The following is a 51,264-nucleotide window of genomic DNA, read 5'->3' as shown; positions in this document are numbered from 1 at the left end:
CTCGTTTCTGCGATTAAACTTCAGGACGTTGATGCGCTGATAATGGTTCTTGTAGTGGCTATTAAAAATATTGACCAAGAAAAGGTAAAAACAAATTTTATTATTCCCATACTTAAAGAGCTTACGATTTTAAAGAATTCTGATTGGATAAAAGAAATTTGGTTTAGACCATATAGGAAAAAGCTTTTTGAAGTTTTTGATGAAAATGAAATAGAAGTGGTTTTGGATAACTTGTTATGGCTAAATCAGATTGATCATGAGGGAGAGGAAATTCTTACTTTAGTTGCAAAAAAACATCCATTAAAAGTAGTAAAGTTTTTTGGTGAAAGGCTTCAGAAAAGTAAGGAAACTGAAATTTTTGATGCCATTCCATTCCAATTTCAAGAGTTACACAAAATATTTTCAAGTCATGCCGTCCAAGTCATAAAAGAAGTGCGTACTTGGCATGAGGGTGATGACGGATTATATAGTTATAGGGGGCCCAGATTTTTAAGCCTTATTTTTCCGGATTTTCCAGATGAGTTTGAAAATGAGCTTTTAACAATAGTCGTTAGAGGAAATGAAGAAGATATAAAATTTGTTTTATCTATTCTAAGAAATTATGAAGGACAAATATTCCTGCATAAAGTATGCCGAGAGATTGTTATATCCTTGCCAAAAGATCATAGTCTTCTGAATGAGGTTATGATCATACTTGAGTCTACTGGGGTTGTCTCTGGGGAATATGGACGAGCTTTGGCTTACGAAAGAAAAATCAAAGAAATAGAATATTGGTTAGAAGATGAAAATAGCAATGTTAGAGAGTTTTCAAAACATTACGTTGAGATATTAAATCAGCAAGCTGCTCAAGAAAGAGAAAGGGTTGATGAAGAAATAGCTCTTCGTAAATATGAATATGGGATAGTAGATTAAACATGAAAAAAATATCGGCTGTTTTATTGGCATTTTTTGCTTGCGTCACAATATTCCATTCAAGTGCACCTACGCAGGAGCGGGGGGAGGTTTATACGCCATCGCAGGAGAATATCGCGGCGCGGCAATGGTTTCAGGATGCAAAATTCGGTATTTTTATCCACTGGGGGGTATATAGCCTTATGGCGGGGTCGGGCGAAAAGGATGTCGCCGAATGGGTTATGGAAGAAAAGCAGATCCCCATTGATAAATATGAGCGGCTGACCACTTTTTTTAACCCCGTAAAATTCAATGCCGATGAATGGGTGCAAAATATCAAGGCGTCGGGCGCAAAATATATCACCATCACATCAAAGCATCATGACGGCTTTGCCATGTATGACAGCAAGGTGAGTGATTATAATATCGTCAAACGCACACCGTTTAAGCGCGATATTTTAAAGGAGCTGAAAGTGGCCTGTGACAGGGCGGACATTAAGCTTTTTTTCTATTATTCGCAGCTTGACTGGCACCACCCGGATTATTATCCGCGCGGGCGGACAGGAAATGTCTATACCGGACGGCCGGAGAGCGGTGACTGGGACAGATATATTGATTATCAGAATGCGCAGCTTCGTGAGCTGCTGACCAATTACGGCGACATTGGCGGCATATGGTTTGACGGGTGGTGGGACCAGGAAAAGGGACCGATGAAGGACCGCTGGCGGTTAAGTGAAACCTATAAAATGATCCATGACTTACAGCCGCAGGCTTTGATTATCAACAATCATCATGTGGCGCCCTATCCGGGGGAGGATGTGCAGCCGTTTGAGCAGGATTTGCCCGGGGAGAATGATGCCGGTTTTAACACAACCTTTGTCAGCAATGAAATGCCACTTGAAATGGCGCAGACCATGAACGGATCGTGGGGATTTAATCTCGTTGATGACCGCTTTAAAACCTCAGAAGACTTAATCCGGTCGCTTGTCGGGGCGGCGGGGAGGAATTCAAATTACCTGATGAACACGGGGCCGATGCCCGACGGGCAGATACAGGCGGAAAATATCAAAACGTTCCACGAAATGGGGGACTGGTTAAAAATTTACGGCGAAAGCATATATGGCACGCGCGGCGGTCCCGTTGGTCCGCGCCCCTGGGGCGTGACCACACAAAAGGACAAGACCTTTTATATTCATATTATGGACTGGAAAGATGGGGAGATTTTCTTACCCCTTACCGATTTTAATATCAGCGAGGCGACATTGCTTGGGAAGGGGACCAAAGTGCCTTATCAAGTCAGTGATGACGGGATTATGTTTAAAATAGCCAAAGATGAGCTTCTAAACTGGGATACGATTATTAAGGTAAGTTTAAAATAAGAAAGGCATTCTAATCGGCTATTCCATATATGGGCACAAAATAAATTATTTCAAGAATTGCAAATTCAATTTATTTCTGGGAAAAACGGCCCCTGATCGCTTGACGGATCATCGTTAACGATAGTAGGTTCTTAAACTCATAAAATATAAGAGTAGGCACAATGACCAGCGCGATTTCCGTCCAAAATCTTTACAAAACCTATGATAACGGCTTTCAGGCACTTGATGATGTCAGTCTTGAGGTCGAGCGCGGAGAGATTGTGGCGCTGCTTGGCCCCAACGGGGCGGGGAAAACCACGCTGATCAGCACCATTTGCGGCATTGTCAATGCGACGTCCGGTAAAATAGATGTCTTTGGCTATGATAATCAGAAAGACTATCGCAAGGCACGGACCTGTATTGGCCTGGTGCCGCAGGAACTGACCACGGATGCCTTTGAAACGGTCTGGCATACGGTAACTTTCAGCCGCCATCTGTTTGGGAAGTCATCAAATGATGACTATATTGAAAGCCTTCTTAAAAGTCTGTCGCTCTGGGATAAGAAAGACAACCAGATCAGGATGTTATCGGGAGGAATGAAGCGGCGTGTGATGATTGCAAAGGCGCTTTCCCATGAGCCGGAAATCCTTTTTCTGGATGAACCGACGGCGGGGGTTGATGTTGAGCTACGAAAATCCATGTGGCAACTGGTTCGAAAGCTGCGTGAAACCGGGGTGACGATTATTCTGACCACCCATTACCTTGAGGAAGCCGAGGAAATGGCTGACCGGATCGGTGTGATCAATAAGGGCAAAATGATCGTGATCGAAGATAAAAAGAAACTGATGAAGAAACTGGGGAAAAAAGAACTGGTGCTGGAGCTTTATAACCCGATCAGCGAAATTCCGGAGGCGCTTTGCGGATTTGATCTTCATCTAAAACAGGATGGTCACCAGATCATTTTTACCTATGATCCGGCCAAACAGGATAACGGCGTAGTTACCTTGCTGGACCAGTTAAAAGCGCACTCTGTTAAATGCAAGGATTTTAACACGCGGCAAAGCACGCTCGAGGAAATATTCGTACAATTGATAGGTGAGAAATGAATTACTGGGGTATTTGGGCCATTTACCGCCATGAAATGGAGCGGACTTTCAGAACCGTGGGGCAGAGCATTGCCTCACCGGTAATATCAACGGTGCTTTATTTCATTGTGTTCGGGACCGCAATCGGCTCGCGCATCAGTGATGTTGACGGGGTTCAGTATGGTGCCTTTATCATTCCGGGGCTGATTATGCTGACCATTTTAGGACAAAGCATTTCCAATGCGTCATTTGGTATATATTTTCCGCGTTTTACCGGCACGATTTATGAAATTTTATCGGCGCCACTTTCATTCGTTGAAATCTGCATCGGCTATGTCGGGGCGGCGGCGACCAAATCGTTTATGATCGGGCTTATCGTACTGATTACGGCCAATTTCTTTGTCAGCTTTCACATTCAGCATCCATTCTGGATGATGTTTTTTCTGATTATGACCTGTATCACATTCAGCCTGCTGGGCTTTATTATCGGGATCTGGGCCGATGGGTTTGAAAAATTGCAGCTTATCCCCTTACTGATTATAAACCCGCTGACCTTCCTGGGGGGCAGTTTTTATTCGATCAATATGCTGCCCGGCATCTGGCAGAAAATTTCACTGCTTAATCCGGTCGTCTATCTGGTCAGCGGATTTCGCTGGAGCTTTTATGAAAATTCAGACGTCAGTATCACCACCAGTGTCGTGATGATTTCCGTTTTTATGTTCCTCTGCCTTGCCATTATAGCGTGGATATTTAAAACGGGATTCAGACTGAAAAATTAACAAATAAAATTTTAAATATTAAGTGAAATTCTTTATTTCCAAATGATTTAACCAAATTTTAAAGCAAAAAGCCTAATCTATAACATCGGCCGGACTTATCCGGAAAAGTATAATGTTTATGGGACTGTTTCTGAAGTTTAAGAAAACTGGTTAAATAGGTTTAAAATTGTTATTTAATTCTTACGAATTTATCTTTGTATTTTTACCCGTTACATTTTGCGTTTATTTTTTTCTTAATCATAAAAGATTAACGACAGCGGCCAATGCGTTTCTGGCACTGGCAAGTTTATTCTTTTACAGCTGGTGGAATATTATCTATCTGCCGCTGATACTTTCTTCAATTTTATTTAATTATTATATTGGCCAGAAAATACATGCTTCACTGGATATCGAAAATAACAGAGTTTCACCAAAATCCATACTGACTTTTGGTGTGGTTGTTAATCTGGCACTGCTGGGATATTTCAAATATAGCGACTTTTTTATCTCGAACTCCAATTTACTGCTTGGAACCCATTTTACCTTATTGCATCTGGTTTTGCCGCTTGCCATATCCTTTTTTACGTTCCAGCAGATTTCCTATCTTGTCGACAGTTATAAAGGCAAAGTGAATGAGCATAATTTTATCAATTACAGTTTATTCGTAACGTTTTTCCCGCAGTTAATTGCCGGTCCGATTGTCCATCATAAAGAAATGATGCCACAGTTTGCGATGCTCAGAACTAAACTTATAAATTATAAGAATATTGCAACGGGGCTTTTTATATTTTCTATTGGGTTATTCAAAAAACTGGTCTTTGCCGATACATTTGCCAAATGGGTCTATTTTGGTTATGGAGGCACGGAGCCGATGGACTTTTTCGGCGCATGGGCATCGGCAACGTCCTTTTATCACCAGATATATTTTGATTATAGCGGCTATGCCGATATGGCGATTGGCCTGGGGCTTATGTTCAATATACATATTCCGATCAACTTCCTGTCTCCACCCAAGTCCAGATCCGTCAAGGAATTTTGGACCAGATGGAATATGACTTTATCCCGATTTCTCCGGGATTATATTTTCCTGCCGCTTGGCGGTGCCCGTAAGGGGCGCTTCAGAACATATCTGGCGGTTATGGCAACATTTCTTCTTGGTGGGCTTTGGCATGGTGCCGACTGGACATTTGTGCTCTGGGGGTTCCTGCATGGGACGGCAGTAGTCATTTGCCACACATGGAAGAAATATAGCGGTATCAAATTTTTTGATTGGTTCAACTGGTTTCTGACATCATTCTTCCTGACCGTAACAGGCGTATTGTTCAGTGCCCCGAACTGGGACGCAGCGGTGCGGGTGTTTAAAGGGATGGTTGCTTTTGATAAAATCATTCTGCCAACGGAGCTGGAGTTTGCAAATAATTTTGGCATTAAATTTGGTGATTTTCTGGGGTCGGTGAATGGAGATAAATGGACAGTAATCTGGATTATTTTCGGCTTTATTTTTGTGCTGTCCTTTAAAAATTCCATTGAGAGAATGAAGGCGTTCAAACCTGACCTTAAACATCTGGTATTTCTTGGTTTTACTTTGATCATAGGACTTCTCTATATCACCAAGAAAAGTGAATTTCTGTATTATAATTTTTAGGACGGCAGATGACATTTACATATAAAAAATTCACTCTTTATGTCATGATTTTTACGGTTAGCCTATTTGCCGTATATTCGTATTTTATTCTAAATTTCAAAATGTTATATTTGAATTTCGAATATCCGTCCTATCTTTATGTTTATGAAAAAATAAGGGACGTTAATGATAAACCCTATAATTTTATTGCCATTGGCGATTCCCGTACCCAGTCATCCTTTATGCCGGAAATTTTTGACGATGAAAATTTAAATTCGATCAATTTTGCGCTTGGTGGTGCGTCGCCGATTACCGGATATTATACGATTAAAAATTATCTGAAATATCACGAAAAGCCGGACTATATTTTGATGGGATATTCACCACCAATATTGACGGGGCCATATTTCTATGAAGCCAATACGGTTAAATTCGGCTTTCTTGAAGATGAACAATATGAAGAAATTGCCGAAAACGCCGAAAAACTGGATGATAACTCTATCATCGGGCCGGTAAAATATTATGATTATAAAATATATACGGGCATGTATATTCAGGATCTGATAAACGGCTTACTGGAAAGAAGATGGCAGAGAAATCATGTGGCCTGGGACAATCTCCTGAAATCGAAAGGCCATCGTTTCGCTGCGGTTGAACCGGGGTCATCCGAGCTTTCCTCAGAAACTGGATTTAAAGAATTTATCCCTTCCAAAGTCGTAAGATATTATGTTGAAAAAACCCTGGAAGAAGCCAGCGAAAATAACATTCAGGTATTCTGGTTTAATAATCCCATAAACACTGAATCTTTTGAAGCACTTTCACCCGATTATAAGCGTGAATTTGAGCAATATATGAAATCCCTGTCAGATAATTATGATCTGAAAATTCTTAATAGTTTATATGCTATGGATTCTAAAAACTTCGGTGATCATAATCACGTATATCTGGGGGCCGAGGAAGTGACCAGAACGATCAAAACTGATTTCCTGCAGGCAGTAAATTAATTTTTGCTGCGGGTGTTAAAAGTTCTTTTTCAAGTCCTGACCTGATTTCCCTTTCTGCCCATTTGGTTAAATCTTTCCGGTCTTTAAAAGTTGACGGACAACGGGGCTTGTGGAAATTAACAATGACTTCAAGTTTTTCTTTTCTTCCCAGAAGCTGCCAGATATGTGGACTGAGATCCATATCCCCGTACCAGGCGTATAAGTCGCGCTCATGCTGTGAAATATCCGGCCCGTAGGTGATAGATATCGGCTGAATGATAATATCGGTAGTTTTAAGAGGGAGCAGGGCGGTTGACAGCAATCCTGATTTAAAGGGCAGGATGTCACTGCCGTTACTGCTGCTTCCTTCGGGGAAGAGAAAAATGGCATCCCCCTTATCCAGACTGCGTGAAAGGTTATTTCTTTCGCGGAGTGTATCTGTCGCTTTTCTGCTGACAAAATGAGTGCGGGTAATTTTAGCCAGGAATCCAATCATTGGCCAGGTGGCAACATCGGTTTTAGCCACAAACAGACCATGTCTTAATGTGGCAAGAATGGGGATATCGAGGTAGGAAACATGATTTGAAATATAAAAATTTGCATCCTTAAAGGCGGTATACCCGGTAATTTTTAAATCCAGTCCGGCGCAGGCTAAACAAACTTTAAAAAATGGCAGGGAAAATGCGCGCCGATACTTTGCTCCAAATCCATATGTCAGAAGATATAATGGAAGCAGGGCCAACGTCGTGGTAATAATGATCGTCAGCTTATAGCCAGCCCTGAGTGCGGAATGACGCATATCATTCGGCCAGCATTGTTGCCACTGGTTTTGCAGCCGGCTTGCGTTCACGGCTAAAATGATTTTTGTATTTGCCGGTAATATTCTCTGTTTCAACGACGATGCAGACATCAATGGTGTTAAACTGACTATCGATTACTGCTCCTTCGCCGACATAGCCGCCAACACGGAGGTAGCCTTTTAAAAGCGGTGGAAGTTCGGCTTCAGCTTTAACGTTATCGAGCTGACTGCGTTTTAAAATATTCATGGGAATATAATGTTCCCCAAGCGCCCGGGGACGGATTGATTTTGGCGCAAGATGATAATGATGAAGGTAGGAAAGAACTCTTTCCGCTTCAGCAATATCAGTGCCATGGATGCTGCCGCAACCCAGCATGATTTTGATATTATAAAGGCTTAGATAATCACTGATCCCACGCCAGAGAAGCTGCATGGCGCCGCGACGGCGATATTGCCCGTCAATACATGAGCGTCCAAGTTCAAGAATTTCTTCAGGGGCATACATTAAGTGATCGAGATTAAATTCATTCTCGGTATAAAAACCTGTTGTCGCTTTGGCAATATTGCCGCGTAAGAGGCGGTATGTGCCAACAACATAAGGGGCTTCGTCTGTCGTTTTTTCAAGGTCTATGACCAGCAGGTGGTCACATACGTCATCATAAGTATCAATGTCTCGTTTTAACGCACGACAGCGGGTTGTCGGCTTTGCGCCCATTTCTTCATAAAATATCCGGTATCTAAGGGCCTGAGCGGCATCAATTTCGTGTTCTGTTTTGGCAAGTCGTACTTCAAGGTTGTTAAACTGAAGTGGCTTCATATGAGGTTCCTTTTTGCTAATAAACACTGTTAGGAAAATGAATGTTTTTTGTTACAGCCATATTGCGTTATTGTTCCGATTTTATGAAATGTTTCAGCATGTAATATTTTTTCGGGACGTAATTTGACCCGATCACTGCTATAAAGTGGGCAATTGATTTTTGAATTGGAAAGGTTTTTTTAAAGTGACTAAAACTGTAGTGGAAATAGTTCGTGTTTTTCCAAATTCTAAAGAGGGGGGAAACCCGGCGCCGACAGTTCTGGATGCGGCGGGTTTAACCGATGATGAAATGAAGGCAATTGCCGAAAAATATGGCCTGGAAAGCGGTTTTGTGATGCCGGCAGACCTGCATGACGGGGTGGATTACCGGTTTCGGTTTTTTGTGCCCGAGCATGAAATGGAAATGTGTGGCCATGCCACAATCGGGGCATTGTGGCTGCTCCGCAAACACGGAAAAATAAATAAAACAAATGTCCTGATTGATACGTTAAGCGGTACAGTCTCGGCCCATGTCCCAAAAACCGGGGCAATTTCCATTACCCAGCCCAAAGCAAAAATTAAAATGTTAAGCAAGGAAATGGTTGGCCATGTCCTGAAAACGCTTGGGTTAAAGCAAGATGATCTTATGCAGCCTGAAATTCTGAATTCAAGTACCAGCCGGGTTAAAACACTTGTTGCCTTAAAAAGCCGCAAAAGATTAAATGAACTATCCCCGGACTTCAGTAAAATGAAAGAGGTGTGTGAAATGATCGGCTCCACAGGTCTTTATCCATTCGCTGTCGGGGAAAGCGAAACAATAGTCCATGCCCGCCAGTTTCCCCGTTCATCCGGATATCCGGAAGATGCGGCAACGGGAATTGCCGCTTCCGCACTGGCCTTTGGCCTTTTGGAATGGGGGCTGGTAACAAGAAAAGAAAAGGTTTTTATAAGGCAGGGCGAAGCCATGGGCAGAGCATCGGAAATAATCATTAGTTTTGATGAGGATGATATTAATGGAGGATGCTGGATACACGGTAACTGTGAACTGGACAAAGCACCTTAAAGTCATTGACTAATAGGAACATTGGTGAAAAGCTCTATGCCAGATATTAAGAGGACAGTATGAGTGAATTAAAATTATCAAGCCTTACCAAGCGCATATCCGGACCATCAGCAGGAGCATGGGCAGTAGGGGATATCGCCTCAAAACGCATTCTTGCCGGGGATAAGGATATCATCCATTTGGGTATTGGCGACCCTGACCTTGATACGCCGGACGAGGTAAAGGAAGCGGTGGTTGATGCCATCCACAGCAATAAAACACATTATACGCCATTATCAGGCGAATATGATCTGCGTCAGGCCATTGCAGAACATGCCAATGGGCTTTATCAGGGTGGTGTGACAGCGGAAGATGTGGTGATTTCAAACGGTGCACAGGGGGCGTTATTTGCCACATTCCTTTGCCTGATTGAAGCGGATGATGAAATTATCGTGCTTGAACCATCCTATGCGCCGTACCCTGCAGTGGTCACCGCCGGTGGCGGTAAAATGGTGACGGTCGTACTAGATAAGCATGACGGTTATGCCCTTGATCTGGAAAAAATAAAAAATGCAGTTAATAAAAAGACGAGAGCAATACTAATCAATACACCCGGGAACCCGTCAGGCGCGGTGTTTGATCAGGATAAGCTTAACGAATTGGCAAAATATTGTCATGACCTTGGAATCTGGCTGATATCCGATGAGGTTTACTGGTCACTCTGTTTTGATGGGGGGCATAATTCCCCCTATAAAATGAAGCCCTATCGGGATTCAATGATTGTGATAAACAGTCTTTCAAAATCACATGCCATGACCGGCTGGCGCATTGGATGGGCGATTGGCCCGCGCCATTTTATAAAAGCGATGACCGATCTGGCCCAGGCGCTTCATTTCGGTATAAACCAGTTTGTGCAAAGGGCGGCTATTGTCGCGTTACAGGAAAAAGACAAGGTCGAAGAATTTAAACGCATGTTTAAAGCACGGCGCGATGTGCTTTGCAGTGGGCTTCGAAAAAGCAACTATCTGGAATTTGCCATTCCGCGCGGTGGAATGTTTGTTTTTGTCGATATTTCAGCAACCGGACTGGACGGGAAACAGTTCGCTGAACAGTTGCTCGAAGAAGAAAAAGTTGCCGTGGTTCCGGGCTTTGGCTTCGGCAAATCTGCAGATAAAACGGTCAGGATCGGCTTTTTATGTGATGAAGCCCGGCTTAAGGAAGCAGCAGACAGAATAGTACGCTTTACCAAGCAGAAAGCGGAAAACTTGAAATAAAAGGGGAGTGATATGGCAAAGAATGAAAATGGAAAGTTTTCGGTAATAATAGCGGCCGGTGTTTTATTATCTGCGGTGGTGGAAGTTAACGCCCAAATGGCAGCACCAATTTTCGAGCCGGTCCAGCCGGATGTTTTTTCCCATAATATGGCCCTATCAAATGCATGGGGTGATTTTGATAATGACGGGGATCTTGATCTGGCGATTTCCTTTAAGACCGGGGATGTCAGACTTTACCGAAATGACAATGGTCAGTTCAGCAATATTGGTCCGGAAATGGGCCTGCCTCAGGGAGGAAAGGAAACCCGCTCCATCGCCTGGGGGGATTATAATGAGGATGGTTTTCTGGATCTTTATGTCGGCAGCAACCAGAACGGCAACGAACTTTACCGAAGCAACGGCGCAAAAAGCTTTACCGAGGTTGGGGTAGAGCTTGGTGTTGACGTTCCCAATGTCAGCACACGTCAGATCAGCTGGATTGATTATGATAATGACGGCGCGGTTGATTTGTTTGTGGCCGACAGGGTTGGGAAAAATCACCTTTTTAAAAATGAAAATGGCCGCTTTACGGATATAAGTGAGAAAACAGGTCTTGATGACGGACGGCCGACGGTTGGGGCCTGCTGGTTTGATTATAACGGTGACGGGCTATTGGATTTGTTCCTTGCCAATCAAAGCGGGACGACAGACGCGCTTTATAAAAATATGGGGGGTACTTTTGTTGATGTGGCCCCGATGTTGGGGATTGAAGGGGGGAAAAGAACAACTGACGAAGGCGGGGTTGATTGCACGGTTGGCGATTATGACAATGACGGTGATTTTGACCTGTTCGTTGCCAACTACGGGCGTAATTACCTATATGAAAATGATGGTTCCGGCGGTTTCAGGGAAGTAAGCGAAAGCCTGGGTATATCCGGTGATGACCATCTGGTCGGGGCCAGCTGGGGTGATTATGACAATGATGGATATCTTGATCTTTATGCGACCGGATATACCGGTCCCGCAAATAACAGAAGACCGGTAGACAGGCTGTTCTATAATGATGAAGGCACGTTCACAGAAATTGATATTTCATCATCCCCCTTAAACGGGGCGGATCATGGCATTCAATGGGCGGATTTTGATAAGGATGGCGACCTCGATATTTCCCTGACAGAAGGCTATAATATTAAAGGACGTCATCCGCTTCTTAAAAATATGTTGCCTTCTGATAATAACCATAGGTCATTACAGGTTGAAGTGCTGGATAGTGCCGGTAGACCATCAAGGGCAGGGGCAGAAGTCCGGCTCTATGATATGGCCGGTAAATTACTGGCAACCAGACTTGTGCCGACGGGGGACGGCTATAACAGTCACAGCATCATGCCCGTTCATTTCGGTCTTGGCGGGGTAGATAAAGTGACAGTTGAAGCCACCTTTTTAACGGCTGATGGCCGCAAAAGTCAGACACTAAAAGATATCAGTGCTGATGATTATAGAGGTCGTGCCCTAAATGTGATGCAAGAAAAATAAAGCCCTATTCATCGGATTTTGAAGCAAGGATCAGGGCTTCCAGAGTGCGGCTGACCATTGTGTCATGTTGCAACCAAAGACGCGCAATTTTCTTGGCAATTTCATAGCGCTTATCCCCGGCAATAAACAGGGTGGGTTTTCCGGGCGCAACCATTAATTTGAGCATCAGTTTCCCCCATGCCTTGCCCCCGGCGTCGAGGACAGAATATGAAATACGCGGATTTTGATAACGGGAAAGTTCCGCTTCCGAACTTGGGGAACAGACCACTTCAAAATCAGCCCTAGGAAATTGGTCCATCAGATAGTTGATATGGATTTTCCATTGCCCGGACGGCATCAGCAGCAATAATCTTATCTTTTCGGCCTGTTTGTTTCGGCGGAACCATTTTTGGGTTTTGGCGCTGATCATGTCCACATAGGCACTGTCACAAAATAACGGTGCGGGTGTTAAATTTTTCGGAAATTTATGAATTTTCCAGAAATGTTCATAAAACCCTTTGGCATATTTCGGTTTTGCGCTTCTGAGTATATTTTGTAAAATCGCTTTCAGTTTAAATTGCGAGCCATATATATTTAATAATCTGAGCTTATCGGGAAGCTCAGATGAAATTTCAACGGGGATATGCTCAAGCACGGCACCGTTATGTTCCAGCGTTTCAATGATTTTCAGTTTATGTTCCCAAAATTCTCCGTCATAGGGGACATCCTGATAAAACAGAACATTGGTATTTTGAATATCTTTAAGGGCAGCAAGACAGGCATCGCGGGTAACACCGTGATCGCTGTGAGTGCCAACCCCCATGGGAACCCAGATTTCATCGGCCCGTATTATTCTGATCATTTCAGAAATGGTTTCCTGCCAGTTATGGCGCTCGCTGTCTGTGCCGAAATGATTGTTAAAAGCGGCCACGGAAATACGGTGTTTTTTTAGAAAATCATGGCTCCAGTTACCATTCTCATATCTTAAGGTTGCTTCCTTTTCATTGGCAGGAACATAGTGACCATTCATATAGCGCATAAAGATTTCATTTTCACGGTTTCGGATGGTCGTGACTTCATCGACTTTAAGCGGGCCATAAGTGGCAGAAAAATAGCTGGTATAGTTGCTGGTGCTGCCCAGCGTTACCAGCGTAAAATCATTATGACTCCGCAATTGCCACATAGTGGCTCCGATACTTAGGGCTGCATCATCAGAATGCGGCTCAAAAATCAGTATTTTTTTGCGGTCCGTTTCTGCTTGAGCTTCAAAAGCATCGCAAATTCCCATTTCAATGAAGGCTGTTAGAGCAGGGAGGGTTTCTTCGCCAAACTGTTTTTTAATTTCCCCGAATGTTTTTTCCTGTTCAAGCACATTCCACAGCAATAATTCTTCCCTGCTTAGGGACCGGATCGGGTTACGGGATGCCATAAAATAAATGCGGTCGTCCGCTTTTTTATAATGGGGTCGGCGGGCGATAATGGCATTGTCACTGGTCGGCAATCCGGCCTCTTTTGCGGGCACGTCAATTTTGATTTTCTTTTGCGTTTTATTGCCAAAATTATATTTGATAATGTCCCGAAGGAAATGGCTCCTTGACGTCTTTCTAAGTCGTAAAAATCCGTAAATCCGGCCGATTGATCCGGCAATAAGGGTGGCTATATTATGATGCCGTAGTCCATTTTCACCAAATGTCTTTCTTAAATAGCGGCTTCTTGAAAAATGCCAGTATTCAGGGAGCCTTACATTGGCCTGATGGATGCCGGTTGAGGCACCGGAATCATGGATAACGCCGGCATCCGGCAGATAATGGACTTCGAAGCCGCAATCATTTATGCGTTTGCAAAGATCAAGTTCCTCGAAATAAAGAAAATATCCTTCATCAAACAGTCCCGCTTTTTCAAGGGCTGCCCGGCTGACCATCATACTGGCTCCACCAATCCAACCAACTGCCGTTGGTTCCACAGGGGGCGGTGAAATGCTGACGCGGTGGTCGTTGAGCAAGCGGCTTATTAATCCGATGCCCAAATTTTCCTCTATTGTGCTGGTCAGGGACGGCAGGCGAAACGCCCCGCATTCCAGTTTGCCATCGGTGTCATAAAGTGGCCCGCCGACTACCCCAACATTTTCATTTCTTTTAAGATACATTGCCAGCTTTTTAAGGGTGCCCGGGTGAACGATGGCATCCGGGTTAAGCAGATAAAAATAGTCTGGCGGGCTTTCAAGGGTAAGTGCTTTACGGATTGCGACGTTATTGCCCGCCCCAAAACCCCCATTAAGGGGAAAGGGAATTAGCTCAACACAGTCCGAATAATTGTTTTTATCAATCGCTTTTGTAATAATGGAAACGGAATCATCGGGCGAGCAGTTATCAACGATCCAGCAGCGGGCGTTATCCCCCAGCTTTCTCAGCTCCGGAACCAGTGCCTCTAGGTTTTTAAGGACATGGTTGGCGGTCCCGTAATTGACGATGACGACTGTCAGATTCATTTAATAGCTTCCATAGGACGATATAAGTCGTTTGATTTACAGCAGTTTTATCATGGATAGTGTTATTTATAGAGTAAAATATTTAATATAATACAAAAATGAAACTTAAGAGTTTTCAAGATGAGCAATTATTTTTTTTGTGGTCACCATCCACGCTTTTTTTTCCTTTTCATCGAGAAACGAAAGAGGTTCTTCACAAGCGGACAGAACCGGTTTAAATGACTTTGTAATGGTGTCGCGGCCAAGTTCAGTAATTTCAATGTCATAATTTCTTTGATCAGTATCATTCTTATTGCGTTTGATCAGGCCCCGTTCCTCCATTCTAGCCAGTGCGCGGCTTAAAGTTGACTGTGGCAATAGTGTATAATCAACAATCTGGTTTAGCGTTCTTTTTTCATAATGGGTCAGGCATAAGAGTACCCGCCAGTTGGATAAGGTGAGGTCCTGTTTTTTAAGAGCATCTTCAAGAAGGGCGGCAAACTGACGGGAGAGGGTCGAGACCGTGTATGGGACAAAATTTTCAAGATCAAAATGCGCATTATCAGCCAATTTTAGCCCCTTTATTTAAAGCCGTTATATCAGTTGCCAGTTTAAATTTTTATCTGTATATATAAATTATATGCATATGCATATAATAAATTTACTCAATTAATATGCATAAATCAAACCATTTCAGATTGAGATTTAAAATGAAGAGAATAATAAATTTTACCTGCCTGATACTTTTTTCCTTTATCGGCAATAATGCATTGGCGCAGACTTATGAAGTTTCCCCTGATAATGATGTCATGAAACTTACTTTTCTGGGGACCGGAGCACCACGCCCGTCAACAGAAAGATACGGGCCCAGCATTTATATTGAAGCGGGGGATCATAAAATTCTGGTTGACGCCGGACCGGGTATGCGGGAACGGCTGTTTGAAGCGGGTGGCTTTGCCGCTATTTCCGGTGTTGATCATTTGCTGATCACCCACCTTCATTTTGATCATACGGTCAGCATTTCCAGTGCCTGGCTTAGCGGCTGGCTTTTTGGACGGCGCGTTCCCCTGCATATTCAGGGGCCCGTTGGCATCAAGGATATGATGGAAAATATCAGAAGAGCTTATCAATGGGACGTTGATTACCGAGTGATGGTCGGGGTGCCGAAAGAAGGAACAGAATTGATTGTTGATGAAGTTTCCGAAGGGGTCATTTTTAACAAGGATGGTATTAAAATTACAGCTTTCCCGGTGGAGCATATGCCGATTGATGTTAAAACCGGTAAACTGCTGGGACTTCGCGGTGAAACGCTCGGCTTCCGAATTGAGTATAAGGGTCATTCTGTTCTCTTTTCCGGGGATACCCGTTCCACAGAAAAAAGCAGAATTAATGAAGAAGGTAAAGATGTCGATCTGCTGATCCATGAAGTGCAGGTACCATCCCCCGGTGCCACGAAAGAAGCCAATCTTGCCAATGTCAGTCTGTCAGTCCATTCGACACCTGAACAGGCGGGACTGGTTTTTGCAAAAACAAAGCCGCGTATGGCCGTTTATTCTCATATTATTCCACCTGGCACAACGGCAGAGGAACTTGAAATGGATACCAAGCCTTATTACACAGGCCCGCTGACGGTTGCCCATGATTTTATGGAAATCACTCTCGCGGGCGATGAAATTATTGTTGGCGAGCGGGTAAAACAAAGCAGCGGGAAGTTCGAGGATTCCAACGTACTAGCAAAATAATTATTGAAATAACATATTGGTCTGTCTGGTTTTTTAGTTTCTGACAGACCAAGCCACCTTATCGGCATTGATCAGCTTTGCCAGCCGATTTAGCTCCTTTTCCAGTTTTTCTTTTCGCCCGGTCCCCCAAATTACTCCCGGTTCCGGCCAGAAATTAATCACATTCAGACTTCCAATCTTACGGTCAGCCTTAAGCTCTATCCTGCCCACAAAACGGTCCCCTTCAAGAAGCGGGTAAACATAATATCCCCATTCACGCTTTGTTGCGGGCACAAAAATTTCGATTTTATAATCAAACCCGAACAGGTTTTTAAGTCTAACCCTGTCCCTGATGGCTGGATCAAATGGATTAATAATTCTCAACCGTGAAGATGGTTTGATCATTTCTGCCAGCCGGTTTTCGATGTCGGGATGGCCAAATGAGTCTATCCATGCTCCGTCACTTGTTTGCCATTTTATCGGGATCAGCGGGTTTCTTGAATGCCATTTCTTAACTTCATCGAGTGTGGTGGCATCCCAAAATTTCTGTATATCCATTATTGTGCCAAATGAAAGACGATCAAGGGCGGCATTGCAGAGCCAGTCGATCTGCTCGCGATCTGAATGTTTCTGATTTCTGATTTTATGGGGGATGACGCGTTCTGAAAGATCATAGAATTTTTTGAACTGTTCCCTATGCGACGTGGCCAGCACACCACAATACCACAGATAATCCAGGGCTATTTTATGGGGTGGTCGTGACCACATTTTTTTATTTCCCTGAATTTGACTGTCAAACGCATGGGTGGAAAGTGGTCCTTCCTTACGGATACGAGATATGATTTCATCCGGTTCGGCATGGGCAAGAATTGATTGGTATCTTTCTGAGCTATCAAGCCACTTTTTTAATCTAACAAATTGTCTTGTCCACATCGGATAATATTCCATCGGAATTATAGATGCGTCATGGGTGAAATGCTCAAATACTGTTTTTTTGTTTTTTAAGAGATGATCAAGCATTCTTTCACGATAATTCTGGTTTCGGCTCCATAGAATATGGTGATGGGCACGTGTGACATTCTGAATGGTGTCAATCTGAACAAAGCCAAGCTCTTTTATTATCTTGGGTAAAATAACCGGTCCGACAGGAGGATTTGCCAGACCGGTCGTGTTTAGCCACAGGTGTCTTATTTCCTTATTATTGATTTTTATTATTTTTTTGCCATGTACTCCCATGGAAATTCATAAATCACATGGCAGGCCAAAAGTAAATACCAGGCTTATAATTATTCCAGAGTAAGACCATCCATATTCTCAAATTTTCCCATAAAACCCCAGCCACCAAATTCTTCTGAAATTGCAAAGTAAATCTCATTTTTCCCTTTCTTCAGGGGAAGATAGATATCATCAAACAAGCCAATTGTACCAAGATAACGATAATCGCGGCTTTGATAGACATTGGTCCCTCCGGCGAGCGGTGTATTGTTGATATAGGCGACGGCATTATCAGAATATCCGTATGAAAATTTTCTGGTCGTGTCATACTCAGAACTGATAGTCATTTTTACCAAAACCGTGTTATGGTTGGCACTTCGCTGACGGAAACGGGAAATATTAAACGCGCCATTGGTTTCCATATTTATCCTAGTCCATTGTCCATTATACTCTGAAGGGGATTTTATGTTGTCCGGAATAACATCTGAGACATTTATATTTGTTATTAGATTTTCCGGTAGTTTAGGTGTTGGTTCTGGGCTCCCCTTTAATGGAGGATTATCAATTTTCTCATATGAAAAATTGGCAAAATAGGCAGGTGCAAATGTGCTTGAAATACCAATGCCACCGGCTGGCAGGTCGGCTTTTAGATCATTAATGTATAGGACCGGTTTTTCGCTATCCAGATAAATTTCAGCCTGATCACCGGCAACAACAATTTTTAAATGCATCCAGGTGTTATATTTAAATTCAAGTGCCACGGAATATTGTGGCCCGAAATAGAGTTGCCATCCAGTGTCGCCATGAAAGACAGGAGTATATTGGCTGGCATCACTTTGTTTGCTTAAGTGTGGTCTAATGTAAAAATGTTCGTAAGAATCATCTTCCTGCATCCGCCATGTAATACCTGAAAAACCACGCTGATCATCTGGAAAAATCAGGTCCACTTCGATAATTCCATCTTCAAAAATTGCATTTTTTAAAACTGCGCTTCCTTCGGAAATATATAGTGCATCCTGGCCAGCATAAGTTACCTTTTTTGTAATCTCGCCGGAGAATGTCCAATTTTTGTCATTGAAAGAAACCACTTCAGAATATCCAGAAAAAGGAACAAGTAAAGTAGCCATAAAAAATAGATAATAAATCCTCATCATAAACTCCTTGCATATGTTTTTTGCAAGAATTATCAGAATTTTATAGGGCTGAATTGGAAAAAACGGACTCGGCTTTTCTTGTCTGCATTAGTTGGTTGGGAGTAAGGTGAGTGAGCATTTTAAACTCATTTATAAGATGGGCCTGATCATAATATCCAAATTTTACAGCACAGTCGGCCCAGTCAATTTTTGATGACCTGTCAGAATATTCAAGAGTTCTGAGAAATCTTATATTTCTACAAAGTGCCTTTGGGCTAAACCCTGTCAAATCCGATACTGTTCTTCTGAGATGCCGATCGGAAATGTTAAAGTAATTTGTAAGCTGAGACTGGCTAATATGACCGTTTGACTTGCGGATAAGTTCAATGGCACTTTTTCCGTAATCTGAAAGTTTATATTTTTCAGATTTTAATCCATGGTGATTTTTTAATATATGGTACAGCTTTTGAATTATTTCGATTTCTGAGCTTGTCTGATCAAGAATGGATAATAATTGATCATTTAAGGTGTGCGATATGTCCCTTAAATCGACTATTTTGTTAAACAATTCTTCCGAAGATATTCCAATCAGATTAGAAATCCATTCTGGCTTAATTCTTGCGGCCATGATCTGATGGCCGGGAACCAATTTAAAGGTAAACGGTTTATTCAGAGGCCCAAAAACAAATGCGGCCACTGATGATGCAGAGCCACGGGTGTTGACCAATCTTGAAATAGCAATGTTAACCGTCGTCTCCGGAACCAGATGATGGATGCCGCCAATAGGCGCACTTAATGGCGTTTTCTGCACCCACATTGCTTCAATCATATGATCCGGATTAACGAGATCATACTCGCTGTAGCCACCCATATTATAGCGTTTTCTTATCGTTCTTTCCATAAACGCAGAATTACACAGCTTTTTGGTATTTTCAAATTAATTTCAATTGTCAAAAATAGGTAATTTCAAAGAAGTTCAATGGGTAGCGAATTTGTATGCTTTACCTGATGAAGGACGAATAAAGTCTGGGCATCACGAATTTCGGGGAAGGTTTTAAGGGTTTTTAAAATGAAATGTGAAAGTTCCTTATTATTGCGGGCAATAACCTTCATTAAATGATCATAAGGGCCGGAAAGCGAATAACATTCAAGGATATTCGGCGATGCACGAACGGCATTTTTAAAGCTGTCAAAAGCGGCTTCCGTATTCTGGTTTATGCTGACCTGGACGAAGGCCATCACGTCAAACCCGACCTTTTCCGCGTCAAGTATGGCGGCATATCCTTTAATGATACCAACTTCCTCAAGACTTTTGGTGCGGCGAAGACAGGTTGATTCTGACATATTGGTTTTTGCGGCCAGTTCAACGATCGGCATGCGGCCGTGGTCCTGTAATGTTTCGAGAATCTTTTTGTCCTGTTCTGTGATCATGGTGGATATCTCCATAAATTATCAAAATATGATTGAAAACGGCAATTTTTTCTAAAATGATAATGATATTGACGGGTTTCATCAAATAAATTGATGTAATATCTGATTAATTTCATCACTCATTTGGGAGCAATAAAATGTCAGAAGAAAAATTTTACCACGTTGGAGAGCGAAGCGAAGAGCCAATTGCCCCAACACAGTTTGAAGTGGGGCCGTTCAAAAAAGCGCGTCACCCCGAACCATATTGCTTTGATGTGAATTTGGTCGCGGAAGCCGGCAAAATGCAATCCAAGAAAGGTGTGGTGTCCGTAAATATTCCAGGCTTTAGTCCGGTGAAATTATATTGTGATGAGCAACCACCGGTGGGAGAGGATACGGCACCGCCGCCGCTTGCTTTTTTTGCGGCGGGGATTGGCTTTTGTCTGATGACGCATTTAACCGATATTTTAACGGCGCGTAAAATTCAGGTGGATAGCCTGAAGCTGGAACAGCGGATTAAATTCAGAACCAATCTTGGTCATATGCGTGATCACGGCTATATGACGGAAGGGGGCTGTGACATGGTTGAAACTCATGTCATTATTGAAAGCCCTGAATCAGAAGAAAAGATTATGGATCTTTTAAGCGAGGCGGAAGGTGGCTGCATGGCCCATTATGCTCTACGAAATCCGATCCCCTGGTCGACGCGGCTTATTTATAATGGTAAGGAAGCGGTTAACCGGTCTGGTAACCTGCCGGAAAATTAAAAGCCCTAAAATTAAATTTCGGCAGTCATTAAAAGCGCGGGGAGGGACAGTCCTTCCCCGAGGTCGATATTCATTGGCTTTTCTGTTTTAAAACCGAGGGATTTATAAAAAATTTCAGCATTCAGCGTGGCGTAGCACATAAACCGATGGATATTTCCCTGCTTTGCCATCACCTTACAATGATCAAAAATGGTCCGTCCGACTCCGCGACCGATAAAATCCGGATGGGTGGCAAAATGCCGAAGGTGGGCTTCTCCAATAATGCGCTCGGTAGTCCCCGGCTGTTCATGGGTCCAGCCGCCACAGCCCATAATTTTATTCTGTTTGTTTTTGAGAATATAGTATGTACCGCAGGATAACAGGATAGGATTTATTTTTGTTATCTGCGGGAGAACCGCTGAAAGTGATATATCGTCATATTTTGATGTCAGAAGTGATGAAAAGGATGCCCTGATCACTTCATTGATCGCATCCTCATCATCAGTTGTTGCTGTTTTTAGAATAGTTTCTATGGTTTCCCCCACACTGATAAAAGTTAAAGTTCCCTGACCCATATATTGCGGTAGCTGACTTTATGATTATGATCCTGTAAATAAATCGGCAGATTACCATGGGGTTCATAGACCGGCGCACCGATATAGACGGTTGGCCCCAATAGGGAAACATTATTCTGGATCAGAACCCCGTTATGAAGCACTGTCATGCGGGCGGGGCTGATTACTGTTCCATTTTTTCCAAAATGTGGGGCCGTATAAATTATATCATAAGTCTGCCACTCCATGGCCGGCTTAGTGGCGTTTACAAGCGGGATATATTGTTTGTAAAGTGATCCCGCCTGACCGTTATTATAGGTTTTGTTGGTGTAGCTATCCAAAACCTGAACTTCATAAAACTGCTGCAAATAGACACCGCTGTTGCCGCGGTCCTGATCCTTGAATTCCGGACCAAGTTCTGGAATACGCCATTCTATATGAAGCTGCACGTCACCAAAGGATTGTATCGTTCTGATATCCTTTGTGCCGGGGTTTATGGTTATCACACCGTCTTTATTATCCCATTTATTTTCACCGCCATCAATGCTTTCCCATGCCGAATGATCCAGAATGATCGCGTCAGATGGTGGGGAGCCATTTTCACCCGGGGTTACTTTTACCGGCTCTTTGCCCCAGACTTCGGTCGCTCTCGGCTCCGGCACCATTTGCGCAAAAGCCAGCCCCAATGAAACTGCAAAAAAGAGTGCTGAAATAATTGTGATTTTTTTCAATTTATTGCTCCCTATAAAATGAATATTTTTATTTCAGAGTAATCAGACAATTAGGGGCTGTCAATTCGCTTGATATGGTTTATAGTTTTGGAAAGGTAAGGGAGGAACAGAAGTTATGGCTACATTTGAAGGTTTTGAATATGATGTTGTCATCGTCGGTTCAGGTGCGGGCGGTGGTATGGCAGCCCACATTCTGACTGAAGCAGGTATTCGAGTATTGATGCTTGAAGCAGGACGAGACTATGATCCGGTGACTGAAACACCAATGTTTATGGAAAATCATCAGGCCCCATTAAGGGGGGTGAGCACATCAGATAAGGATTTCGGTTATTATGACGGTACTGTGGACGGCGGCTGGACAGTGCCGGGCGAGCCTTATACAAAAGCGGACGGAACGGAATTTTTATGGTGGCGGGCCAGGATGCTGGGGGGGCGAACAAATCATTTTGGCCGTTATGTTCCCCGTTTCAATGATCGGGATTTTAAACCGTTCAGCCATGATGGCCTTGGTGTTGACTGGCCGCTTGATTATGAAGAAGTTCAGCCATGGTATGATCAATGTGAAAAACTGGTGGGTGTTTCCGGCAATAATCCGGGCATTTATGATGTACCCGATTCTGGTGAAGGTGTATTGCAGCCGCATGCCCAGCCGCGGGTTTATGAACTATTGGTAAAGGCAGCTTGTGATAAACTGGGTCTTCCTATTGTACCGATGCGCCGTGCCGTATTGACCCGGCCGATTGGGGACAGGGAAGCCTGCTTCAATGCCACTCACTGCGGGCGTGGATGCGCCATCGGGGCCGCGTTCCAGACGACAACATCGGTTATTCCATGGGCGAAAGATACAGGAAATTTAAGGTTGGTGACGGATGCAATGGTTAAGGAAGTCCATCTTGATGAGAATGGCAAGGCGTCCGGTGTGACTTTTGTAAACAGAAAAACCAGAGAGGATGTCCGTGTTGATGCAAGGGTGGTTATTCTGGCCGCCAGTGCCTGTGAAACAGCGCGCCTGATGCTTAATTCAAAAAGTGAAAAATTTCCAAACGGGCTTGCCAATTCAAGCGGTCAGGTGGGTCGTAACCTCATGGACAGTACCGGTGCCGATATAAGCGGGCATATTCCGGCGCTTAAAGGACGGCCAAGATATAATGAAGACGGGCTTGCCGGAAATCATCTTTATATTCCATGGTGGGATTATGAAGGTCAGGATAATGGCAGTGTCAATTTCAAACGCGGCTACCACCTTGAAATTGATGGTGGCTTTGAAGCGCCAAGCATGGGTATCGGGGCCAATGTTGATGGCTATGGGACATCGGCAAAACAGGCGGTCCGGGATGAATATGGCAGCAATATTACCTTTGCCTTGCGCGGGGAAATGGTGGTCAGCGACGATTGTTACTGCGAAATTGACCCGGATGTAAAAGATAAATGGGGTATTCCGGTTCTTAAATTTCATTGGAAATGGTCGGAGGAAGAACTTAACCAGACAGCCCACGGCCTGGAATGGGGGGAAAAGATTATTAATGCCATGGGTGGATATGTCACATCACCCAAACGAAAACCGGAAGAAGCGATCCTTGCTGGCGGGCAGATTATTCATGAGGTTGGCACGACAAGAATGGGGGATAACCCGAAAACCTCTGTCACCAATAAATGGGGGCAGACCTGGGATGTGGAAAATCTTTACATCATGGATGGAGGGGTATTTGCCTCAAACCCGCATAAAAACTGCACCATTACCATCCTTACTCTGGCGATGAAAAATGCCACTGAGCTTGCCGCAAAAATTAAGGGAGGTCAGCTATGAGTAAAAATTATATTTCAAGAATAAACCGACGGGACAGCCTGAAATGGCTGGGGTCATTAACGACCTATGTTGTGATTGGCGGTGTTGTTGTATCATGTGATGCACCAGCCCCCGAACTGCCGGAAGTAAAAAATGGCAGTAATTGGCCCAATATGAAGTTTGGCCGAATTACAGGGCCCAAATATGGCCAGGATCCGGATATGTTAAACCCGACAACGCCCTGGTCCCTAACCTTAGATAAAAACCAGCTAAATCTGATGGCGCACTTAAGCGATATAATCTGTCCGGCAGATGACAATGGCCCATCAGCGGTGGAGGTTGGTGTTCCGGACGTCATTGACGAATGGGTCAGCGCACCGTATGAAGCGCAGCATAATGATCGGGAGCTTATTTTAAACGGGCTTCAGTGGCTGGATGATGAAGCAAATCGCCGCTTTAAAAAGGGATTTATGGATGCTGGCACTGATGATCAGAATAAGATTATTGATGATATTGCTTATTCTGCCAAAGCAGACGACCCTGAATTTGAACATGCTGTTCTTTTCTTTGCCAAACTTCGTACATTGGTGTTTGGCGCTTATTTCACCAGCCCGGAAGGTATGACGGATATTGGGTATATGGGGAATACTCCAATACTGGGCGATTATCCCGGCCCGACAGGTGAGGCTATGGCGCATTTAAATGAAATAATTGCAAATCTGCCAGGTTAAAGCAGGGGTTTATTCTTCCCATTCTGCCTCATAGATTTGCCTGACTTCGTCCGTCGCCTTATTGCTGACGCTTAGATAAGGGGTGCCATGGTCCGGTTTCGGTTTAATCCGTGTTGTGATGTCCAGTCCATGGGCACCGTCCGGTCCGGCGGTAAAGCCGTGAATGTAGTTTCTGTCGAGTGAAACCAGATTTATATTGCCCGGAGTTAATTGCTGATCAACAGTTTTTCGAACCCGGAAGGTTTTTCCAGGTACATAGTCCTGATTTTCATCAGCAATTTCATAATTTTCAACGCGGGCATCGCCACCAAGCCCGACAGTGACAACATTGCCGTAATCATGGCGGTGAAGGCGGATCCGGGTGTTAGGGGCCATGCGCCAGTGAAGAACGGTAAAACCTTCCCCGCCCGGGGTAAAGCCAATGTCCGTACCTGGTTTGAAACTCTGGGTGCTGTCATTCCAGGCGGCCGGCTCGGGAACACTATCAATTTTGGCGGCTATTGCGGCGAGCGAATGAAGATACTGATCCTGTCCTTCGGTGGTGGTGTCACCAACCAATGATTTTGCCAATGGGTTGGCGAGCGATAAGAACTGCTCATAAGATAAGGCGCCTGATTGGGCAAAAACCTTTCGCAATGGAAGTGATGACATAAGTCCGGCAAGAGCAAATGTTGACAGTCCGCCAATTAAGAATTTTCGTCTTCGAACAAATACCCCGTCTGCTACTTCAATTTCATTCTCTGATTGTGACATTATATTGCAGAATTCAGTCATTTCTTAAAGCTCCCAAATCAGCATCATTGCCTGATTGATAGTAACGTTGAATTATTAATTCTGTCAATTAAACTTGGTTATCCTCATTATCATCGACAAATAGTGTGACGGACTGACGCGGGGTTTCATTGACGCGAAGTTCAAAAATGTCCGGACGTGCATAATGCCCGATCACGTCCATATCATAACGGGCGCGAGCGATTTCATTTAAATCAATGGTTGCCGAAATAAGACCTTCGCTTCCCAATAAAGGACCTGCCAAGCGCTCGCCAAGCGGGCCGAATATAACGCTGCCGCCACTGATCAGGTCTTCATCCAAGGGCCAGTTTGGAATTTCCAGTCCCAGTGCCTTTGGTGATGGCTGATACTGACACGCACTTACGACAAAGCAGCGCCCTTCAAGGGCAATATGTTGCATAGTGGACTGCCATACGGGCCGTGCATCAACGGTTGGCGCACACCAGATTTCAATACCCTTGGCATACATCGCGGTGCGAAGCAAAGGCATATAATTTTCCCAGCAAATGATGGCACCCGCCTTGCCGGCAGGTGTTTCAACGACGGGCAGGGTTGAGCCGTCACCCTGACCCCATATTAGTCGTTCGGAACCGGTCGGCATTAACTTCCTGTGTTTATGGGTAAGCCCCAATTCCGGGTCAATAAAAATAGCCGTGCAGTATAAAGTGGATCCAGACTTTTCGATGACGCCAGCAACGATTTCTGTGTCCGTCCGTGCAGATAATGAGCAAAGCTCTGATATTTCAGAACCGGAGAGTTCAACGGCCTGATCAAAATATTTCTGATAACTTATTCTTCCGCTTTCCTGCCGAAAGCCAAGTTGGGTGCCAAAGCTTTCCCCTTTGGGATATCCGCCGAGAATGGCTTCCGGCAAAACCAGAATATCTGACCCTGCAGCCATGATTTCTTTCTCATAGCCCAGAATTTTATCCAGAGTCGCCTGTGTGCCATCCATTGAGGCGCCGATCTGAAGAACAGAGAGTGTTTTTATCATTTTTTTCTTTCTGATCCGGATTGAATTTTCTTATTTTTGATAATTTCCCTTAGTAGAGACAATTATTGCAAGTTAATTGACCCCGGTCAAAGATTTTAAGTCGCTAATAATCGTATTGATGGCTTAACAAAAACTGACAGGAGGAATTAAAATGTCAAAAAAATTACTAGCGGGTCTTGGACTTTTTGCCGCTTCAATGATTTCAGCTGAAATGGCCTCTGCACAGCAGGCAGGTGATCTGTTTGTGCGTGCACGCGGTATTTATGTAGCACCGGATGCAAGTGCAACCACATCTATTGGCGGTACAGTGGATATTGATAATAAAATTGTACCAGAAGTCGACTTCACATACTTCATTGCTGACAATATTGGTCTGGAGCTGATTGCAGCAACAACAAAACATAATGCTGTTGGTGTTGGAACGGCTCTTGGGGCGTCCGCTGACCTTGGTAGCGCATGGTTGTTGCCTCCGACACTTTCCTTGCAATACCACGTTCAAACAGATACCGGCGTTAAGCCATATTTTGGTGCTGGTGTAAACTACACATTTTTCTATAGTGAAAAAGCAGCCGGTGGAGCCATTACGAGCTTTAATCTGAATGACAGCTTTGGTTTCTCATTACAGGCTGGTGCGGATTTTGAAATTGCTGAAGATACATTCCTTAACGTTGATGTTAAGAAACTGTTCCTAAGAACTGATGCCAGCATTAATGGCGGTGCGGTTACTGCCCATGTAAAAATTGATCCATGGATCATTGGTGCCGGTATAGGTAAAAAATTCTAATATCAAATTCTGTTAATGAAAAAGGCCTGTTTATAAAACAGGCCTTTTTTTATTATGCGACAATTCTGTCAATTTCCACTGCTGATAATTTAATATTATCAAGGGCTGATCTTAAATCCTGCATAATATCCTCCGGTGTTTCAAGGCCAATGGAAATGCGGACCAGGCTATCGGAAATATCATGTTCGGCACGCTCCTCCGGAGTATAAGTTGAATGTGTCATGCTGGCCGGATGCTGGATAAGCGTATCCACATCACCGAGGCTGACGGCGCGTTTGATCAGTTTAAGGTCATTCATAAAACGCATGCCCGTGGCAAGTCCGCCAACAAGTTCAAAGGCAATCATGCCGCCGGGTTTGCTCATCTGTTTGGCGGCAACATCATGCTGCTCAAAGCTTTGAAGACCCGGATAATAAACTTTGGCAACGGCAGGGTGCGATTCCAGCATTTCTGCCACTTTTGCAGCACTGCTGCAATGACGGTCCATACGGATTTCCAGTGTTTTTAGTCCGCGCATAATATGGTATGCGGTGAGGGGGGCCATCACGGCACCGGTCATATCCTTTACCCCTTCAAGCCGAATGCGGGTAATTATCTCATCTGACCCGGCAATGATACCGGCAATCAGATCACCGTGACCACCCAGATATTTTGTTGCTGAATGAACGACGATGTCCGCACCAAGGGCGATAGGACGTGTCAGGTAGGGTGTTGCATAGGTATTATCAACCACGGTGGTGATATTATGCTCTTTGGCGATTTTACAGACTGCCTCAATGTCAACAAGGCGCATATTCGGGTTGGCCGGTGTTTCAAAATAAATGACTTTGGTTTTATCGGAAATTTGCCCCCGGATATTTTCAGGATTTTTCATATCAACATGTTTGATGCTGACACCGAATTTGGTCAGTCCGTGCCGGAAGAAGGAAAATGTGCATCCATAAAGCGTTTTATCAACAATGATTTCATCGCCCTGCTCAAGTAAAGTCCATAAAGTAGAGGTAATAGCCCCCATGCCGGAGGCCGTTGCCATGGCCGCTTCAGCCCCTTCAAGGCTCGCCAGGCGTTGCTCGAGAAGAGAAAGGGTCGGATTTGATATGCGGCTATAGACATGACCCGGGATTTCACCGGCAAATATGTCACCGCCCTGTTCCGCCGTTTCAAAAGCAAAAGTGGATGTCATATAGACTGGAGGGACCAATGCCCCGTCTGATGTTGCGGGATCGTATCCTTCGTGGATAGCCCGAGTGGCAAAGCCGAGTTTATTTTCATTGCCGGATGTCATGTGTTTTCTCCTGAAACTTCATTTTGATTAATTGAAGCAATTATAGCAAAAATTCGAAGCAATGTGCTTGCGTATTTTGCTTATATATAGTTAAATATTGGCAGAAAATGCCAAGGAATTTAAAATGGACGCAATTGATCGTAAGATTATTAGGACTTTACAGCAGGATGGCAGGTTAAGTAATCAGGACCTGGCAGACCGGGTGGGACTGTCACCATCGCCCTGTCTGCGCCGTGTCAGAAAACTGGAGGATGAGGGTATAATAACCGGCTACACGGCACTGGTTGATCATGACAAATATGGTCTGGCGCTTAGCGTATTTATCCATATACGGCTTGAGCGACATTCAGAAGAGTGTATTAAGTCCTTTGAAAATGGTATTGCTGATCTGGATGAGGTTATGGAATGTTACCTGATGACCGGGACATCCGATTATCTGCTTCACGTGGTCAGTGAAAATCTGAAAAGTTATGAAATATTTGTCCGTGAAAAAATATCGACCATTCCAGGTGTCGGCGCTATAGATTCCAGCTTCGTGTTCGGGCGGGTTAAGCGTAAAATGACTTTTCCCGCCCTTTAGGATTAAAGCGTTTTTTACATCATACCCAGAAGGTTTAATGCAAGAACCAGTTCGGCAACGAATGAAAGCGCGAAGGCGAGTGTCCGTGCCACCGGAATACCCAGTACATAAATAATGTAGTGAGCAAGACGGGCCAGAAAATAAAGCATGCACATTGTTGCCGTAAGCGGCGTGCCGACACCGAGCATTTGTGTGGCAAGCACCAGTGGTGCAAAAAGAACCAGATTTTCAACGGCATTGTTATGGGCGGCGTGGGCGCGGATTGCCCAGGCGGCTTCCGGTTTGTCATCGGGTGAAGGATTGCCCATGGCTCCCATAAGGCCACGAACAATGATACGGTTTAGAACGTAAGGAAGCCAGAACAAGGCTGTCATCAGGGTGGTTAAAACTAACCAGTATAATTCTTCAGTCATTTTATTCTCCTGTTGTTATCGTCTTTATTAAATTTTAGGCCGAAATAAAAAGATCGCGGCAAAGCATAAATACTGCCGCGGTAATATATTTTTTCTGTTATAAAACTGATGTCGGGGACGGAAAAAATGTTAAAAGAATTATTTGCCGAAACTATATTCCGGCATTTTATCAGGAACAGTTTCATACTTGCTACGAACATTCCACCCTCCCATAGTCACAGGCATTTATTTATCAATTATTGCAATGCCTTGAGGGTGCATCATACAATAGTTTCAAATAACAAGCAAAAGCTTTACCGGGATGGAATGTACTACCAATATTTAAGCGCCCGCAAGGCTTTTAACAATTTTGCGCATGATGACGCCGGGTTTGTCGGCTTTGATGCCGATTTCCCTGTAATCATGCTGATCGCGTTCAAACATCGCCTGCAATAATTTGATGGCATAAACATCTTCGTCAAATCCTGCCTGGACCATTTCACCCTGCTTTTTGCTGTAGTCATTATCATCGAGCGCATAATTTCGCGCAATGAACCAGAAATAATGGCAGCTCCGCGCACTTTCCGGGGTCAGGTAGTGATTTACATAATGACCGACGGCCGGTTGTTCATTACCTTTTTCATCAACGGGAATGAGCAGTCCATAACCTTTATTGGTGGCGGGTGAGACATATTTGCCGCCTGATTTATAAAGAACTTTTTGATTACCAAAGTCCAGTTTTGGATGAAAAAAGGGTTTTAGCATATTCCAGTCTTCGAGCTGGCGGTAAAAGGTGACCTGATTGCCATGTTGCTCAACTCTGATCGGGGCGGCCGTATATTCTTTCGGAAATTTGAAGGTTGATGCATGAAGGTAAGGCAAATGCGACAAGTCACAGAGATTTTCATGAAGCAGGATATAGCTTCCTTCCATATAATTATATTTGCCGACAACATGGGTCCATTTGCTCATATCATGGACCGGAAGTTCAGGGATATCCGCCTCGTCGGCATCGGCACTATCGCCCATCCAGACCCAGACAAGCGGGCCGATTTCCTTGATTTTATATTTTTTAATGCCAGTGCGCGGGCATTTATCCTGACAGGGAACATCAATGATTTTACCGTCATGATTATATTTGATGCCGTGGTAGCGGCAGCGAATGCCGCCTTCCTCCAGTGTACTTTGGTCAAGCGGGAATGAGCGGTGGGCGCAGCGGTTCTGGAGGGCAACAGGGTTACCATTTTCATCACGGTAAAGCACGAGCGAGCGATTTAAAATTGTACGCTCCTTAAGCTCCCGGGTAAATTCGCTGCCCAATCCCGCAACATACCAGTAATCATAAAGCAGTGGTGTGTTAATATCGGCGAGGTCTTCCGCCGCATAAGATTTTATGGTTGCCATTATTATTCCTGTATTATTTTTTGTTTTTTAAGTAGGCATCACTTTAAAAGTAGATTATCACATGACTTGAGAATATTACACAATATTTTGAGGGCGATGGGACAAGTGTCGGAACAAGTGGAAAATGCCGCCGGTCATATAAATATGACGGCTTTTATATCGCTTCTGATTGGCGGGGTGGCCATTGGAACATCTCCCATATTTATGCGGTATGCCAGCGTAACCCCGACATCGGCGGCCTTCTGGCGGCTGGCCCTTTCGCTTCCGCTTATGGTTGCCTGGCAATTGTATGACATTCGCAAAAATAATGGTGCCGCAACCCCGGCTCTTAATTTTAAGGAGCTGAAGCCTTTTATTATAATCGGTTTTTTCTTTTCCCTAGATTTGACCATGTGGCATTGGTCGGTGCGTCTGACGACGGTTGCCAATGCAACATTACTAGCCAATATGGCCGCAATTTTTACAGCGGTGGGTGGTTTTCTGTTTTTTGGGGAACGCTTCAGCCGTACTTTTGTTGGTGGCATGATACTGGCGCTGCTTGGGGCGATGTCGCTGATGGGCAGCAGTATTGAACTTAGCCCCGAACATCTGATTGGTGACTTTCTGGGCCTTATGACGGCCTTTGCCTATGCCGGTTATATGATTGCCAATTCGCGGGCGAGAAAGAAATATTCAACCGTATCAATCGTTTTTGGAACAGCTGTTTTTGGCAGTATTTTTCTGCTTCCCATTGCGCTGAATGAAAGCGGTAATTTTATGCCGGATACGCTGGCAGGCTGGGCACCGCTGCTGGCGCTTGCCTGGTTTACCCATGTTGTGGGTCAAAGTATGATTGTTTATGCCCTTGCCCACCTTCCGGCGGCCTTTGGCTCTGTAAGTCTTTTGATCCAGCCGATGGTGGCGGCTATACTGGCCTGGATATTATTTTCAGAAGCACTTGGCATTTATCATCTGATTGGCGGCACGCTGATTATCAGCGGTATAATTGTCTGTCGGCAGGGGATAAGAAAGAAGGGATAAGAAAATGAATGATCTCGCCCATGAAATGAAAAACTGGCGCCATGATATTCACCGAAATCCCGAACTTGGTTTTAATGAACTGCGCACGGCTGACAAAGTTGCCTCACGTTTAAAGGAATTTGGCATTGAAACCCATGTGGGAATAGGTCGGACCGGTGTTGTCGGTGTGCTTAAAAGCGGATCGTCAAATAATTCGATTGGTCTTCGTGCTGATATGGATGCTTTACCCATTCAGGAAATGGGGGAGTGTGACCATAAATCATTGAATGACGGTGTTTTTCACGGTTGTGGTCATGATGGCCATACGGCAATGCTGCTTGGCGCGGCAAAGCAGCTTGCCACTGAAGGTGGATTTGACGGTACGGTATTTTTTATTTTTCAGCCATCGGAAGAAAATGGCCGCGGCGCTTTGGCGATGATGGAAGACGGATTATTTGACCGCTTTAAAATGGATGCGGTTTACGGGCTTCATAATATGCCGGGAATTAAAAAAGGACACTTCTCAATAAAACCTGGCCAGATGATGACGTCAGAAGATAATTTTGTCATCGAGATAAAAGGGAAGGGCGGACATGCATCAATGCCGCATATGACCCGAGACCCGTTGGTGGCCGGTGCAGAAATTGTCACTGCCCTCCAGACAATTATTTCACGCTCCCTTGGACCGGAGGAATGGGGCGTGCTTTCGGTTACAGAATTTCTGACCGATGGTGCCCGAAATATTATCCCCTCGAACGTAACGATCAGTGGCGATGTTCGTGCCCTTGACCCAAAGGTCCAGACCAGAATTGAAAATAGAATGCGGGACGTCGTCCGTGGCATATGCGATGCCCATAATGTTTCAGGCGAAGTTCAATATTCCCATGAATTTATTGTGCTTGATAATGCGGGCACCGAAACCAACGCGGCAGTGAGGGCCGCCATTGAAACTGTCGGTGTGGAGAGGGTCAACTCAACTTGTGAAACGTGCGCCTGTTCCGAGGATTTTGCCCAGTTTCTAAGCCATGTACCCGGAAGTTTTATATTGCTGGGGGCCGGGGATGGCGCTGATCAGCCGCCGCTTCATAACCCTTATTATGATTATGACGATGATCTTCTTGAAATTGGGGCCAGCTATTGGACCAAATTGGTCAGGCAACAGCTGGCCCCACTTTAAATTATTCTCTCTCTTTGGTGACGAACGTCTGCCAGGCTTTGGCAAATTTGTCTGATACCAGCCAGGTAGTGTCTTCCTTGCGGGTGCCTTCAGCTGGCTTTTCTATGCTATGGGTATAGATATTACCGACAGTACCCATTTCTTCGCTTACCGGTTTTAGGGCTTTATAGCCCATGGCATTATCGGGCAGGCGCTTTTTCATCACTTCCTCATAAAAAAGAACGGCGAGATCACGGCTTCCCGCCACTTCATGAGCAACGCCCTTTTCTTCCGCCAGTGTCCAGAGCGCTCCGGCACGGCGGTTGGTCAGATACATGCCTTTTATCATATTATTACGTGACGGCAGGTCGGTAAGGCCGATGAAATATATTCCCGGTGTCTGGCGGGTCGCTTCCGGCGGCACGGATGAATAATAATATCCGCCCTTGTTGACGACATAGGCAATGACCCGCTCAGGTAGCCAGCTGGCGATTTCATGATTGATTTCGCCTCCAGCCGACATGCCCCACAACAGGAAGGGTGCGTAGGACAGTTCCTCATGGCCACTTTCTTTGGCAAAATGATCAATGGCATCAAGGATCGCCCGGCCGCTGCCTTTGCCAACCTGAATATAATCTTCAATCATCATATTGGGATGCTTGTGATCGGTCAGAAATGTGGCCAACAGGGCAAAGTCATGCTTCTTGGCAAAATCCTGCCAGTACTGGTCCTCAACCTGCGGTCGGCCATCACCATTTGATCCCGGGTTCAGCATCAGAATGCCGCGGAATTTTTTTGCGTCCGGCGTCCACATACGAAATGCCGCCATATTATAGACGTTGCCCGGCTGCACAGTCAGGTCATAAGTCTCGGCATGCGCATAACTGAAAATTGACCCTATTGAGAGTAGAAGAAATATTTTTAGTATTTTCATTTTTTTAACCCCTTGCTGTTTTAATCAATATAATAGCGACAGAATTTAAAATTGCCAGTGGCATGATAGGCCGGACCATTGAAAAATATGAAAATCAGAACAGAAAAGGAAAGTGATTTCGGAGCCGTAAACGATTTGTTGCTGGCGACCTTTGAGGGCGAGGGGGAAGCCAAGCTTGTTTCAGCGCTGAGGGAAAAAGCATCGCCCATTATTTCACTAGTGGCGGAACTGCATGATGAAATTGTCGGGCATATCATGTTTTCGCCCGTGAAAATTACCGGGCATGAGAATTTCAAAATTATGGGACTGGCCCCGGTTGCGGTGTTACCAGAACATCAGAATAAAGGGATCGGCACTACGTTAATCAAAGAAGGACTTAATAAATGCCTGGAATTGGGTTTTCCGGCTGTAGTTTTGCTGGGCCATGCAGAATATTATCCACGGTTCGGGTTTAAGCCGTCAACGGAATATGGACTTTTGTGTCCTTATGAGGGGGTTCCGCCAGAATGTTTTATGGCAATGGAACTGATACCGGGAAGTTTGAGCAAGGTGTCAGGTCAGATCAAATATCATCCGGCATTTTCTGATCTATGAATGAGAATAAGAAATGATGAAAGAAAATAATATGTTCAGAAAAATAGACCTTAAGGTAAATAGCCTTATTGTCATGGTTGTACTGTTATATGCTTTCGGTGTTTATCTGATTTTCCGCCAATTCGGTTTGCTCGACTATTATCGACTGTCTATTTATTCATCAATGCTCTATTTGAGCCTGATAAATATACTTTTGATCAAGGCCGTGGTTTATTTCGTCAAATACACGCGACGACCGTTTGTGGAAAAAGGGCTTAAGGTTATTGCAAATGACTTTATCAATCGTGCTTTTGACAAAAGTTTCCTCATAAATGTTGCGGTGCCCATGCTGGTTTTGCCGCCATTTTTTTCACTTTTCTCGGCAACCAAATCAAATATTTATCGTATCCATGATTTTACGTGGGACCGGACATTCATGACAATTGACAGGATGGTCCATTTTGGCTTTGATCCCTGGAAAATAACCTTCGCCATATTCGGGGGACCTTATGCCACCCTCTTTTTAAATTTTGTCTATAATCTCTGGTTTGGGGTGATGTTTTTTTTCGTGCTCTGGATGATCGTCAGCGTTGATTATGGCAAAATCAGATTTCAGTTTTTACTGACCTTTCTCCTGACCTGGATCGTGATCGGATCGGTTTTAGCGATTATGTTTTCTTCTGCCGGGCCGGTATATTACGGACGAATTACTGGCGATAACAGCATTTTTGAACCGCTGATGACGCTATTAAAATCAATTAATGAACCCCTTAAAGACAATTATTTTTATATTTATGCCCTTGATACCCAGGAATATCTTTGGGATGCCTATAAAAGTTCTGAAGTACAGCTGGGAACGGGTATTTCGGCAATGCCAAGCATGCATCTTGCAATCGCCGCGCTCCTCTATTTTACGGCGCGGGAACTGAACAGAAAAGCGGGGTATATCTTTCTGATCTATTTGGTGCTGATCGAGATAGGATCAATCCATCTTGGCTGGCATTACGCCATTGATGGCTATGTTTCAATATTACTGACCTGGCTGATGTGGTTGGGAACGAAGGTGATCAGCAACCGGATTTATCAGAGAAAAGAGTAACAGGCAGTGATAGACTGGAAAGGAAATAATGTCCCATACTCAGCTGACTTTAATGACATTTACTTTTCAGTTGAAGATGGTCTGGCTGAAAGCAAAGCCGTTTTTCTGGACGGGATCAATGCACCGGAGGTCTGGATTGGAAAGAAGGAATTTACCATATGTGAACTGGGGTTTGGTACCGGGCTTAATTTTTTTAACTGTCTGAAACTCTGGCTCGACCATAGTAGCGAGGACCAAATTCTCAATTATATGGCAACAGAGCTATACCCGCTGACACGGGCAGAAATTCTAAAGGCAGTTCATTGGCCCGAGCTTTCAAAATATAAAGAGGCGTTTTTGGTAAATTATCCATCAGCAGAAATGGCATTATTTGAAGGCCGGGTAAAATTCAGATTGCTGGAAGGTGACAGTGCAGCGGAACTTTCCAAAATAAATGAAACTGTAGATGCATGGTTTATGGACGGATTTGCACCCAGCAAAAACCCTGATATGTGGAGCGATAAAGTTTTTAAAGAAATGGCCCGGCTTTCAAGTCAGAGTTCTAAAGTGACTACTTTCACTGCTGCCGGCTTCGTTCGACGTGGTCTAAATGATGTTGGTTTTATTATGTCAAAACGTCCTGGATATGGCCGGAAACGGGAAATGCTGTGCGGTGAATATCATGGGACTTGAAATTATCTGACATAATTTTCTAAGTGTTGAAAAGACGGTTCTGTATATGTTACATCACTGCCTGAAGCAGGGTATTTATGACCTGGTCCTGCTCAATGTGGGTAAGCTTAGTATAAAGCGGCAGACTGATGGCACGGGAATAATAATCTTCGGAAACCGGAAAATCACCCTCTTTAAAGCCCCGACTTTTATAGTAAGGCTGGAGATGAACGGGAATATAATGCAGGTTTACACCAATTCCGGACATTCTCATTTTTTCAAAAACTGATTTATGTTTATTTTTATCATGCACGGTTATGACATAAAGATGCCGTGCTGAATAGCAGTCCCTATGCTGCTTTGGAATGCTTAAACGATGATTGGCAAGAAGTTGATCATATCTGTCGGCCAGATCATTACGGATTTTAATGAACTGATCAATGCGTTTCATCTGACTGGTGCCGAGGGCCGCCTGTATGTCTGTCAGTCGGTAATTATAGCCCAGTTCAATCTGCTGATAATACCATGGGCCATGACTTTCTTCCGTCATCTGTCCCGTATCACGGGTGATGCCGTGGCTTCTAAAAAGCATCATTTTTTCAGCCAGTCCGGCATCATTGGTCATGGCCATGCCGCCCTCGGCGGTGGTAATGATTTTGACAGGATGAAAACTGAAAATGGTGATATCCGAATATTTACAGTTACCAACTGGTTCGCCTTTATATTCGCCGCCAGCGGCGTGCGATGCATCCTCAATTATTTTGAACCCATATTGCTCAGACAGTTTTTTGATGCGATCCATTTCGCAGGACTGTCCACAAAGGTGGACGGGTATGACAACCTTTGGCAGTGTGCCACTTAGTTTGGCCTTGATGAGTTTTTCTTCAAGCTTTTCAGGCGACATATTATATGTCGTGGGATCAATATCGACAAAATCAACGTCAGCACCACAATAAAGGGCGCAGTTTGCGGAAGCAACAAATGTGATAGGGGATGTCCAGACCATATCCCCCTTAGCAACACCAAGTGCAAGACAGGCAATATGCAGGGCAGATGTGGCACTGTTTGCCGCTATTGCATAGTTGGCACCTGTATAATCGGTCAATGACTGCTCAAATTCCGGAACGCGGGGGCCCTGAGTAATATAGTCTGATTTCAACACCTCAATCACGGCGTCGATATCTTCCTGATTTATATCTTGTTTTCCATATGGGATCATGATTTGGATGTTAGCCAGTTGCATTCTTTATGGCAATAAAAAAGCCCTCCTGAAATTCAGGAAGGCTTTAATAAAATTATTTTTATAGTTTTACTTTTTCTTGTCCGTCATCAGGCGATAAGTAAAATGCGCAATAATCACTAAGGCGGCTACACCGGCAAAAACGGGCAGGAGATCCCATGAGATTCCCTGCAACGTTTCCTGTCCGTACATATCACGCGTATAGCGGAGTATATCCATTTTAAATTATCCTCTGATGGCCTTGCGGACCAGACCTTCCATAAGTGGAATTTTAAAGTGGTTATAGTTGAGCGGAACAGCACCGCGTGCCGCTGCACCAGCGCCAAGATTTGCTGTATCTTCGTTTCGCTCGCTACCGCGGACGATATCTTCCACAACATTCAGACGTTTGGGAACACACTCAACAGCGCCGCAGGTAATGCGGATATCTTCGATTGTGCTGCCGTTCATTTTGATTGCCGCGGCAATATTGACCAGTGGGAAATCCCATGAATTGCGGTCAGCCACTTTTTCAAAATAAAACTCTGCGCCTGCCCATGTTGCAGGGATACGAATGGCGGTCAGAACATCACCAGGTTTCAGAATTGTCATATTCTCAATGTCAATTGCCGGACCGATGAAGAAATCAGTTGCGGCAACAACTTTTTCGCCAGAGCTGTTCTGAATAACCATGCTGGCATCAAGGGATACCAGTGCTGCCGCTGTATCAGATGGTGACACAGCCACACAGCGTGAAGCGCCGAACAGGCAATGTTCCCTGTTCATTCCTTCCGGTGTGTCGGAGTAACATGTGTTGCCACCGGCACGGTAGCAGTCAAGACCGCTACGATAATACCAGCAACGGGCATCCTGGCTGACGTTGCCGCCAATTGTGCCTTTGTTTCTGATTTGCGGGCTGGCCACACGTCCTGCTGCTGAAGCAAGCAGACCGAATTTTTCCTTGATAATTGGGTTTAGTTCAACTTCAGTTAACGTTGTCAAAGCACCAATTTCAACGCCGCCATCCGCTGTTTCACGAATCCCTTTAAGAGAGTCGATCCCTGTAAGGTCCACAACGGTTGTTGGTCTTTTGATCCTGTCCTTGAACCAGTCAAGACTGTCATGTCCACCAGCGATCGCCCAGCCGTTTTCACCGGCATCTGTAAGCAGGCTGATTGCACTTGCAAGGTCAGTTGGTTGAACCAGATTAAAGTTTGGCATCATATCTTTCATATTCGTGCCCTCCTATATATTTACTTGTAAAGGTTTAAATGATTGCGGTCTGCCAGCCATGGCATTGACAATCATATCTGGATCAACCGGCGTACGGTTGAAGCTATGGCCTGTGGCGTCCTGAATAGCGCTTAAGATAGCAGCAGCGGCACAACCCATCACCGGCTCACCAACACCTTTAACCCCTGCAGGGCTTTGCGGATCAGGTTTATTCACCGCACCGACCTCAACATTGCTTGGAATATCAAGAATGGTGAGCGGTTTTGTATGGTAAAGATCAACTGTTGCACAGAGACCGTTTTGCGGGTCATAAACCATGCGGTCAGTCGCGGCCATTCCCATGCCCATAACACCACCGCCACGAACTTGCTGTTCAAGACTTTGTGGGTGGATAACACTACCGCAGTCAACAAACGCTGTATATTCCAGGATCTCGTACTTACCGGTTTCGGTATCAAGCTCAATCATGGCATAGCCCGTTGCGAGTGCAGGAACCGTTCCTTTCTTAGGCATATTATCTTTGGCAACACCACAAAGACCAAGGCCGGCCACAAGCGGCATCGCGGCTTTTGTCACGGCGTTCAGTTCATCCGGGAATTCGTGCCCGTCATACTTTCCGCCGAGTTCAATTGCCCGTGTAGCGGCCTGTGCAAAGGTCATGACTTTTGACGGATCAGATTTTAAGAAGACCGTTTCATTGTCCACTTCATAATCATCCGCAGCACCGCCAAGATCCATTGCAGCAATTTCTTTCAGCTTTTGTTTGGCATCATTTGCCGCAGCAAAGTTGGTTCTTGTTGTGGTAAAGGTCGTGTTACTTCCGAACTGGGCAAGAACCCAAGGAAGACCGCGACGACTGTCACCATGTTCGATAACAGTGTTTTCCCAGGAACAGCCCAATGTTTCCGCAGCAATACGTGATGCGGATGCATATGAATATGTTCCTAGGTTACCAACACCGGAATGGATGTGAAGTTTGCCATCTGGACGAATGGTTACTAGACCATCAAAACCGTTCGAACCGGCTGAGTGATAGGCCTGTCCGACACCAATGCCGATGACCTTATTGCCATTGCGTTTACCGCTTAAGGCAATTTTTTCTTTCCATTTGAATTTATCGGAACCCATAATCAGGGCATCGCGAATATAGGAACTGGTAACAGTACTTTTACGGTCAGAGAAAACAACATCGTGATCAGGTGCATTAATTTCACGGATCATGATACGGTCTATGCCCAGCTGCTTGGCAGCGCGGTCCATAAAGGGTTCCATAATACACGCGATCTGGTTCTGACCAGGGCCACGCTGTGAAATATGCATTGGTTTATTGGTAACGACCGGAACACCACGGAAACGCATGTTTGTTGGTGTATAAACAAGCGCCAGCGCCTCTGCTGCTGCCGTATGGTCGCCGGAACCGTTGCTTGGGCCGCCGGATTGAACGATGTAGCAGTCTATCGCTGTTACTTTCCCTTTTTTGTCAAAGCCAACTTTCAGCTGACCCTGGAATCCGGGACGTGAACCACCGATTTGATACTCTTCCGCTCTTGTGATGCGAAGCATGCAGGGGCGACCAATTTTTTTGGACATATAGGCCGGAATTGCCATTGTCGGATAAGGGCTTGCTTTGGCGCCAAAACCACCACCGCAGAATTCCGCAATGTAAACGACATCTTCAACAGGTATCTGGAGCATGGCGGCAAGACCTGGCATCATCCATGACTGGCTTTGTGATGAACCGTATACAAAGCATTTTCCATTTTCCCAATAGGATAATGTGCTTCTTGGCTCTAGGGCCTGGTGGCTTGAACTTGCAACAACAAAGGGTTCGTCTATGATAAAGGCCGCATCCTTGAAGGCTGCTTCAACATCACCTACAGACCACTCTTCAGGGGCCTCACCCATTGGAAGTCTGGTTTCACCGGCTTCTGCGAAATCACGGGCTGTCCATTTCAGAACACCAAGAGGAACAGAGCGTCCTCCAGAAATATTTCCTTCATCAAGGGCATTTGGTCCGCCAGGATAAAGGCTTTGAAGAGGGTCAAGGCTGAAAGGTTGTGCCTCGTAATTTACTTTAATTTTTTCAAGAGCTTCTGCAGCTATCGCTTCGGTTTCAGCGGCAATTGCAAGAATTGGCTGACCAAGCTGTCTTGGCTTGCTGGTCAGGATTGGATAGCTAGGAGGAGAAGAAGGCGGAACATCATTTTCTGTCAATATTCCAAGCACACCTTTCATGGCCAAAGCTTCTGAAGTATCAACAATAGTGACATTGGAGCTGGGCATCGGATTGCCGAGCATTTTTACATAGCACATACCATCAACACGGACATCTTCCGAATATTTGCTGGCGCCTGTTACTTTTGCTCTAACGTCTGGTGGGGTAAAGTTGTTACCTAATAGTTTCTCTGCCATTTTTATGCCCTCCCTGCTGCTTTAACTATAGCGTTAATGTAATTATTATAGGCGCCGCAACGACATAGATTGCCGGAGAGTGCATGACGAACTTCTTCACGTGTCGGGGATGGGTTGCGCTGTAAGAGAGCTACGCCTGAAACAACCTGGCCCGGGGTACAATATCCGCATTGCGGAGCAAGTTCCTCTATCATGGCCTGCTGAACAGGGTGAAGCTCACCATTTGGACCAGCTACACCTTCGATTGTCACGATTTTTTTGTTACGTACCATGTGGGTTAATGTTGAACAGCTATATGTGGTGATGCCGTCAATCATTACGGTACAGGCACCACAGGATGCACGGTCACAGCCGAGCTTAGTTCCGGTAAGGCCGAGTTTGTTACGAAGAGTATGGGCAAGGGTTTCGTTTGGCATAACATCTACGGGGCGGTCTTTGCCGTTAACATTGATGGTTACAAGTCTTTCAACTGAACCAGCGCCACCGCCTGAGCTGTCACCGCCTGAACACCCTGTCATAAGGCCAGCGGCACCGGCAACTGTACCGGCAGCGATTACGCCTTTAATAAAAGTACGCCGGGATAGCGCATCTCGTTCTGTGCTCAGAGGATCATACCGATCTGAACTGAATTTTTTTTGCATTAATTTGTGCTCCTCCACATTAGTATTTCTATATACTTCGTTGCAAATATATATAAGACATAAAAAATGCCATCAACAACCCACCGTACGCTCAATATTTTCTATTGGACATGATTCTACTGCAACTATGTTTCCATACCTCTAGAATATTTTTGTGATTTTTCTTGAGATATTTTTTGCCTCCCGCTATGAGGTGATGTAACTATATAACTTGAAGTTAGTTAAGTCTAGATGCAAAATTAACGGGACAATGAAAAAAGGCGCTGTTTTCAGCGAAAAAATACTTATGGAAAAAAATGAAGATCACATAATTCGGCATGGGTCTGTCAGTCGGGTTTTTCACTGGTTAATGGCGGCGTGTATTTTAATATTACTGGCGACGGGATTGCTTCCAGTGCTGGGGTTTAAATTTGAATGGGTTGAACCACACTGGATCGCCGGTATTGCCCTGACAATCGCTGTTTTAATTCATCTTTTTCGGTCGCTTTCGCCAAAAAAGTTAAAATCAATGTGGATTTCAGTGGCCGATATTCGTGAATTTATTGAAGGTCGTGGAAAAGTTTTGGGCGGTAAATATTCACTTGAACAGAAATTAATGCACCATGCGATTACAGTGTTCAGTCTTGTTTCGCTTGTTACAGGTTGGTTGCTGCTTTTAAAAATTGATACTCCGTTCTGGCAGCGTAATCCTTTTATTTTTCAGGCAGAAACCTGGGGAATAATTTATGTTTTCCATGGCCTCTCCACACTAATATTTGTCAGTTCGATTATGCTGCATATTTACTTTTCACTCAGACCGGAAAAGTCAATGTATCTGCGGTCTATGTTTAAAGGCTGGATTACGCGTGATGAATTTAACAAAAACCATGATCCGAACCGCTGGGATATTTAATTATTAATTTGAGTATTAGAAAGAATTAAGATGAGTGAACAAGGTAAAAGTAAACTCCGTACGTCAATTGATGCAATCGAGACAGGCTACGAATTTATGCTGGCCTATGCAGCGCAGGGGCGTGATTTTGAATATACCGGCGGTGGTGCCGGTCCATCAATCCGCGTTTATCTGGGCGGATTAAAAGACGGACTTGATTCAATTGCGGATGACTTTGAAGCAGAAGTTAAAGAAACCGTAAATAGCGGTGCGGAGCAGTTTAATCAGTTTATAGAAATACTTCGTGCCGATGCACAAAAGTCACTGACAGCTGTATCAATGGTTCTGTCCCTGCCTTCAATCGGGTCTCAGGTTGTTGATAATCTGAACGCATCCATTCATATTAGAGCAATGCTGACAGATTTATTTCTCATTGATGAGGCACTATCCTCATTAAAGCGTCAAGAATGATAATTTTGCCATATTTTTCAGTTTTATTTACGGCTGTGTTAACAGCAAGGAAAAGTTTAATGAATGTCGGTTCGCTTAAAATAGCGGCAGTAATGTTTTTTGCATTCAATCTGTTGTCATTCAGAAGCTTTGCACAGTCCGATGAAGAGGCTGAATTTTTTCAAAAATATCAGGCAATGGTCATTATTGAAGAGGCGAACCAACATTGTCCGCTGCTTTCAAGGCTGGAAGCAGAAGTGTTAAATGGCCAGATTGTATTTGCCAATTCTAATTTTTCAGGCAAGCTTGACCGGGTGGAAAAATTCAAGAAAGAAGCAAGAATTTATGCGCGCAGGGCATCCTGTAATTCACCCGAAATTATGGGGTTGATCGGGCTGGCCAGGCAGGAAGCAAGTGATTCAATGGTTAACCAGCTTCTGTTATCCCGTCAAATTCATCTGCTTGATCAGGAAACGGCAAAAAAGGGGGAAGCCGGACAAGGAATGCTGCTTGATTATTTAACCGATGTGGAGTGGGGGCTACTTGATAATCTGTATCTGGAAGTCAAGGATAACTATCTTTCCCAGGCAAGTCAGGAAGACTGGGATAAATATGAAGACTCATTAATTAAAGTTGCTGAAGAAAAGACAACGCAGAAGTTTCTATCCAATGAAAATCTGATAAAAACACGGCCAGCCAAAAGTATTGAAGCCATTCAGGCAACGGCAAATAACAATGAAATTTTCAATTATTATTTTTATCTGGATAAATCAGTAAGGGCCTTTGTTGAAGGAAGCAAAGCTGATGAAGACGGCTATCCTTACAGCCGCCCGGCAAATGATTTTACCAACTGGCTCGCTTATCGGCCGCGGGAAGAGGATGTTACATGGATGGTGTCCTATCCTGGTTGCGGCGGAAACTTTGAAGGAACGACCTGTATTCTGGTTGTCGGAGTAAACGGTGATTTAGGGGTTGTTCTGAACAGCGAAGTAGAGAACGTATCGTTGGAATTTAGAAACCCGGAAAATACGGAACTTGCGGGACAGAATAAAGCTGTGGAAGGGCCGATTGGCACCAACGAAAAAAATGAGGAAAACTATAACTATAATCTTGAACTTATGTCGAATTCGGCTGATAGGAAAGAGATTGTAGCAACAGAAAATTCAAATAATAAAAAGCTATTGTCACAGGTCGGAACAAAAGCACCGGCAAATGCCAGGCTTTATGTGTTTCCCGAAGGAAGTCTGAATTCCATCGAGCAATTAAGCAAAAATGATTTGCTGAAATTGACCATTACAACATCCGGTGGTAAGAAACAATCAAGCGTAATGCCGATGCAGAATTATCATCAGGCTAAAAACTGGGCGACCACCCTACAATGATTTAAACAGGAATAAGAGGTGTTAAGATGAAGCAATTTAAACTATTTATAATAATTCCGGTATTGTTTCTGATTAGCATCAATACTGCATTTTCTCAGGCAAAAACAGCTACAAAACATACAGTTATGGCAGACGGTCATCCTATGGCCGTCTGGGAAAAGTCGGTAGAAAATCCGAAAGGAATAATCCTGCTTCATCATGGCCGGACCTGGAGTTCAATTCCGGACTTTGATTTGCAGGTGGAAGGCGAGGACCTTTCGCTTATGGATGGTTTTAATGAGCGTGGGTACAGTGTCTGGGCCCTAGATGCCCGCGGATATGGCGGCACACCGCGTGATGATACTGGCTGGAATACACCAAACAGAGCAGCCAAGGATCTCTCAATTGTTCTAGACTGGCTTGTGAAAAGGACAGGACAGAAAATTAATGTCTGGGGCTGGTCTATGGGCTCAATGATCAGTCAGCTTACAGCGCAGCTATATCCCGAAAATTTTGCCAGTCTGACCCTGTTTGGTTATCCGGTTCGTTATGAAAATAAATATCCGGACGATATACAGAATGGTAAACCGCCTATGAAAGAAAATACAGCAGAAGCGGCAGCAAGTGATTTTATCACGCCTGGATCAATCAGCCAGAAAGCAATCGATGAATATGTCCGGGCCTCTCTTGAAGCGGATCCAGTCAGGGCTGACTGGCGTAATCAGGAACAGTATAATCAGTTTGACCCGAAAAAAGTATCAATGCCCGTGTTGCTGCTTCAGGGGGAGTTTGACCCACTGGCAGAAACAAAATCACATGCAAAGGCATTTTCGGAATTTCCAAATGCCAACAAGCAATGGGTTGTTTTAAAAGGCGGTGATCATGCGGCTCTTCTTGAAAAACCAAGAGCGCAATTGATTGATGCGTCAATCAATTTCATTGAATGGCTGAAAAAATAGACTTTACAGATATACAAGATAAAGCAGAAACAGACCAAGACCGACCCTGTAAAAAACAAACGGGGTCATGGATGATTTTTGCAGCCATTTCATCAGAAAAGTAATAGCAAGCAAAGCTGATATAAAGCTAAGGCCCGCCCCCCAGAGAAGTTCTGAAAGGGAGACGGCTGGTTGTTGATCGCCGGTAAAAAGTTCAATAAGCAGCAAGGTTGCTGCTGCAAGAATGGTTGGAATTGAAAGCAGCATGGAAAAGTGGGCGGCGGTGGTTCTGGAAAAACCAAGGGCCCGTGCGGCCGTCATGGTGATGCCGGAGCGACTTGTCCCGGGAATAAGCGCCAGCACCTGCGCCAGACCAATGATCAGGGCATGACCATATTTAAGACCGGAAAGATTAATTTTAACCGGTGATTTTGTATCATACCAGTAAAGCAGAATACCAAAAATGATGGATGTCCAGCCAATGACCTCCATGCATCTTAAATTATCAATCAGCCCAATCGCTGAAAAGAGCCCGCCAAATATAATAACCGGGACTGTGGCAAGGATAATCGCTAGCATCATGGTGCGTTCGGATCTGTTATAGTCTTTTTTCAGCAGAAGCATCTGAATGAAGGCATGTAAAAGCCGCCACACATCTTTGCGAAAATAAAGAATGACTGCCCCAAGGGTGCCAACATGAACGCCTACATCCATCATGACACCCTGATCGGGCCAGTCGGACAGAAGCGGAACCAATATAAGATGTCCAGATGAACTGATGGGCAAAAATTCGGTAATGCCCTGCACGATGGCAAGAACGATGATGTGTAGTAGGGTCAATATAAATTCCAGACAGGGTTAATTTTTTTGATTGTCATTCGGCGTCCACAACATCTTTATGTAGCAGCAAGGCAATTCGGGCAATTCGTTTCATCGAATTTGATGAAAGTGTCGAGCCGGAAATGCCATTAATCGGCTTATCAAGCGAATTATCACCGGTCAGTGCCGCATCATAATATTGTGAGCGGTAAGCGCGGCTCTGGACTTCATGGCCACGGCTTTCCCTGTAAATAAGCACGCTGATATCGACTATTTTGTCATCTTCAACAACGACACCGGCGGTAATGGGCATGGTCCGTGCGACACTTTCAAGAACCCATAGGGTCCTGCCCCCTTTGCGCCAGTATCGGTACCTTACCGGGGTTTTATCTGCCCCGTTAAGAACCTCATTAATATGATCACGGAGGTCACCGATGACCCACACTGTTGATTTTTTTGGTATTGCCCCGTCAAAGAAACTTTTTACATAATCATTCGTTCTGTTATAGACCCGTTCCGCCGGGTGGAATGTGTCTTGCGCATATACAGAAACTGCACTGAAAATCAAAACAGCGGCTATAATGTTAAGATATTTCATATTTTTTCCCATCACATTTAATCCGGACTTTTAACCGGAAGAGCGAATGATTTCCAATTAGGCTTTCGCATTAATATCAAAGGACGATAGCCGAGTAAAGAAACCAATTTTCCGGATTTTATTTAAGTCTTACTGATCAGGAAAATCAAGCGGATAACTTTTAATATTTGCTTTTCCGGATAGTTTTAATATGCTCACGTCTGCGGGCCATCAAATTTGCCTTTGGTCGCATTTATTTCTGTTTTAATGGATAAGAATGATAATGAATAATCGTAGACGGATGCTGAGAATTATGGCGCTGGGAACGGGTGTGCTGGCAACGCCATCTGGACTTTTTGCAAAAGAAACGCCCAAGCAGTTCTTTGAATGGCAGGGTAGGGCCATGGGTGCAGAAACGTCATTACAGTTATATTCTGATAATGAAAAGAAAGCAGAAGAAGTCATTACCGGCGCAAGATCATTAATCCGAAAATATGAAAAACTTTTCAGTCTTTATGATCGGGAGTCACAAATATCCAAATTAAATAAGACTGGCAGACTGGATAACCCGGACGGGGAATTTATGGATCTGTTAAAACAGTCGGTTCAATTTTATCAGGTGACAAACGGCGCATTTGATATTTCAATTCAGCCACTCTGGACATTATATAAAAATTATTTTGGTAAGCCGGAAGGCGAAAGTCTTGATATTGAGATAAAAGCAACTTTATCAAAAATCGGCACAGAAAAAATAGATATTCAGGACAATACTGTCGTATTTAAAGAACAGGGAATGGGGCTTAGCTTTAACGGCATAGCTCAGGGATATATTACCGATAAAGTGACCGAATATCTTAAGAAAAATGGTTTTGACAATATACTTGTCGATATTGGGGAATACAGGGCTGGTGGACCGCAAAATGATGGTTCACCCTGGCGAATTGGACTGCTTGATCCATTTGATGCAGTTTCCATTGCTGATGTAATAGAAATTAAATCAGGTGCCGTTGCCACATCGGGGGGGTATGGTGATCAGTTTGATGCTTCCGGCAATTATCATCATTTGTTTGATCCACACACCGGCAAAAGCAGTGGGATATATGCTTCCGTAACGGTCACATCATTGGATGCGACAACGGCAGACGCGCTTTCGACAGCGTTTTCCTGTATGTCACCTTCAGACATAAAAGCTGTTCTGATGCAAATTAATGGCAGCAGTGCGCGGCTTACTCATAATGACGGCACCATTACTGTCCTCTGAAATCCGAAATCACAGCACTCTCGTCCGATTTCGCTCTAAACTGTTACGATTTATGCTATAATCTGCCGAAATATTGCAGGTTTTATAAGTTCTGCTACGTATAAGAAGAAAATATCAGGGGAATGAAATGGGGTTTGATGAAAAAAGCGGGGACCAGAAAAATTCTTTTTTAAGTGTTTTTGAAAAGGAAGGGGCCGCATTTGTGTGGTCATTTCTATATTTCTTTTCGCTGCTCACCGCTTATTTTATATTGCGTCCGATCCGTGATGCCATGGGCATTGCTGGCGGGACCGGCTCGCTGGCTTATCTTTTTTCCTATACATTTCTAGTGATGCTGGCCGTTATGCCCATTTATGGGGCACTGGTAGCACGCTTTCCGCGTCGTAAGCTAATTCCTTATATCTATTTATTTTTTATCTTTAATCTTGTGCTGTTCTGGTATTTATTCATTCAGGAAATAAGACTGGATATCGTGGCAAAGGTCTTTTTTGTCTGGCTCAGCGTCTTTAATGTTTTTGTCGTATCAATCTTCTGGAGCTTTATGGTTGATATCTTTAAGGCGGGAGATTCCAAAAAACTGTTTGGCATGATTGCCTCCGGTGGAACGATTGGCAGTATTTTAGGGCCGTTACTTGTCACTTTTTTGATCGATGAATTTGGAATTGAAAATCTGTTGCTGGTCTCTGCAGCAGTTCTTGTTTTTTCAATATTCTGTGTTTTAAGACTTATTCAGCTGAGAAGTGGAAGTCTTGCAGAACAGAAAAATGGACAGGAGCAGAACACAAATGAAAAGGCCATAGGCGGTGGAGCGCTGGCAGGATTTACAGAAATTCTGACATCCCGCTATCTTATGGGGATAAGCCTTTTGGTTTTTTTGTTATCACTAACGGCGACTTTTGCCTATTTCCAGCAGGGGGCATTGATTTATGATGCCTATACGGATACGGCAGAACGGGTTAAAATATTTGCACTGATTGAACGGTATGTATCCATCGGTGCTTTGATATTCCAGGTTTTTATTTCGGGTCCTGTGCTTTCAAAATATGGCGTTAAAGTTGGGATAATCGTTCTGCCTGTCCTGACCATCATTGGGTTTTCGCTTCTGGCCCTGTCGCCGGTTATTGGTGTCTTTATTGTGTTTCAGACAATAAGACGGGCCACGGAATATGGTATGTTTGTCCCGTCACGTGAAAACCTGTTCAGCATAGTCAGCCGGGAACAAAAATATAAAGCCAAAAATTTCATCGATACCGCCGTTTTCAGGGGCGGTGATGTGGTCAACGGCTGGATCTATACAGGACTTAGTTCAGCAATCGGTTTATCCATCGGCGCCATTGCCATGATCGGTGTGCCACTTGCGGCTATATGGGCCATGCTGGCCTGGAGACTGGGACGGCACCATGAAAAGGAAACAGAAATTAAACCTTAAGGGGTGGGAAACTTATTAAACTGTTAAAAATATTGGGAGATATAAATGAACCATAAAGACCTAACGAGAAAAGAGTTTTTAAAATTAAGCGGGGCAGCTGTCGGAAGCGGCCTGCTGGCAGGCATGGGCCTTGGCAGAAGTGCTAATGCACAGGCGAATGAATTACTGCACCGCACCATCCATTCCACCGGTGAAAAAATACCGGCGGTTGGTCTTGGAACCGCGCTTGAATTTGGCGATTTAAGTGCAGATTTCAGTAAAAGAAAAGGCGCCATCGAAGCCCTGTTCCGTGAAGGGGGAACGGTGATTGACACGTCCCCGACCTATGCCGATGCTGAAAAAATAGTTGGTCGTGCCCTTGATGAACTTGGCGCTCGGGATAAATGTTTTCTGGCAACAAAAACCAGTATTTCTGGAAAGCAGGCCGGTATTGATCAGAACACCCAGTCCTTTGAAGATTTAAGAACCAACAGATTTGATCTGTTGCAGGTTCATAACCTACGTGATACCGAGGCCCATCTTGAAACAATTTATGGCCTTAAGGATGAGGGAAAAGTTCGCTATGCGGGGATCACTCATTTCAGGGAAAGTCAGAATGATGAAGCAGTGAAAGTGATTGAAACGCATAAGCTGGATTTCATGCAGTGCCAGTATAATCTGCTTGACCGATCAATTGAGGACCGTGTGCTTCCGGCCGCGCGTGAGCAGGGGGTAGCGGTCATGATCAATGTGCCATTTGCACGGGGTCGTTTGTTCGGGCCAACAGCCGGGAAAGGGCTGGCCATACCGGACTGGGCTAAAGAATTCGGTGTGGATAGCTGGGGCAAATTTTTCCTGAAATTTATTTTGGGCCATCCGGATATTACAGTCATCATTCCGGGCACGATAAATGATTATCATGTGGTTGATAATATTGGTGCCCTAAAAGGACGCCTTCCGACAGAAGCCGAACGTAAAAGAATGGTCAGTTTTATCGAAGACCTATAATTACGCTTTTCACAGGGCAGAAATAACACTATCTTCAGTTAAAGGCACAGCAGATCACTGTGCCTTTAATTATTATAAGACGTCAGACAAGGTTTTTAATGATGAGCGATAAACCGAAACTTTCATTATTTCTGGAAAATAATAGAGCCAGAAAAAATAATGAAGCCGCTTATATTTATGAAAACCCTATTGAGTTGATTGTCGCCAACCATCCTACAGAAATTGAAAATGCATTTGAACGGATTAAGCAATACCTGAAACAAAATTTTCATGTTGCGGGCTGGATCAGCTATGAAGCGGGTCTTTATATTGAAAAAAAACTAAGATCAAGGTTACCGGAAAATCTTAAAACACCCCTAATCTATATGGGTGTATATAAGAGCCGGAAAAAACTGGATGACCGGGATGCTGACTATTACTGGCAAACATATAAAGATGAAAATGGTTATGATATTGCCAATCTGCATTTAAGCCGGAGCCGTGAAAATTATCAGAAATCATTTGATCAGATCCGGAAATATTTAAATGCCGGAGACATTTATCAGGTCAATTTTACGCAAAAGGCCGAATTTGATTTTAAGGGGGATGCGAGAGCGCTTTATGCAACATTACGGGACGCACAGGCAGCTGAATATGCGGCCTTTATTGAAAGTGATATTTTGAGCGTTCTTTCCTTAAGCCCGGAACTGTTTATCAGAAAGAATGGGGGTAAACTGACCGCGAAACCGATGAAGGGAACCCATCGACGCGGACGCACAACTGAAGAGGATATAGACTTTTCAGAAGCTCTTAAAAGCAGCGAAAAAGAACGGGCGGAAAATTTAATGA

At 44.3% G+C, this 51,264-nt stretch carries 51 protein-coding genes (1 of these 51 cut by a window edge); 28 read left to right on the top strand and 23 right to left on the bottom strand.

Annotated features, from left to right (window positions below; genetic code table 11):
• The 6 genes from R3D86_14875 to R3D86_14850 form a co-directional block, all read left to right on the top strand.
• Positions 1-912 (top strand): hypothetical protein (locus R3D86_14875; protein MEZ5759502.1); only part of this gene is annotated, 912 nt, incomplete at its 5' end.
• A gap of 2 nt (positions 913-914) precedes the next feature.
• Positions 915-2,270, top strand: coding sequence for an alpha-L-fucosidase (locus R3D86_14870; GenBank protein ID MEZ5759501.1), 1,356 nt, complete (start codon positions 915-917; stop codon positions 2,268-2,270).
• Positions 2,271-2,431: 161 nt separating this feature from the next.
• Positions 2,432-3,355: an ABC transporter ATP-binding protein gene (locus tag R3D86_14865; GenBank protein ID MEZ5759500.1), complete on the top strand. Its 924-nt coding sequence runs from the start codon at positions 2,432-2,434 to the stop codon at positions 3,353-3,355.
• Positions 3,352-4,113, top strand: coding sequence for an ABC transporter permease (locus tag R3D86_14860; GenBank protein ID MEZ5759499.1), 762 nt, complete (start codon positions 3,352-3,354; stop codon positions 4,111-4,113). Before R3D86_14865 ends, R3D86_14860 begins: the two co-directional genes overlap by 4 nt.
• Before the next feature lie 166 nt (positions 4,114-4,279).
• Positions 4,280-5,737, top strand: a complete 1,458-nt coding sequence (locus tag R3D86_14855; GenBank protein ID MEZ5759498.1) for an MBOAT family O-acyltransferase — start codon at positions 4,280-4,282, stop codon at positions 5,735-5,737.
• A gap of 8 nt (positions 5,738-5,745) precedes the next feature.
• On the top strand, positions 5,746-6,720 hold the full coding sequence (locus R3D86_14850; protein ID MEZ5759497.1) for a hypothetical protein: 975 nt from the start codon (positions 5,746-5,748) through the stop codon (positions 6,718-6,720).
• Here the strand turns inward: R3D86_14850 and R3D86_14845 are convergent.
• Entirely contained in the window at positions 6,689-7,498 is an 810-nt protein-coding gene (locus R3D86_14845) for a lysophospholipid acyltransferase family protein (GenBank protein MEZ5759496.1), read from the bottom strand. The genes R3D86_14850 and R3D86_14845 overlap by 32 nt on opposite strands.
• A 1-nt stretch (position 7,499) precedes the next feature.
• Complete coding sequence (locus tag R3D86_14840) at positions 7,500-8,315, bottom strand: GNAT family N-acyltransferase (GenBank protein ID MEZ5759495.1); 816 nt, start codon at positions 8,313-8,315, stop codon at positions 7,500-7,502.
• Positions 8,316-8,499: 184 nt separating this feature from the next.
• On the opposite strand from R3D86_14840, the gene R3D86_14835 reads away from it, so the two are divergent.
• From R3D86_14835 to R3D86_14825, 3 genes are read left to right on the top strand one after another with little or no spacing between them, the layout of a single operon-like run.
• Positions 8,500-9,357, top strand: coding sequence for a PhzF family phenazine biosynthesis protein (locus tag R3D86_14835; GenBank protein ID MEZ5759494.1), 858 nt, complete (start codon positions 8,500-8,502; stop codon positions 9,355-9,357).
• A 59-nt stretch (positions 9,358-9,416) separates the two neighbouring features.
• Positions 9,417-10,610, top strand: coding sequence for an aminotransferase class I/II-fold pyridoxal phosphate-dependent enzyme (locus R3D86_14830; protein ID MEZ5759493.1), 1,194 nt, complete (start codon positions 9,417-9,419; stop codon positions 10,608-10,610).
• Between the two features lie 12 nt (positions 10,611-10,622).
• Entirely contained in the window at positions 10,623-12,122 is a 1,500-nt protein-coding gene (locus R3D86_14825; protein ID MEZ5759492.1) for a CRTAC1 family protein, read from the top strand.
• A gap of 4 nt (positions 12,123-12,126) precedes the next feature.
• Here the strand turns inward: R3D86_14825 and R3D86_14820 are convergent, their stop codons facing one another.
• Together R3D86_14820 and R3D86_14815 are read right to left on the bottom strand one after the other, a co-directional pair.
• Positions 12,127-14,589 carry a glycosyltransferase family 2 protein gene (locus R3D86_14820; protein MEZ5759491.1) on the bottom strand — a complete coding sequence of 821 codons (2,463 nt, stop codon included), beginning with the start codon at positions 14,587-14,589 and terminating at the stop codon, positions 12,127-12,129.
• Positions 14,590-14,694: 105 nt separating this feature from the next.
• Entirely contained in the window at positions 14,695-15,138 is a 444-nt protein-coding gene (locus tag R3D86_14815) for a MarR family transcriptional regulator (GenBank protein MEZ5759490.1), read from the bottom strand.
• 140 nt (positions 15,139-15,278) lie between these two features.
• Between R3D86_14815 and R3D86_14810 the strand changes: the two genes are divergently transcribed.
• Positions 15,279-16,310, top strand: coding sequence for an MBL fold metallo-hydrolase (locus R3D86_14810; GenBank protein ID MEZ5759489.1), 1,032 nt, complete (start codon positions 15,279-15,281; stop codon positions 16,308-16,310).
• Positions 16,311-16,343: 33 nt separating this feature from the next.
• Here the strand turns inward: R3D86_14810 and R3D86_14805 are convergent, their stop codons facing one another.
• The 4 genes from R3D86_14805 to R3D86_14790 form a co-directional block, all read right to left on the bottom strand.
• The gene (locus R3D86_14805) at positions 16,344-17,525 is read right to left on the bottom strand and encodes a crosslink repair DNA glycosylase YcaQ family protein (GenBank protein MEZ5759488.1); all 1,182 of its coding nucleotides are present in this window, start codon (positions 17,523-17,525) and stop codon (positions 16,344-16,346) included.
• Between the two features lie 50 nt (positions 17,526-17,575).
• Entirely contained in the window at positions 17,576-18,658 is a 1,083-nt protein-coding gene (locus R3D86_14800) for a hypothetical protein (GenBank protein ID MEZ5759487.1), read from the bottom strand.
• Between the two features lie 40 nt (positions 18,659-18,698).
• The gene (locus R3D86_14795; protein ID MEZ5759486.1) at positions 18,699-19,538 is read right to left on the bottom strand and encodes a helix-turn-helix domain-containing protein; all 840 of its coding nucleotides are present in this window, start codon (positions 19,536-19,538) and stop codon (positions 18,699-18,701) included.
• Between the two features lie 65 nt (positions 19,539-19,603).
• Positions 19,604-20,068 (bottom strand): Lrp/AsnC family transcriptional regulator, encoded by a 465-nt coding sequence (locus tag R3D86_14790; GenBank protein MEZ5759485.1) that lies wholly within the window; start codon positions 20,066-20,068, stop codon positions 19,604-19,606.
• 137 nt (positions 20,069-20,205) lie between these two features.
• Here R3D86_14790 and R3D86_14785 point away from each other — a divergent pair, with 137 nt between their 5' ends.
• Positions 20,206-20,814, top strand: coding sequence for an OsmC family protein (locus R3D86_14785; protein MEZ5759484.1), 609 nt, complete (start codon positions 20,206-20,208; stop codon positions 20,812-20,814).
• An 11-nt stretch (positions 20,815-20,825) separates the two neighbouring features.
• Here R3D86_14785 and R3D86_14780 read toward each other — a convergent pair whose 3' ends face one another.
• Positions 20,826-21,368 carry a GNAT family N-acetyltransferase gene (locus tag R3D86_14780; GenBank protein MEZ5759483.1) on the bottom strand — a complete coding sequence of 181 codons (543 nt, stop codon included), beginning with the start codon at positions 21,366-21,368 and terminating at the stop codon, positions 20,826-20,828.
• The gene (locus R3D86_14775) at positions 21,350-22,078 is read right to left on the bottom strand and encodes a DUF1080 domain-containing protein (protein ID MEZ5759482.1); all 729 of its coding nucleotides are present in this window, start codon (positions 22,076-22,078) and stop codon (positions 21,350-21,352) included. Before R3D86_14775 ends, R3D86_14780 begins: the two co-directional genes overlap by 19 nt.
• Positions 22,079-22,193: 115 nt before the next feature.
• Here R3D86_14775 and R3D86_14770 point away from each other — a divergent pair, with 115 nt between their 5' ends.
• Positions 22,194-23,885 carry a GMC family oxidoreductase gene (locus R3D86_14770; protein MEZ5759481.1) on the top strand — a complete coding sequence of 564 codons (1,692 nt, stop codon included), beginning with the start codon at positions 22,194-22,196 and terminating at the stop codon, positions 23,883-23,885.
• Positions 23,882-24,595 carry a gluconate 2-dehydrogenase subunit 3 family protein gene (locus R3D86_14765; protein ID MEZ5759480.1) on the top strand — a complete coding sequence of 238 codons (714 nt, stop codon included), beginning with the start codon at positions 23,882-23,884 and terminating at the stop codon, positions 24,593-24,595. The genes R3D86_14770 and R3D86_14765 overlap by 4 nt, the downstream gene beginning before the upstream one ends.
• 9 nt (positions 24,596-24,604) lie before the next feature.
• Here the strand turns inward: R3D86_14765 and R3D86_14760 are convergent, their stop codons facing one another.
• Positions 24,605-25,369, bottom strand: a complete 765-nt coding sequence (locus R3D86_14760) for a hypothetical protein (protein MEZ5759479.1) — start codon at positions 25,367-25,369, stop codon at positions 24,605-24,607.
• Positions 25,370-25,436: 67 nt separating this feature from the next.
• A complete protein-coding gene (locus R3D86_14755) occupies positions 25,437-26,381 on the bottom strand; it encodes a carbon-nitrogen hydrolase family protein (protein ID MEZ5759478.1) in 945 nt (314 codons plus the stop codon).
• A gap of 151 nt (positions 26,382-26,532) precedes the next feature.
• On the opposite strand from R3D86_14755, the gene R3D86_14750 reads away from it, so the two are divergent.
• Positions 26,533-27,165, top strand: a complete 633-nt coding sequence (locus tag R3D86_14750) for an OmpW family protein (GenBank protein MEZ5759477.1) — start codon at positions 26,533-26,535, stop codon at positions 27,163-27,165.
• Positions 27,166-27,217: 52 nt separating this feature from the next.
• On the opposite strand, the gene R3D86_14745 is transcribed toward R3D86_14750, so the two are convergent.
• Positions 27,218-28,450 (bottom strand): methionine gamma-lyase, encoded by a 1,233-nt coding sequence (locus R3D86_14745; protein ID MEZ5759476.1) that lies wholly within the window; start codon positions 28,448-28,450, stop codon positions 27,218-27,220.
• 124 nt (positions 28,451-28,574) lie between these two features.
• Between R3D86_14745 and R3D86_14740 the strand changes: the two genes are divergently transcribed.
• A complete protein-coding gene (locus R3D86_14740) occupies positions 28,575-29,030 on the top strand; it encodes an Lrp/AsnC family transcriptional regulator (GenBank protein MEZ5759475.1) in 456 nt (151 codons plus the stop codon).
• Positions 29,031-29,044: 14 nt separating this feature from the next.
• Here the strand turns inward: R3D86_14740 and R3D86_14735 are convergent, their stop codons facing one another.
• Both R3D86_14735 and R3D86_14730 read right to left on the bottom strand, forming a co-directional pair.
• Positions 29,045-29,443 (bottom strand): MAPEG family protein, encoded by a 399-nt coding sequence (locus R3D86_14735; protein ID MEZ5759474.1) that lies wholly within the window; start codon positions 29,441-29,443, stop codon positions 29,045-29,047.
• 321 nt (positions 29,444-29,764) lie between these two features.
• The gene (locus tag R3D86_14730) at positions 29,765-30,826 is read right to left on the bottom strand and encodes an aromatic ring-hydroxylating dioxygenase subunit alpha (protein ID MEZ5759473.1); all 1,062 of its coding nucleotides are present in this window, start codon (positions 30,824-30,826) and stop codon (positions 29,765-29,767) included.
• Between the two features lie 105 nt (positions 30,827-30,931).
• Here R3D86_14730 and R3D86_14725 point away from each other — a divergent pair, with 105 nt between their 5' ends.
• Positions 30,932-31,846: a DMT family transporter gene (locus R3D86_14725; GenBank protein ID MEZ5759472.1), complete on the top strand. Its 915-nt coding sequence runs from the start codon at positions 30,932-30,934 to the stop codon at positions 31,844-31,846.
• A 4-nt stretch (positions 31,847-31,850) separates the two neighbouring features.
• Entirely contained in the window at positions 31,851-33,002 is a 1,152-nt protein-coding gene (locus R3D86_14720) for a M20 aminoacylase family protein (protein MEZ5759471.1), read from the top strand.
• A 1-nt stretch (position 33,003) separates the two neighbouring features.
• On the opposite strand, the gene R3D86_14715 is transcribed toward R3D86_14720, so the two are convergent.
• Positions 33,004-33,915 (bottom strand): hypothetical protein, encoded by a 912-nt coding sequence (locus R3D86_14715; GenBank protein MEZ5759470.1) that lies wholly within the window; start codon positions 33,913-33,915, stop codon positions 33,004-33,006.
• Between the two features lie 87 nt (positions 33,916-34,002).
• Here R3D86_14715 and R3D86_14710 point away from each other — a divergent pair, with 87 nt between their 5' ends.
• The 3 genes from R3D86_14710 to mnmD are packed head-to-tail and all read left to right on the top strand — an operon-like array spanning position 34,003 to position 36,259.
• Positions 34,003-34,509 carry an N-acetyltransferase gene (locus R3D86_14710; GenBank protein ID MEZ5759469.1) on the top strand — a complete coding sequence of 169 codons (507 nt, stop codon included), beginning with the start codon at positions 34,003-34,005 and terminating at the stop codon, positions 34,507-34,509.
• A 13-nt stretch (positions 34,510-34,522) separates the two neighbouring features.
• On the top strand, positions 34,523-35,587 hold the full coding sequence (locus R3D86_14705) for a phosphatase PAP2 family protein (protein MEZ5759468.1): 1,065 nt from the start codon (positions 34,523-34,525) through the stop codon (positions 35,585-35,587).
• Positions 35,588-35,593: 6 nt separating this feature from the next.
• A complete protein-coding gene (gene mnmD, locus R3D86_14700; GenBank protein MEZ5759467.1) occupies positions 35,594-36,259 on the top strand; it encodes a tRNA (5-methylaminomethyl-2-thiouridine)(34)-methyltransferase MnmD in 666 nt (221 codons plus the stop codon).
• A gap of 49 nt (positions 36,260-36,308) precedes the next feature.
• On the opposite strand, the gene pseC is transcribed toward mnmD, so the two are convergent.
• The 5 genes from pseC to R3D86_14675 all read right to left on the bottom strand — a co-directional run bounded on the left by pseC (position 36,309) and on the right by R3D86_14675 (position 41,743).
• On the bottom strand, positions 36,309-37,481 hold the full coding sequence (pseC, locus tag R3D86_14695; GenBank protein MEZ5759466.1) for a UDP-4-amino-4,6-dideoxy-N-acetyl-beta-L-altrosamine transaminase: 1,173 nt from the start codon (positions 37,479-37,481) through the stop codon (positions 36,309-36,311).
• Positions 37,482-37,547: 66 nt separating this feature from the next.
• Positions 37,548-37,697, bottom strand: coding sequence for a hypothetical protein (locus tag R3D86_14690; GenBank protein ID MEZ5759465.1), 150 nt, complete (start codon positions 37,695-37,697; stop codon positions 37,548-37,550).
• A gap of 6 nt (positions 37,698-37,703) precedes the next feature.
• The gene (locus tag R3D86_14685; protein ID MEZ5759464.1) at positions 37,704-38,690 is read right to left on the bottom strand and encodes a xanthine dehydrogenase family protein subunit M; all 987 of its coding nucleotides are present in this window, start codon (positions 38,688-38,690) and stop codon (positions 37,704-37,706) included.
• Positions 38,691-38,702: 12 nt separating this feature from the next.
• Complete coding sequence (locus R3D86_14680) at positions 38,703-41,102, bottom strand: xanthine dehydrogenase family protein molybdopterin-binding subunit (GenBank protein MEZ5759463.1); 2,400 nt, start codon at positions 41,100-41,102, stop codon at positions 38,703-38,705.
• 2 nt (positions 41,103-41,104) lie between these two features.
• Entirely contained in the window at positions 41,105-41,743 is a 639-nt protein-coding gene (locus tag R3D86_14675) for a (2Fe-2S)-binding protein (protein MEZ5759462.1), read from the bottom strand.
• A gap of 250 nt (positions 41,744-41,993) precedes the next feature.
• On the opposite strand from R3D86_14675, the gene R3D86_14670 reads away from it, so the two are divergent.
• From R3D86_14670 to R3D86_14655, 4 genes are read left to right on the top strand one after another with little or no spacing between them, the layout of a single operon-like run.
• Positions 41,994-42,635, top strand: coding sequence for a cytochrome b/b6 domain-containing protein (locus R3D86_14670; protein MEZ5759461.1), 642 nt, complete (start codon positions 41,994-41,996; stop codon positions 42,633-42,635).
• Positions 42,636-42,665: 30 nt separating this feature from the next.
• Positions 42,666-43,085 carry a hypothetical protein gene (locus R3D86_14665; protein MEZ5759460.1) on the top strand — a complete coding sequence of 140 codons (420 nt, stop codon included), beginning with the start codon at positions 42,666-42,668 and terminating at the stop codon, positions 43,083-43,085.
• Between the two features lie 59 nt (positions 43,086-43,144).
• The gene (locus R3D86_14660; GenBank protein MEZ5759459.1) at positions 43,145-44,446 is read left to right on the top strand and encodes a hypothetical protein; all 1,302 of its coding nucleotides are present in this window, start codon (positions 43,145-43,147) and stop codon (positions 44,444-44,446) included.
• 26 nt (positions 44,447-44,472) lie between these two features.
• On the top strand, positions 44,473-45,384 hold the full coding sequence (locus R3D86_14655; protein MEZ5759458.1) for an alpha/beta fold hydrolase: 912 nt from the start codon (positions 44,473-44,475) through the stop codon (positions 45,382-45,384).
• Positions 45,385-45,387: 3 nt separating this feature from the next.
• On the opposite strand, the gene R3D86_14650 is transcribed toward R3D86_14655, so the two are convergent.
• Complete coding sequence (locus tag R3D86_14650) at positions 45,388-46,203, bottom strand: undecaprenyl-diphosphate phosphatase (GenBank protein MEZ5759457.1); 816 nt, start codon at positions 46,201-46,203, stop codon at positions 45,388-45,390.
• A gap of 34 nt (positions 46,204-46,237) precedes the next feature.
• Positions 46,238-46,780 carry an FMN-binding protein gene (locus R3D86_14645; GenBank protein MEZ5759456.1) on the bottom strand — a complete coding sequence of 181 codons (543 nt, stop codon included), beginning with the start codon at positions 46,778-46,780 and terminating at the stop codon, positions 46,238-46,240.
• A 262-nt stretch (positions 46,781-47,042) separates the two neighbouring features.
• Between R3D86_14645 and R3D86_14640 the strand changes: the two genes are divergently transcribed.
• The 4 genes from R3D86_14640 to pabB form a co-directional block, all read left to right on the top strand.
• A complete protein-coding gene (locus R3D86_14640) occupies positions 47,043-48,020 on the top strand; it encodes an FAD:protein FMN transferase (protein ID MEZ5759455.1) in 978 nt (325 codons plus the stop codon).
• Positions 48,021-48,147: 127 nt separating this feature from the next.
• A complete protein-coding gene (locus R3D86_14635; protein ID MEZ5759454.1) occupies positions 48,148-49,449 on the top strand; it encodes an MFS transporter in 1,302 nt (433 codons plus the stop codon).
• 45 nt (positions 49,450-49,494) lie between these two features.
• Complete coding sequence (locus R3D86_14630) at positions 49,495-50,436, top strand: aldo/keto reductase (protein MEZ5759453.1); 942 nt, start codon at positions 49,495-49,497, stop codon at positions 50,434-50,436.
• Between the two features lie 98 nt (positions 50,437-50,534).
• On the top strand, positions 50,535-51,264 hold the start of the coding sequence (gene pabB, locus R3D86_14625) for an aminodeoxychorismate synthase component I (protein MEZ5759452.1). It continues 1,085 nt past the right edge of the window; the window shows 730 of its 1,815 coding nt (coding positions 1-730); it begins with the start codon at positions 50,535-50,537; its stop codon lies beyond the right edge, outside the window.

This window comes from Emcibacteraceae bacterium (assembly GCA_041396985.1).
In the GTDB taxonomy this organism is placed as follows: domain Bacteria; phylum Pseudomonadota; class Alphaproteobacteria; order Sphingomonadales; family Emcibacteraceae; genus Pseudemcibacter.
The sequence above is the reverse complement of the archived record's forward strand: the minus strand, read 5'-3'. Positions and strand labels throughout refer to the sequence as shown.

Excerpts from the sequence above, each read along its gene's own strand:
- R3D86_14675 (MEZ5759462.1), bottom strand. The coding sequence starts at position 41,743 with ATGCAAAAAAAATTCAGTTCAGATCGGTATGATCCTCTGAGCACAGAA.
- R3D86_14690 (MEZ5759465.1), bottom strand. The coding sequence starts at position 37,697 with ATGGATATACTCCGCTATACGCGTGATATGTACGGACAGGAAACGTTG.
- R3D86_14810 (MEZ5759489.1), top strand. The coding sequence starts at position 15,279 with ATGAAGAGAATAATAAATTTTACCTGCCTGATACTTTTTTCCTTTATC.
- R3D86_14705 (MEZ5759468.1), top strand. The coding sequence starts at position 34,523 with ATGATGAAAGAAAATAATATGTTCAGAAAAATAGACCTTAAGGTAAAT.
- R3D86_14850 (MEZ5759497.1), top strand. The coding sequence starts at position 5,746 with ATGACATTTACATATAAAAAATTCACTCTTTATGTCATGATTTTTACG.
- R3D86_14790 (MEZ5759485.1), bottom strand. The coding sequence starts at position 20,068 with ATGATCACAGAACAGGACAAAAAGATTCTCGAAACATTACAGGACCAC.
- R3D86_14730 (MEZ5759473.1), bottom strand. The coding sequence starts at position 30,826 with ATGGCAACCATAAAATCTTATGCGGCGGAAGACCTCGCCGATATTAAC.
- R3D86_14780 (MEZ5759483.1), bottom strand. The coding sequence starts at position 21,368 with ATGGGTCAGGGAACTTTAACTTTTATCAGTGTGGGGGAAACCATAGAA.
- R3D86_14820 (MEZ5759491.1), bottom strand. The coding sequence starts at position 14,589 with ATGAATCTGACAGTCGTCATCGTCAATTACGGGACCGCCAACCATGTC.
- R3D86_14865 (MEZ5759500.1), top strand. The coding sequence starts at position 2,432 with ATGACCAGCGCGATTTCCGTCCAAAATCTTTACAAAACCTATGATAAC.
- R3D86_14760 (MEZ5759479.1), bottom strand. The coding sequence starts at position 25,369 with ATGACTGAATTCTGCAATATAATGTCACAATCAGAGAATGAAATTGAA.
- R3D86_14665 (MEZ5759460.1), top strand. The coding sequence starts at position 42,666 with ATGAGTGAACAAGGTAAAAGTAAACTCCGTACGTCAATTGATGCAATC.
- R3D86_14740 (MEZ5759475.1), top strand. The coding sequence starts at position 28,575 with ATGGACGCAATTGATCGTAAGATTATTAGGACTTTACAGCAGGATGGC.
- R3D86_14720 (MEZ5759471.1), top strand. The coding sequence starts at position 31,851 with ATGAATGATCTCGCCCATGAAATGAAAAACTGGCGCCATGATATTCAC.
- R3D86_14800 (MEZ5759487.1), bottom strand. The coding sequence starts at position 18,658 with ATGATGAGGATTTATTATCTATTTTTTATGGCTACTTTACTTGTTCCT.
- R3D86_14765 (MEZ5759480.1), top strand. The coding sequence starts at position 23,882 with ATGAGTAAAAATTATATTTCAAGAATAAACCGACGGGACAGCCTGAAA.
- R3D86_14660 (MEZ5759459.1), top strand. The coding sequence starts at position 43,145 with ATGAATGTCGGTTCGCTTAAAATAGCGGCAGTAATGTTTTTTGCATTC.
- R3D86_14825 (MEZ5759492.1), top strand. The coding sequence starts at position 10,623 with ATGGCAAAGAATGAAAATGGAAAGTTTTCGGTAATAATAGCGGCCGGT.
- R3D86_14845 (MEZ5759496.1), bottom strand. The coding sequence starts at position 7,498 with ATGCGTCATTCCGCACTCAGGGCTGGCTATAAGCTGACGATCATTATT.
- R3D86_14630 (MEZ5759453.1), top strand. The coding sequence starts at position 49,495 with ATGAACCATAAAGACCTAACGAGAAAAGAGTTTTTAAAATTAAGCGGG.
- R3D86_14680 (MEZ5759463.1), bottom strand. The coding sequence starts at position 41,102 with ATGGCAGAGAAACTATTAGGTAACAACTTTACCCCACCAGACGTTAGA.
- R3D86_14710 (MEZ5759469.1), top strand. The coding sequence starts at position 34,003 with ATGAAAATCAGAACAGAAAAGGAAAGTGATTTCGGAGCCGTAAACGAT.
- R3D86_14715 (MEZ5759470.1), bottom strand. The coding sequence starts at position 33,915 with ATGAAAATACTAAAAATATTTCTTCTACTCTCAATAGGGTCAATTTTC.
- R3D86_14830 (MEZ5759493.1), top strand. The coding sequence starts at position 9,417 with ATGAGTGAATTAAAATTATCAAGCCTTACCAAGCGCATATCCGGACCA.
- R3D86_14685 (MEZ5759464.1), bottom strand. The coding sequence starts at position 38,690 with ATGAAAGATATGATGCCAAACTTTAATCTGGTTCAACCAACTGACCTT.
- R3D86_14745 (MEZ5759476.1), bottom strand. The coding sequence starts at position 28,450 with ATGACATCCGGCAATGAAAATAAACTCGGCTTTGCCACTCGGGCTATC.
- R3D86_14870 (MEZ5759501.1), top strand. The coding sequence starts at position 915 with ATGAAAAAAATATCGGCTGTTTTATTGGCATTTTTTGCTTGCGTCACA.
- R3D86_14840 (MEZ5759495.1), bottom strand. The coding sequence starts at position 8,315 with ATGAAGCCACTTCAGTTTAACAACCTTGAAGTACGACTTGCCAAAACA.
- R3D86_14655 (MEZ5759458.1), top strand. The coding sequence starts at position 44,473 with ATGAAGCAATTTAAACTATTTATAATAATTCCGGTATTGTTTCTGATT.
- R3D86_14670 (MEZ5759461.1), top strand. The coding sequence starts at position 41,994 with ATGAAAAAAGGCGCTGTTTTCAGCGAAAAAATACTTATGGAAAAAAAT.
- R3D86_14635 (MEZ5759454.1), top strand. The coding sequence starts at position 48,148 with ATGGGGTTTGATGAAAAAAGCGGGGACCAGAAAAATTCTTTTTTAAGT.
- R3D86_14770 (MEZ5759481.1), top strand. The coding sequence starts at position 22,194 with ATGGCTACATTTGAAGGTTTTGAATATGATGTTGTCATCGTCGGTTCA.
- R3D86_14645 (MEZ5759456.1), bottom strand. The coding sequence starts at position 46,780 with ATGAAATATCTTAACATTATAGCCGCTGTTTTGATTTTCAGTGCAGTT.
- pseC (MEZ5759466.1), bottom strand. The coding sequence starts at position 37,481 with ATGCAACTGGCTAACATCCAAATCATGATCCCATATGGAAAACAAGAT.
- R3D86_14805 (MEZ5759488.1), bottom strand. The coding sequence starts at position 17,525 with ATGGGAGTACATGGCAAAAAAATAATAAAAATCAATAATAAGGAAATA.
- R3D86_14755 (MEZ5759478.1), bottom strand. The coding sequence starts at position 26,381 with ATGATAAAAACACTCTCTGTTCTTCAGATCGGCGCCTCAATGGATGGC.
- R3D86_14640 (MEZ5759455.1), top strand. The coding sequence starts at position 47,043 with ATGAATAATCGTAGACGGATGCTGAGAATTATGGCGCTGGGAACGGGT.
- R3D86_14785 (MEZ5759484.1), top strand. The coding sequence starts at position 20,206 with ATGTCAGAAGAAAAATTTTACCACGTTGGAGAGCGAAGCGAAGAGCCA.
- R3D86_14735 (MEZ5759474.1), bottom strand. The coding sequence starts at position 29,443 with ATGACTGAAGAATTATACTGGTTAGTTTTAACCACCCTGATGACAGCC.
- R3D86_14860 (MEZ5759499.1), top strand. The coding sequence starts at position 3,352 with ATGAATTACTGGGGTATTTGGGCCATTTACCGCCATGAAATGGAGCGG.
- R3D86_14750 (MEZ5759477.1), top strand. The coding sequence starts at position 26,533 with ATGTCAAAAAAATTACTAGCGGGTCTTGGACTTTTTGCCGCTTCAATG.
- R3D86_14795 (MEZ5759486.1), bottom strand. The coding sequence starts at position 19,538 with ATGGAAAGAACGATAAGAAAACGCTATAATATGGGTGGCTACAGCGAG.